Origin of the sequence: Nonomuraea sp. NPDC049504, from assembly GCF_040676845.1 — a bacterium.
GTDB classification, from domain to species: Bacteria; Actinomycetota; Actinomycetes; order Streptosporangiales; family Streptosporangiaceae; genus Nonomuraea; species Nonomuraea salmonea.
The window spans coordinates 513,205-558,570 of record NZ_JBFAPT010000003.1 but is presented as its reverse complement, the minus strand read 5'-3'; the positions used below and the strand labels follow the sequence as shown (position 1 = coordinate 558,570).

Sequence of the window (45,366 nt, the reverse complement as noted above, 5' to 3'; positions counted from 1 at the left end):
GATACTCCAGCGCCGACGCGCTCCTGAACGCCATCACACCGCACGACGACATCCCACGTGCCACAGAATCGACACCTTGATTCTTTACGGCTCCATTACCTGCGCAACCTGCTCACCACCGTCCCCAAGTCGGCGCAGCCGTGGGTGGCCACCCTGGTGCGCACCATCTTCGACCAGCCCACCGCCGAGCAGGTGCGCACCCAGCACGCCTGGGTCATCGACGCCCTGGAAGCCAAGTACCCAGCCGCGTGCGAGCACCTGGACGCCGCCCGCGAGGACCTGCTCGCCTTCGCCGCCTTCCCCCGCGAGACCTGGCGCCAGATCTGGTCCAACAACCCACAGGAGCGGCTGAACAAGGAGATCCGCCGCCGCACCGACGTGGTCGGCATCTTCCCCGACCGCGCCGCGATCATCCGGCTGGTCGGAGCGGTACTGGCCGAGCAGACCGACGAATGGACCGAAGCCCGCCGCTACATGGGCCTGGACATCCTTGCCAAAGCCCGCGTCCGGCTGATCACCGGCGACACACCGGCCCAGAACCCACTCCCGCAGACACTTACCGCTTAACCTGCAAAAACAGGATCACGCGAAGATCGATTTATACACCACGTCCGTGGACGTGACCGCAGGACGTCCACGCTGTGTCCGGCCCGCTTGGCAACCTCGGGAGCCGGGACGCCGGCGTTCAGCCAGAGCGACACCACGGCGTGGCGGAGGTCGTACGGGCGAGCGGCCAGCGACGAGGCGACCTGAGCCGGAGTGAGGGCGAGTTTGCGGGCTTCCTGCCAGACGTACGAGTGCGCTGAACTGGAGTAGGTGCCGCCGGTTCCGGTGCTGAAGATCCTCCCGTCCTCGGCGGTGCCGAACTCCGCGACGTGCTCGCGCAGCATGGCCACCAGGACGGGCGGGATCGGGATCTCGCGCGTCTCCTTGTCCGCGCGATGCCTAAGACTGCGGGACTCGTGAGTCTGCCCCGAGTCGGTCCAGCGCTTCGTAGCCTGCGGGCGCGCGCTCTCCAGAACTGGGCTTGATCCGGTTTGACGGACATCCGAGATCAGGGGTTCGCCCCCGGGAGGATGTCCATGATGGAGAGCATGGCTGCGGCGAGATCACGCCGCCCTGTGGTGTCCCGGTGGCCTCGCGCCGCACCTGCCCATCGGCGGCCAGACCCCCGCTGCGCAGAATCTGCCGCAGCAGGGACAGCACCGGCCGATCGCAGATGCGTTCCTCGATCGCCTGCATCAACTCCTCGTGCGGGATCGCCGAAAAGCAGTTGGCGATGTCCGTCTCGACCACCCAGCGGCGTCCCCGCTGCCGCTCATCGATGAGCACCTGCAACGCATCATGAGCCGATCGCTTGGGCCGGAACCCGAAGGAGCAGTCGGCCATGTCGGCCTCGAAGACCGGCTCGAGCACGATCTTCAATGCCGCCTGCACGATGCGGTCACGAACTGCGGGGATCGACAACGGCCGCATCTCGCCGCTGCCCGGCTTCGGGATGAGCACCCGCCGCGCGGGCAACGGCCGATAACGCCGCTGCCGCACCTGTTCAGCCAACTCGCCGAGCAGCCGGTCGATGCCGTACTCCTCGACCTCGGCCAGGGTGGTGTTGTCGATGCCCGGCGCGCCGTTGTTCCGGCGCACCGCCACCCACGCACGCCGCTACACGTCTCTGCGGAAGACCTTGTCGAACAGCGCGTGGAACCGACGCCCGGGATCGGCCTTGGCCGCCCGGTAGAGCGCATGCTGCAGGGCACGGACCGGATCACGCGGAACCCGTGGATCCCGTGATCCCAAAGCGGCGCGACTAGCCTGGCCGGCACTCACCGGGCCCCTCCCTGTCAGTCGCTGCGCATCGACGAAGCAGCGGCCCTTCCCATCGCCGCCGGTTGTGTTGTCCGGCCGGCTGATAGCGGTACTACGGCCGCCTCCGACGCCCACCCGGCACACGTCCACTTCCCGAGACCATCGGTTATAGGACGCGACGCTCCGGCAACACGATCATCCGCAGGTTGCCGGGCCGGGGAGGGCCTCCCAGTTCCCGCCGCCACTATCGGTGCGTTCCGCGCCCCATACGCCGGGGAGTCCCTTACGGCTGCGCTTCCAGGCTCTTCACCGCGTCCACGGCCTTCGCCCCGATTTCGAGAGGCTCGGCACTCCCTCGTCCCACCCCGACGGGGGCGGGCTGAGTAACGACGCCGCAGGCTTCGCTTCATGCTACGGACCGCACCGTCGCTCCCCCTTACAGGGCTTTTGACGCTGGGCTTCGACCCCGCCCGTTTCCGGACGAAGCCGCCAGCCTGCTACCGGGCCTCCTGGCGGCTACCCGGACCGGACCTCCACCGGCAAGCGACGACGAGCTTACGAACAAAAGATCAGCCGCTATGCCACGGCTTCACCTCCTGCCCTGCCGGGCGCACGCAAAAGCCTCACTGCTGGAGTACGAGCCTTCGGTCGTCGTGCGGAAGAGCCTGCCGTCGTCTGCCACGCCGTACGCCGCAATGTGCTTGCGCAGATTGGCCACCAGCACCGGCGGGATCGGTACCTCGCGGGTCTCCTTGTCTGCCCGGTGCTTGAGCGGGCGGTGACTCGTGGGTCCGGCCGTTGTCGGTCCAGCCCTTCGTCCCTTGGGGACGCGCCCGTTCCAGCACGATCAGCCCCCATCCGGACGTGGCCAGGGTGCAGTTGTGCTCGCGCAGGTCCGGTCGCAGCCGCTGCCCCGATTCATGCAGCAAAAGGCGCAGTCAAGAGCGCGAGACCGTATTTTCGTGCGGGACACAGTCCGGAGGAACCGAAAACGGCCGCCCTTTGAAGGCGACAATCTGAGAATTATTCATTTCATCGGGCACACCCAAAGGATCTTGGCGAAGCTCACTTCTCGTGGGAGTCTCCCATCGGCAAGGAGTGGCCGACTGCGGCCACCCGGGGGACTTTCCGTAAGTGTCCTATTTACAACGATTCGCCAACCAGTCACCCTATGACCGTGGCCACACCTCGCCTCGTTGATCACGGCCGGCGCTGAAAAGTCACCGAGGGTGTCAACCAATGCGACATCGTATCCTGTCGCGCCAATACGTGAGGAGAGGGCATTCCGTATGACGTAGTCACAGGAATTCTGCACGGCCAGCGATCCCAAAATCCGTTATGGCATAACGCCACACAGAAGGAATCACACCGTGAGAATGACGCGACGATTAAAGGCTGCCGTGTGCGTGGCGATGGCCGGTGCAATGCTGGTGGCCGGGGCAGGGACGGCGTCCGCCGATCCTGGGGTCACCCCGGCGGACGTGACGCTGAACCTGGACCCGGGCGAATCGACGAAGATCGACAAGACCGTCTCGACTCCGGTGATCCCACCCAAACCGGATATAACCTTCCTGATCGACACGACAGGGAGCATGGGCGGGGTCATCTCGAACGTGCAGACCAATGCGAACGCGATCCTGTCCAACGTGGCTTCGGCGCAGCCGGACGCGCAGTTCGCGGTCGCCGAGTACAAGGACGTGGCGGACGCGACGTCGTTCCGGGTGGCGCAGAACCTCACCGACGACGACACCGACGTCACCAACGGTCTCAACTCGCTGGTCGCGTCGGGCGGCGGCGACTTCCCCGAGGACGGCATCAATGGCCTGTTCGAGGTCGCGTCCGGGGCTGTCGACTTCAGGCCGAACAGCTCTCGGATCGTGCTGCTGATCGGGGACGCCCCCAGCCATGATCCCAGCAACGGCCATACGCTGGCGGACGCGATCAGCGCCCTGCAGGCAGCCGACATCACCGTGCTCGCGTTCGACCTGGCCGGGATGGACTCGACCGGGCAAGCGACCGCGATCACCAACGCCACGGGTGGACAGCTGTTCTCCGGCATCGACTCCTCGGAGGTCAGCGACACCATCCTGGCGGCCCTGAGCAACCTGCCGGTCACGGTCACCCACCAGTTGCGCGACTGCGACCCGAACCTGTCGGTGTCCCTGACCCCGGACAGCCGGACGGTGACCAGCGGCGAAGATGCCGCCTTCACCGAGACCGTCTCCATCGGCGCCGGAGCCGTACCGGGAAGCACCATCACCTGCAAGGTGGACTTCCTGCTCAACGGCGTCCTGTCACTAGGCTTCACTGAAACGATCACCGAACACGTCCCGAAGGCGACTCCGTCGATCGCCACGACGCCATCGGACACGGTGCCCGCGGGCGGAAAGGTCTCCGATACCGCGACCCTGTCCGGCGGGTACCACCCGACAGGCACCGTCACGTTCCAGCTGTTCGCGCCCGGTGACACCGACTGTGCGGAGCCGATCGAGACTCGTACAGGGACGGTGTCCGGCACCGGCACCGCCGCATCCGGCGACGTGACCATCGGCGCGGCCGGCACCTACCGGTGGACCGCCACCTACAGCGGCGACGCCCACAACAACTCTGTGACCTCACCGTGCGGCGACGAAGAAGTCATCGTCACGCCGCAGCAGCTCACCGGACGGGCCTACGGCCTGGCCGCTGACGCCTCTCTGGCCGGCATCCAATTGGTCAACATCGCGCCCACCCCAGACACCGGCCACATCTCCACCACCTCAACCGAAACCACCTCGGTGCCCTGCACCGCCACCCTCAGCGGACTGATCACCGGGCACGCTCTGTGCGCCCAGGTCGCCACCACGGCATTCCCCGGCAAGTCCGTGGCCACCGCCTCCATCGACGACACCACCATCGGGATCACCGGCATTCCCGTGATCACCGTCAAGACCATCAACTCCAGCTCCACCACCACCTGCGCTGGATCCAGCGGAACCACCACGATCGCCTTCCTCAAGGTCGGCAACACGGTGGTCATCGCAGAACCTACCGAGATCGCACCCAACACCACCGTCAACGTCGGCGTCGTCAAGCTCGTCCTCAACGAGCAGATCCCCTTCACCACCCCCGACGCAGGCCTGACCGTCAACGCCGTCCACCTCACCGTCAACGCCCTCGGCCTGGCCAAGACCAACGTCGTCCTGGCCTCCTCCGAAAGCGATATCGGCAACTGCCCATAACCAACCCACCTGACCAAACCCCGGGACCGGGCGGGGCACCATAGCTCCGCCCGGCCTCATTCAGGCTTCAGGCCCCCCGTGGCTGTTTCTGCTCCACATGGCAGTCTCGCCACTGCCGGCCACCGGCCGAGCCGAAAACCGCGTCCACCCAGACCGTGCGTCAATCGGCAACTTGGTGCAGATGACCATCCAGCCGTCAGGGTCTACGCTGCGGTTCGCGGCCACCGCACGATCTTTGATCGTCTTCACAAACTCCGAATGATCACGCGGTGGCCGTCGCCATGCGATCTCAACGCCCCAAGACACCAGAATGTCACTGGAGTACTAGAGGTGAGAGCCTCCAGCGAACGGTAGCCCACCGTGAGAGAAACTGCGCCGACCAGCGACACGACAACCAATGTCGTCGTGGGTGGTGAACGTGGTGCAGACGCCATCAACCACGGAAAAGTCCACTGTCAAGTGTTCCACTCCCTGGGCCGTATCGTCGCGCTCCATCATGCCATCCGCCGCAAATCCCCATGACGACCAGGCAGTACGGACATTCAATAGCACGGAGTCTCAGTAGAAGAAATCGCACACCAAGGTCCTGAGCCTGAATCCACGGCTGAAAAGCGATGCATGTGCTGTGAAATGAGGCAAGATGCCCTCGGCCCTGGTTATTCAGCTTGCGTTTGACGAGCCGGACGAGTCCGCACAGGTCCGCGATCGCCATCCCTTCGCGCGGCTTGGGGCTGACGTGCGGAACACCTGGTGATTGTGCCAGCCGATGTGGCCCTGCTCGACTTGGTCCAGGCCGGGCTAGGGCTGTCGGGCGGGCGTACCCGCCAGGGAGAGCACCATGTCCCGGGACGACTCGCGAGCGGCCGACGAACCTGGCCGAGACGGCGATGGGGCGCTCAGCGGTCAGTCCGATGACGCCCTTGTCGAACAGTTTGTGGTGGATGGCGCACAGGCACAGCCCGTTCGCCACGTCGTCGGGCCCATCGAGAGCCCACCAGCGCACGTGCGCGGCGCCTGGTGCTGGATGCCGTGATGAGGTCCATTGAGCTTTCGGGCAGGCACCGGCGGTCGGCGACCCGCCATCCGTCGTGGGCTTTGACCAGGCCGGCGTCGGCCAGGCGGAGCGTCTCCGCACACCACAACGCTTCCACAAAGCGCTGTCGCAGTTGACTCTCGTCCAGGGCTGCGATCAACAGGCTGGAGCGTCACATGAGAGTACTGGGCATGGTCTCGAGGTTCTTTCGGATGCTCGGCGGCTGCTCTGTTCTACGAGGGGCTTCAGTGAGCCTGGAGTCCAAGCCTTGCGACGGCCAGAACTGTATAGGCCACTCCTCAGCTCCTTGTGGAGGAGCGTTTTCATCTGGCCAGCTCCAGCCGCTTCCTGGACGGCGACTTGCCTTGATCGCCCCGTCGCCGGCGTTTCCCGCAGACGACGACATAAGGTCCTCGCTCACACCAGGCATCACTGCGCACTGACAACGCGCCGAGAAGGCCGTGCTGAGAGGCTCCTCAGGGTCTCTCAGGTGTCACACAGCCACCGCGACGCAGGCTGGAGCGTATGGATCAACTCCTGTGCAGCCCTGCCATCGCCGCCGGGCTGACCAAGGTCGAAGCCAGGATCCGGCGGCTGAGCGGCTCCTCCGCGCTGCCCGCCATCAACGCGGGCGCCGGGCATGTCGTCGCGGCCGGCGGCAAGCGGCTGCGGCCCGCCATGACGCTGGCCGCCTCCCTAGCCCTCGGCAAGACTCCCGACCGCCGGGTGATCACGGCCGCCGCGTGCATCGAGCTCATCCACGCGGGCTCGCTCGTGCACGACGACCTCATAGACCGCGCGAGCGAGCGACGCGGCGCCAGGACGCTCAACGCCGAACTGGGGGACGGCAAGGCGCTGGTGATCGGGGACTTCATGCTGGCCAGGGCCGGGCTGGCGGCGATCGTGAACCTGTCCAGGCCGGTGGCGGAGGTGCTGGCGGCGGCGGTGGTGCAGCTGGCCGAAGGGCAGTACCTGGAGACGGCCGGCCTGTTCGATACGGGCCGTACCCGGGAAAGCGCGTTGCGGTCGATCACCGGCAAGACCGCCGCGCTCTTCCGGGCGAGCTGCCTGGTCGCGGCGGTGTGCGCGCACGCGCCGGCCGAGGACAGGGCGCGGATGGCGACGTATGGTGAGAAGTTCGGGCTGATCTTCCAGGTGCTGGACGACCTGCTCGACCTGACCGCCACCAGCGCGCAGCTCGGTAAGCCGACCGGGAACGACTTGCGGCAGGGCGTCTACAGCCTGCCGCTGCTCATGTCGGGGATCGACCTAGGCGGGCTGGGCCCGGGCATGACCGACGAGCAGGTCACGGAGGTGCTGCGCGAGGTGCGGGAGAGCCGCATGACGGCCGACACCATCGCTTACTGCCGGGGCCTGGCCGCGGACGCGGTGGCCGCACTGCCCGTGATCCAGGACCCGGAGACGGCGACCTTGCTGTACGGGCTTCCGTCAGCGTACGTCGACCACGTGGAGCGGCTGACCGGCCTGACGATCGCCGGTTAGGCCTCGCGGATGTGGCGCCAGGCGGTTGCGTGACAACCCTTCTACTAGGGGCTCTTCTACTTGTCGAAAGAGTGGAGGGTTTGGCGTTGGCCTGTGGTGGCGGAGCGTGCGATCGCGTCCAAAAGCCGGTGGCGCTTGACGGCGTGGGTGAAGTCTGGGGCGACAGTCGTTCCGTGGACGAGGTCGTCCCGGATCGCGGCGTAGGCGTGCGCCAGGTTGTGGATCACGGTGCCGGTCAGGGCGGGGTAGCCGTCGTAGCCGCTGGGCGGCGTGACCGTCGTAGGCCGGCCGCCGCTGCGTGCGACACGTACCGTGACCGGACCGATGTGGGGGAACTCGGCGCCGGTGACGTCGAGTCTCCCCTCCGTGCCGTCGATGATCAGAGAGAAGCCGGCACCCGATGCCGCGCCGCCACGGTGGTGGACGGACAGGATCGCCCCGCCCGCCACGGTGCCCGAGATCGCGATCTGGTCCTCGGCGCTCATCGGAACGACCTGCCCGGTTCGCCCCAGGGGAACCTGGCGGCGGCGGGTCGCGGTCGTCGCGACCACGTCCTGAAGCTCGCCGACGACCATCGACACCAGATCGATCGCATGTCCGAAGGCGATGGTCAGCATCGTGGCCCCGAGCTTGCGGTCGAGCGTGTAGACCATGTCCGGGGACACCGGAGTGCCCCATTCGGTCGAAGACGCCACGACGGTGGCGGAGAGCACGTCCCCCACGAATCCTTCGGACACGAGGTCGGCCAGCCAGCGGAAGGTCGGCGAGGAGCGTCCCTGGAGACCGGCGAAAGTACGCGTCGTCCCGGCGGCACGCTCCATCTCCTCGGCCTCGTGCAGGTCGGCGGCGAGCGGCCACTCGCAGAGCACCGGCACTCCCGTCTTCAGCACGGGCAGCACGAGTTCGCGATGCCGGGGAACTTTGACGGCGACGACGACGAGGCCGACGTTCGCGTCGCCGGCGAGCTGCTCGACCGACGTGTACGCGGGTACGCCGTACGCCGCTCCCGCGGTCTGGGCGGAGGCTTCAGAGCTCGCCGCCAGCGCGCGAAGCTCGATCCCGTCGACGGCTCTCAGTGCGGGCAGGTGAGCCCCGGCCGCCCAGCCTCCGGTGGCGCTCAGGCCGACGATGCCGACGCCGATCGGCTTACGGGGGTCAGGCACCGAGCTGCCGCCTCAGGGTCTCGGCGTCGTGCAGGGCCGTCATGTGCACGAACCGCCCGTCACGAACCTGGTGGATGGCGTACTCGACGATCTCGAACGAGGCGCCGGTGGGAACCACGCCGAGCCACTCCTTGGCCCGCGTGCCGGTGTTGATCAGACGGGCGGCCAGGCGATCACCATCGACCGCGATCTCCCGGGGCTCCCAGTGGAAGTCCGGTACCGCGTCGGTGTCGTCGTTCAGCACAGTTATGGCCTGGTCGCGAGTGCCGGGCTCGCCGTTCAGGGTGGTCTCGTCGTTGATGAACTCGTCCATGCGGGAGATCTCGTGTGCGTTGAGCGCCCCGATGTAGGGCAGGTAGAACGCGCGCAGGTCGGTGTCGGACATGATCTCCTTCTTCAGCCTCCTGGAGCCAGGGCCGGACTCGGTGTTTCGCGACGGCTCTCGACTCTTCTGTCGCGGTACGTCGGCAGGGGGAGGAACCGCTGCTCCACCACTTCTGTTCCAGACGGTACCGAAGTTTTCTTCGTACCGTCACCACTCGTCCAGCGAAGGGGTGTGGCCGCTATACGGGCCAGCCGAGCATCGCCGCGTCGACGATCTCATCGAGCTCAGCAGGACCGAGGCCGTTGGCGGCCTGCACGGCGATGCCGAAACCCACCGTCATGACGAACCGGGCAAGCCGCCGAGGGTCGGCGTCACGCGGAAGATCACCCTCGTCGACGGCACGCCGGAAGCGCTCCTCAAGGCGGACGCCCGCGTCGTTGCGCCAGTCGACGAGCAGGTCGTGGATAGGCCGGCTCTCGTCGCTCGACGCCAGCGCACCCTGTACGGCCAGGCATCCGGAGGGGCCGTCAGGAGAGGTCGTGGTGCAGACCGCTCCGCGCAGAAACGCCAAGGCCACGGCCCGTGCGGTGGGCTCCTCCAGGGCGCGCGTGACATAGGCGGCCGGTCCCGCGCCGTAGCGCTGGAGGGCCTTGCGGAACAACTGCTCCTTGTTGCCGTAGGCCGCGTACATGCTCGTCTTGGTGATCCCCATGGCGCGGGTCAGTTCGGCGAGGCTCGCGCCTTCGTACCCTCGGGCCCAGAACACCCGCATCGCGCGTTCCAGCGCCTGGTCGATGTCGAATTCCCGAGGCCGGCCCATGACGGCCCTGCTGGAGTCACCCATGCCATAAGCGTACCTGTCGGTACAGATCTACGCCGACCAGTGGTCGTCTTCGACGAAGGCAGTTAAGTACCGATCGGTCTTGATGTGCGATAGAGTTCTGGACCAATCGGTACTTAACTGATGGGAAGGGAAGTCCGCGCCATGAAAACCGTCTCGCTCGGCAACCTCGAAGTCTCGCGCATCGGCCTCGGAGCCATGGGGATGTCGGCGTTCTACACCGGAGCCGGCCAGTTCGACGACGAGTCCATCCGCACGATCCACCGCGCTCTGGACCTCGGGGTCACCCATATCGACACCGCAGAGGCGTACGGACCCTTCATCAACGAGGAGCTGGTCGGCCGGGCCGTACAAGGGCGCCGAGACGAGGTCGTGCTGGCGACCAAGTTCGGACTGATCTCCCACACCGGTGGCACGGCTCCGGACAGCACACCGGCCACCATCCGCCTGGCCGTGGAGGGATCACTCAAGCGCCTGCGTACCGACTACATCGACCTCTACTACCAGCACCGGGTGGACCCCGGAACACCCATCGAAGAGACCGTCGGCGCGCTGGCCGACCTGGTCACCGAAGGCAAGATCCGCCACATCGGCCTGTCGGAGGCCAGCCCCGCCACGATCCGCCGCGCTCACACCGTGCACCCGATCGCCGCGGTCCAATCCGAATACTCCCTGTGGACCCGCGACCCCGAGGCCGACATCCTGCCCGTCCTACGCGAACTGGGCATCGGCTTCGTACCGTACTCCCCGCTCGGCCGCGGCTTCCTGACCGGCGGCATCCGCTCCCTGAACGACCTCGACACCGACGACTGGCGCCGCACCAACCACCGCTTCGCCGACGGCAACCTGGAACGCAACCTGCGCATCGTCGACGAGGTCCGCGCCGTGGCCGCCGAGATCGACGCCACCCCCGCACAGGTCGCCCTGGCATGGCTGCTCGCCCAGAGCGACGACATCGCGCCCATCCCCGGCACCAAGCGAGTCGCCCGGCTGGAGGAGAACACCGCCGCCGACCACATCAACCTCACCGCCGGCCACCTCGCTCGCCTGAACGCCCTGCCCCCGGCCACCGGAGAACGCTACGACGCAGACAACATGGCCGCCATCGACCGCTGATCCAAGCTTGTCGCAGCGACGAGCTTCCCGTTCCGCCGTTTCCGGAAGAACACCATTCCAATTACGCGGTGGCCGTGCCCAAGAGCCAGTCGGTCTCCGCGGGCTGGGACAGGGAACGCGCTGGCACCGTCATCGCTCAGGCCCCCGCCGAGGCGTGAAAGTGCCTCTCCTGCTGCCACGGCGCCAAAGACGAGCGGTTGTATGACTGGGCGCTGGGGCAGATGCGTTTGGAGGTCAAGCCCGGCTATCAGCGTTGGCCGGTGGCCCAGTGCAGTCTGCCCCCGAACGCCAAGGGCGAGCTGGAACTGGCCTATTATGCCGGCGACAGCGCTGGCGTCTCCCGCCTGCGCGCTGAGGTTGAGAACCTTGCTGGGTGGTCCGGCCAGTAGATAGGTGAGTTCAGGCGACGGTTGCGAAGAACTCTCCGAGGCTGCAAAGGTGATCACCTCCTCCGCGAGCTCGCACGCGCAGTCCTTCACCGGCTGGGCTGCGCAGTCGAGCAAGTCCAGGCCCATGGTGAGTGCCGACAGTCTTCTGGCATTCGCCGCGACGTCCCTCGTCGTGATCGCGATACCCGGCCCGAGCGTCCTGTTCGTTTTCGGCCGCGCCCTCGCCCACGGCCGCCGCGCCGCGCTCGCCACCGTCCTGGGCAACCTCCTGGGCTGCTACGCCCTCGTCCTCGCCGTCGCCCTCGGCATCGGCGCCGTGGTCCCAGGGCTCGGCCACCGTGTTCACCGCCGTGAAGCTGGCCGGCGCCGTCTACCTCGTATACCTGGGCGTCCACGCGTTGCGTCACCGCGGCCGGCTGCGCGCCGACCTGACGACCGGGGGGACGAGCGGCGCGGTGATCTGCGTACCGTCCTGGACGGCCTGCTGGTCGGTGCCACGAACCCAAGGGCCTGGGCGCCTCGGCGGCCCGCGCCTGGTTCGCCGGCTGGGACCGGCGCCCGTCGATGATCGGCGGTGCGGGCGGCATCGCGCTGATCGGCCTCGGGCTCACCGTCGCCACCACTCGGTGAGGATGGAGGCGAGCACGACGCCGGTCAGCGCCACGTCGGTGCCGAAGATGCGGCCCCATCAGCCTGGTCCTGCTCAGTTGTCCTGCTGGTGTTCGGGCATCAGCGCCCGCAGGGCTTCCGGGATGTCATCGCCGAAGGTCTCCTCGAGGTGCTGGTTCATCACGTCGTCGGCCTGGCTCATGCGGGCGAACAGGGCCTGTTCGTAGGCTTCGAGGCCGGCTTCGAAGTCGTCGGGGTGAGCGGCGAGGGCGTCGGCGAGTTCGGCGCCGTCGCACATGGCCCAGTTGGCTCCCTCGCCGTTGGGGGCCTGCAGGTGTGCGGCGTCGCCGATCAGGGTCACCCCTGGCGTACGCTGCCAGCGGTGTCCGTCGGGCAGGGCGAAGTGCGGGCGCAGGACGGGCGGGGTGTCGCTGTCGGTGATCAGTGCGGTGATCTCCGGGGCCCAGCCGTCGAATTCGGCGGCGACGCGGGTGGCGGCCGCGGCGGAGTCGGTGAAGTCGATCTGGTCGAACCAGTCCAGCGGTTTGGTGAGGGATATGTAGGCGTGCAGGGTGTCGCCGCGTTCGCGGTGCGCGGTGATGGCACGGTCGGGTGCGGGGACGAACATCGAGCCGCCGCCGACCGCCTTCGCGGCGCCCGGGTGCCGCGTGTCGGCCTCGTACAGGTACGTCTCGACGAACGACTCGCCGGCGTACGCCGGGGTTGCCGCCGACAGCAGTGGGCGGATCTTCGACCAGGCGCCGTCCGCGCCGACGAGCAGGTCGGTGACGAGCGTGCGGCCGTCGGCGAAGGTGACCTCGTGGCGGCCCTCGCCGAGGCTGCGGGCACCGGTGACCTTGGCGCCCCAGCTCACCGTGCCAGTGGGAAGTGCGTCGAGCAGCATCCGCCGCAGGTCCGCGCGCTGGACTTCGGGCCTGCCGCCCTGCCCGTCGTCGGCCTTCTCGAACAGCACGGCTCCGTCCGGGCTCAGTGCCCGCATCGCCTGGCGGCCCTCCAGCACGATGGCGCGGAAGGCGTCACCGAGCCCGGCGGCTTCGATCGCGAGCTGGCCGTTGTAGTCGTGGATGTCGAGCATGCCGCCCTGTGCCCGCGCATCGGGCGAGGCTTCGGATTCGTAGACCTGGACCGGTATGCCGTGTACGTGCAGGACGCGGGCCAGGGTGAGGCCGCCGAGCCCGGCGCCGATGATCGTGACAGTTTTCATGACGATTCCCTCTGAACTGGATGGATGCAGCCGCGCACCTTAGTTGGTGCGGCGTGCCCAAATGGGACGTTATACCATTTTAGTGTGTTGCACCAAATTGGCACAGCGCACTAAATGTGTCACCATGGAGGCATGACAACGCCAACCCGCCGCCCAGGGCGGCGTAATCAGGTGCTTTCCAGGGATCAGATCATTGCCGCCGCCATCGAGCTGCTCGACGGGGGCGGCGAGGGTGCGTTGACCGTGCGGGCGCTCAGTGAGCGCCTGTCGACGGGGGCGGGGGCGATCGCGTACCACGTGGGCAAGCGGGACGATCTGCTGGACGCGGCGACCGAGACGGTCGTGACGGCGGCGCTGGCCGCGGCGCCCGCTCCCGCGGCGTCCACACCGGCCGAGGGGATCCGCGTGGCCGCCCTGGCCCTGTTCGACGCGATCACCGCTCACCCGTGGCTGGCCACGCGGCTGACCCTGCAGATCGTCCGCAACCCCGCCGGGCCGGTCACGGTCGGCATCTTCGAGCGCATCGGCCGGCAGGTGCAGGCACTCGGCGTGCCGCAGGAGCGCTGGTTCGACGCGGCCTCCACGCTCAGGGACTACATCCTCGGCGCGGTCAGCCAGAAGGTTCGCATCGAAGGGGACGCCTCCGGCATCGACGGCGATGCCGGCCGCGAAGAGCACCTCGGCGCGGCTTCAGCGGGCTGGCAGGAGCTAGCGCCCGAGACCCATCCGTTCATGCACGCCATCGTCGGCCAGATGAGGGATCACGACGACCGCGAGCAGTTCCTCACGGGCATCGCCGTCATCCTCGACGGCCTCACCCGTCTGCGCTGACGCCCTCGCCGGGCAGTCCCAGGCAGGGTTCTGAGAAAGGACACCTCCCATGCATGACGTCATCGTCGCGGGGGCCGGCCCGGTCGGGCTGTTCACCGCCAGCGAGCTGGCCCTGGCCGGCTGTTCCGTCCTCGTCCTCGAGCGGGACCAGGACCCGCACCCGCCGTTGAAGGAGCTTCCGCTGGGGCTGCGGGGCCTGAACGCCGGATCCGCCGAGACGTTCTACCGGCGCGGCCTGCTCCAAGCGGTCATGAAGGTGTCCGGCGCCGATCCGCAAAAGGTCGGCGCGGAACCGGAGGCGGTCGAGGCGCCCGATCCGCGGGAACTGAGCCACTTCGCGGGCATGACGCTGGACGCGGCCGATGTCGATACCGCCGTCCTGCCCTACCGGCTGCCCAGCCCGGCGATGGAAGGTTTCATGACGAGCCTGGACGCGGTCGTCACCGTGCTGGCCGAGCAGGCTTCCGTCCTCGGTGTGGAGATCGTCCGGGATGCCCCGGTCACCGTGGTGAGCCAGGACGACGAGTGCGTCGTCGTCACCGCGGGCGGGCAGCAGTACCAGGCGCAGTACCTGGTGGGCTGCGACGGCGGCCGCAGCGCGGTGCGCCGGCTGGCCGGGTTCGACTTCGTCGGCACCGACCCCCTGTTCACCGGCTACGTCGCCAAGGTCACCTTCGCCGACCCCGACCGGCTGCCCATGGGCTTCAACCTGACCGAGACCGGGATGTTCCTGCGCACGCCCCTCGAAGGGCACCTGGGCATGATGGACTTCGACGGCGGCACCTTCGACCGCTCCAAGCCGCTGACCCGCGAACATCTGCAGAGCGTGCTGCGCCGCGTCTCCGGCACCGACGTGACCCTGGACGAGGTGCACCTCGCCTCCAGCTTCACCGACCGCGCCATGCAGGTGACGACCTACCGCAACGGCCGCGTCCTGCTCGCCGGCGACGCCGCCCACATCCACTCACCGCTGGGCGGCCAGGGACTCAACCTCGGTATCGGCGACGCCATGAACCTCGGCTGGAAGCTCGCCGCCACCCTGCACGGCACCGCGCCCGAAGGCCTCCTCGACACCTACACCACCGAGCGCCACCCCATCGGCGCCGCCATCCTGGACTGGTCCCGCGCTCAGGTGGCGACCATGGACCCGGGCCCCAACGCCCCCGCCCTGCGCCGGCTGATCCACGACCTGATGCGCACCACCGACGGCACCACGCACGTCTATCGCCGCACCTCCGGCCTGTTCCACCACTACGACCTGGGCGACGGTCACCCGCTGGTCGGCAGCAGCGCCCCGGACTTCTGCTTCGAGGACGGCACCCGGCTCGGTGAGCTCCTGCGGACGGGCCACGGCGTCGTGCTGGACTTCACCGTCGATCAGGCACTGTGCCCTACGGCGCAGCAGTGGCAGGGCCGGATCCAGTACGCCGCCGGCCCGGTGCGCAACAACCTCGGCTTCACCGCCCTGCTCGTGCGCCCGGACGGCGTCGTGGCCTGGGCCAGCGAACACGCCCCGGCCCCTGCGGAGTTCGAGAACGCGGCCGCACGCTGGTTCGGCGCCACGAACCGGTAGAGCCCACGGCATCCCCTGCGCACAGGCTGCGGCGCCGCCCCGAGAACAAGGCGGTGCCGCAACCGAGCACTCCGCACCACACAGGGGGGCTCCCGAGCCGAAGGCCGGTGAACCACAGTGCACCAGCACAGGAAGGCACCGACACGGGCTGAGCTAGCGCCCGCCCTTGCCGTAGTGGGCCCAGCCCTGGTCGAGAAACCGGAAACCGGTCTCGACGAACGCCTCCGGATCAGGTTCGCGAACCGCCATGAGCTGGATCTGCAGCGCGAAGCGCACGTAGAAGCGGATCTCCTCGCTCGGCTCGGCGAGACCGAACTCCTCGGTGAGCGTGGCGATCAGCGCATCCTCGTGACGCAGCCACATCTTCTCCGCGTAGTCGATCAGCGCCGGCGTGCCGTCCATCAGCGCGAGGATCCGGCTTTGCGGCTCCGTCCTCAGCGCGGCGATCTCCGCCAAGTAGTGCGCCTTGAGCGCGTCAGAGACCGAGACACCCCGGCGGCGGTCCCGGACGGCGGCCACCAACCGGTCGTGCCGCTCCTTCTCGTCCGCGAAGACGAGCGCTTCCTTGTGCGGGAAGTGCGCGAAGACCGTCTTGGGCGTCACGTCGGCCCGGTCCGCGATCTCACGCACCGTCACCGCATCGAAACCCCGCTCCAGGAACAGCGCCGTCGCCGCTTCCAGGATCGTCGCCCGCGTCGCCGCCTTCTTGCGCTCACGCCGCCCTAGGGGTTCTGCATCCACCATCTCCCCATCATAACCTCGGACTCTTTCTACCTTGACGGTAAAAGTAGTCCCGGTATAGTAAGAGCGCGAGTGAAGCTAACGCTGCTGCCCTCACGAGTCCTGTGCCGTTGACAGCGGCTGCTCTGTTCCGCCGGCGGCAGCGCACGTACCCCGCGGCCCGCCCGACGCGGACACGACGACTGCCGCACGCAAGGACATCAACCCGGCCGCCGGACTCACCTGTCACAGGCGGCCTTGAACACCTCCATGCAACCGTCCAGCCAAGGGAAACGACCATGAACACCACCATCCATACCGCCGCCCCTCACACCCCCGCGTGGGTGCGTACCTGGGGTGCTTCACCGCAGGGGCCGTGTCGACACCGCCACCTGCCACGGCACCTTCCACACCCTCGGCCGGCTCGCGCCCGGCGACACCACCGAACACGTCGCGCTGCCTGCCGACGCCACGCCTCTTGCGGCGCAGGCCCTGCTCACGGCCGTGGAAGTCCAGCCCGAGACCCCACCCGGGCCATCGCCGTGCTCGGCGACTCCCGCGTCGACGGCATCGGCTCCACACCCGGCACCGACCGGCGCTGGACCGACCTGCTCGCCGCGCGCCTACACGCCCACAGCAGCCCGACCCGGTGCGTGGTCAGTCAGGGCATCGGCGGCAACCGCCTGCTCGCCCACGGCATCGGAGCCGCTGCCCTCGCCCGCTTCGACCGCGACATTCTCGCCACACCGGGGCTGGCTCATGTCGTGATCGCCGTCGGCAACGACCTCGTCTTCTCCTACGCCCCGCGCACCGAGGAGAACGCCGCCTTCCTCTCCATGTTCCCCGGCGAGCCCGTCGGCGTCGACGACATCATCGCCGCCCACCTCCAGGCCGCAGCCCGCGCCCGCACCCACGGCGCGAAGGTGTACGCCGCGACCATCGCCCCCTACGGCGACTCCGACATGTACAGCCCCGAAGGCGACAAGGCCCGCGAGCAGATCAACACCTGGATCCGCACCAGCGGCGCCTTCGACGCCGTCCTCGACTTCGACGCCGTCTGGCGCGACCCCGCCGACCCCAGCCGCATCCGCGACGACCTGCACATGGGCGACAACCTCCACGGTAACGACGCCGGCTACGCCGCCCTCGCCCAGTCCATCGACCTCACCCTCTTCGACCGACCTTCTGCCAAGACCTCACCGAACACACACCCCCACGACACGGACAGGCGGTAAACGCATGAAAGCAGCGAAGTGGACTGTCGCCGCAGTCATCTGCGCCTCGGTCGCCCTCGGCCTCTACACGAACGCGGCGGCGACCGCGGCCACGATCGGTGCCGTACTCGTACTGGGACTCCTCTACGTGTACTTCATCTACTTCGGCCGCCCGAGCCACGTGGCCAGCCTCAGCGAGGTCGCGGACACCAAATGGCACACCGTCGACCTGGGGAGGACAACCGTGAGCGCCGACGGCTCCGCGTACCGGATGTTCGTCCGGCGCGGCACGTCCAGCAACCTCGTGATCCACTTCTACGGTGGCGGAGCCTGCTGGGACGGTGAGACCGCCGCCCGTCCGATCACGCTCCTCGGCGTCGTGCGCGGCTACACGCGAGAGCTGCAGATGTTCTACTTCAACTCGCTGACCCCACTGTTCCCCGCCGTGCTCGCCGGAATGGCCGACCGCCGCGACACCACCAACGCCTTCCGTGACTGGAACTTCGTCTTCGTCCCCTACAGCACCGGGGACCTGCACGTCGGTGACACCAGCAACACCTACTCCCACAATGGCAAGACCATCACGGTCCACCACAACGGGCGCAACAACGCAACGGCCGTCCTCGACTGGGTCTACGCCAACTTCCCGGAAGCCGACAAGGTTCTGGTCTCCGGCGAAAGCGCCGGCGCATGGGCCTCCGCCTTCTACGCCCCGCAGATCGCCGACCACTACACAGACTCGAAGCTCTACTGCCTCTCGGACGGCGTCGGAGTCGTCACCGAGCGCTGGCGCGACATCGTGGACACGATCTGGAAAGCCGACAGCGCAAAAACCCTGGGCTTCGACATCGGCACCGACCTCTACGAGGACGCGCTCCTTCACCGCTCCGACGAGGCCGCGCGCAATATCAAGTACCTGCACGCCAACACGCTCTACGACGACACCCTCACCCGCTTCGGCGCCGCACTGAACCGCACATCAACCAAGACCGACGCGTTCATCGACGACTGGGCAGCCAACACCAAGGCATCGATCGCACGCCTCAGCCGGTCCGGCCTTCACTACAACTTCTTCCTCACCGACTGCGGCCACAACCCGAAGAAGCACACCACCGAACACACCCTGACGACCAACGAGTTCTACAACAAGTGCACGGCCGACGGGGTCCTCTACTCCACATGGATCAAGCGCAACGTCATCGACGACGAAGACCTCTCGCTCGGACACGAGCTGCTTCTCTGACGCCCCTTCGCCTTCATGAAAACGGCGTCGCGGAGGACGCCGCGGTGGCGCGCAAGAAGCCGGACAAACTCGACGGATCGGGAGCTGGTTGACCAGGCGCGAGCCGAAGGAGTGGAGCTGGTGGGTGAGAACGGGGCTGCTGGGCCGGCTGGCCAAGCTGGTGCTGGAGGGCCAGATCACCGATCATCTCGAGCACGACGAGCACGAACGCTCCGGCAACCAGACGGGTAACACCCGCAACGGCAGCCGGTCCAGGACCGTGCTCACGTGTACTTCGAGGTCAGTCGTCGAGTTCCCAGGCTCTGGCGATTCGTATGGCGCGGACTTCTGGGTGGCTCAATATTTCTAACAATGCCGGCTTGGGGAAGCCGTATGTGAGCAGGCCGTAGATGCGTCCCTCCTGCGCCGACCGCTGCAACTGGTCGACGTTCAGACCCAGTTGCCTAAAACCAATTCGGTCCAGCCATATGATGCGGGACACCCATCGGCGATACAACTCGATGCTGGAGAGCTTTTTGCAATCAACTGCGTAAACCGCGCACGCCCGCCAGTAGACGGGCTTCTTCATTCCCTCTGCACGACTGGAAAGAAAAAGAAAGACTGCGTCACTGCGAATCTCAAAAAATTCACCGAAACTGTCCGTTAATTGCCGCTCGCCCATAGGGATGGTCAGCTCAATTATCGCGTTCGCATAAGCGTTTTCCGATAGGTCGTCCAACGCATTCTTAGCATGAGCTTTTGCGGCCTCGTCGGTTCCGTTCCCGCCGTTGAATGATCTGAGCAGGGCTGTCATGTTCGTGTCGGGAAGCGATGGTGTGTGGACGCGCCTCATCGCATTTACGGATACTTCGCCAAAGATATTGTGTGGCGTTTGATCGTTCCTTCCACTTCCATAGGGGAACGCTACCATTGAGAATTCGGTTGAGATTGGATCAATTCTGGCATATGAACTTTGCTCGATGGAATATTCGGGATATGCCGTTTGAACGGCACCCCTGTAAACTTCGCGAAATCGCCCAGGTTCGTCGGCGATATAATGGACGATCTCGGCGATGAGGATTGCCAGTACTATCGCTGTAATAGCGAATCGAGCAGAGCGTCTACAAATCATAGTGCATCCTCTCGGGGTTGAACATGAGCGGGCGGGCCCCCTCGGAGTCATCCATCTGCTTGCTCGGTCGCAGCCACGCCTGCGGTCACGCAGCCTGCCGGCGGCATCAGCGTCAGGGACGATGGGATGCCGAATCTACCGAAAGAACTGCCAATCAAGGACCTCCGTGATAAGCGTTCTCGTCCAGGGGATCGCGACCCCACCGAGTGGTCGGCGGGGATCCGCTGAGGTTCGTGAATGGGCCCAGCGCAACCGCTACGAGATGGAGGACGGCCGAATCCCTGCGCATGTTCATGGCGTACAACCGTGCTCACCCGGACCGTCCGTACTGATGCGGCTGACGAAGGACTGTATCAGTGCTGTACAGGCATGCCTTACACCGAGATCCCTACCGCTATGAATCAGGGACCCGCTTGCGATCTACTTTGGAACGGCATCGAAGATGTGCCGGGCTTGAATTGCCTTCGGCGGATGTGAATAAAAGGTCAGCAGGCATGCGGCTATCTACTGAGCGCCCACCGCCCGAGCGGCGAACGCACACCATGAGCATCGACGCGTACTCTACTGTTCTGCCCTCGATCAAGAGGTGCTGAGATCGGCAGATCAGAGCGAGGAGCTGCCAGTTGCGCAACGGTGACATCGGGAGATACGTGTACTGGTCGAATCGGCGCATCCTAGGAATCGCTGAGGACAATGGTATGAACTATAATTGCGCAGCCCAAGATGCCGGTACAGGCGAAGAAACCTCCTCTCTCCGACAGCGGGTGCCGCATGTTCGAATCCTGCCGGGGGCACTCACCCAGATCGGCATTCCAGGACTCCGAGCTCGGCGACGGCGGCCCCCCTCAAGCGCCCTGCCCCAACGCGCCGCGCGTTCCATGGGCCGAGAACGCATCGGCCCTGAGGGGAGAGCAGCACAGCCGGGTCAGGACTTTCCAGGTCTGCAAGGTGGCGACGGCGCGTTTCCCGCAGGCGCGGATGCGGGCGCGTGCCGGGTTGACCGGGCGTTGGTGACGCGAAAGTGATGACCGCAGCCGATGGCCCTTGGACGAGGTGCGGATCCGCCGCCGGCGCGTTGATGGCCGGCGCATCACAGCTGCCATGGTGGGTGGCGGTCGGTCGTCGCCGTCCGCCGGCGAAGTCATTGACGATTCCGGAGGTGACGCCTGCCGCGCGGTCTCTCCTCAGTTCGGTGGCGTGCGCGCTCATGCCGGGCTGCACCGCCAGCGAAATGACCTGCGGACCACCGGTACACCGCCCGTGGGCCGCGGCAGGTGGCCGCCCTCGGCCCGCCCGACAAGACGCCTAACGGCGCTGGCGGGGCCGTGGTCGAACGCGCCGTGGCCTGGCCGGTCGATGCCGCATGATGAGTGATCGCTCGATGGTCCGGGGCACCTGACCGGCCCCGTATGCCTGGCCGGACCCCCGTAGGTGCCCGGCCAGAACCTACCTCACCGGCGGCGCGCTCACCCCGGCGGTAGCTGTCCGTTCTTCGCCACGGGCACACCCAACTGCACGGCGCCGGTGAGGGTCGCGCGCTCCGGCGGCAGCGACCCCAGCACCGGGTTCAGGTGCCGCAGGCTCAGCGTTACCGGCGTGATGGCCGGAGCGATCGTGTCGAACTTCTCCAGGTCCACCCAGCGCACGACCTCAAGCACTTCCGGCGGAATGTTGTCTCCGCGCTTCAGCATCGGTACGCACAACTGGCGGGCGTCGGTCACCCGTACCGTCGCCGGGGGGATCTGGTCGGTCAGCACCGGGTTCAGCTGTCTGAGGTTGAGTGCCCGGTTCATCGGGGCGTTCGGGGTGATTCCGTAGCAGAGCAGGTCGATGTGCTGGACCAGTCGCAGGACCTCATCTGGCGGAACGACGCCGTTCTTCGCCACAGGGACGCACATCTGCTGTGCTCTGCTCAGCGCGACCTGCGTACGAGGCAGGTCCTGCAGCACCGGGTTGAGGTGGCTGAGCACCAGCCCTTTGCCGGTTGCCGGGGTGACGACCCGGTAGCAGGCCAGGTCGACGAATCTGATGAAGTCCAGCGCCCCGGACGGCGGGATGACGTTGTTCTTGGCGACCGGCACGCACAGCTGCTCGCGCGCGCCCAGGGTGACCTGCTCGATCGGCAGACCGTCGAGGACCGGGTTGAGGTGCCGCAGCGTCAGCTCGACGGCCGGCGGCTGGTACGAGTCGGTCTTGAAGCACTCGAGGTCGAGGTACGACACGAATTCCTTGGGCGTGGGCAGCGTCAGCGCGGCGGCCGACGGTACGGCGACAAATGCCAGGGTGACAATTGCCAGAGCCACGGATAACGCGCGCCGGATCGTCGGCCGGACACGCCGGAGCCCGCTGACGGGTCGGTTCACCGTTCCTCCATCGGTCGTAGTTGTTCCTGGTCACCCCTCACTTTCTGCGCACCATGCAACTTTGACAAGATAAATGACAGCTTTTCGCTATTTCTCGATCGACACAGGGCTATAAGTGCCGCCCATAACCGGTTCGAGAACCATCCGGGCTTTTTTCGCGCATTCCCACCCGACGATTCGGGCGGTAATCTATTCGCGCCGTTCCGCCGCCCCTCTCCACCGCTGGGCTCGATCGAGGGCGGCGCCCGCTTGACTCTGGGAAGACCGTACGAAAGGTGACATCACCGGCGCAGCAGGATGCGGACCTGGCCCGGCGCCAGGGTCGCGTCGAGGGCCAGTGAAGGGCCGGTCAGGGGGTCGCCGGGCACTGCCGACACGTCCACCGGGCGGTCTCCTCGGTTGATGAGGAACCAGTAGGAGTGTGTTCCGTCGGTGCGGATGGCCAGTTCGATCTGGCCGGGCAGGCCGGCAGGCAGTTCTGAGGTGATGCCGGCGGTTTCCAGGAGGGTGGGGAGCAGGGCGGTGAGTCCGTCGGGGCCGAGGCGGGTCGAGACGTAGGTCGCCGTTCCCGGCCCCGTGCGGTGGCGGGTGATCGCGGGGCGGCCGGCGTGGTCGCCCGTCTTGTACGACGCCAGCACCGAAGCGCCCGCCAGGTCGATGCGGTCGGTCCACAACGTGCCGGTGACGCCGAGATCGAGGTCCACGGTGTCGCCGTCCAGCAGGGGGCCGAACTCCTGGATGCGGATGCCCAGGAGGTCCCGGAGCGCGCCGGGGTAGCCGCCGAGCCAGACGCGGTCGTCCTCGTTCACGATGCCGGAGAAGTACGTGGTGACGAGGTGCCCGCCGCCCGCCACGTACGACTCCAGCCGCCCGGCCAGCGCGGCGGGCACCAGGTGCAGGATGGGCGCCACCACCAGGTCGTAGCCGGAGAAGTCGGCGGCGACCGGCACCACGTCGGCCCGCACGCCCGCCCCCAGGAACGCCGAGTACCAGTCGAGCGCCTCCTGCCGGTAGCGCAGCAGCGAGGTGGGGTGGGAGTCGAGCTCGGACGCCCACCACGACTCCCAGTCGAACAGGATCGCGGCGCGGGCGGGCGAGCGGTGGCTGCCGGCGACGGGGGCGAGGGCGGCCAGCGTGGCGCCGAGGTCGGTCACCGACCTGAACACGTCGCTGTCCTCGCCCGCGTGCGGCACCATCGCCGAGTGGTACTTCTCGGCCCCGCCGGCCGACTGCCGCCACTGGAAGAAGCAGACGGCGTCGGCGCCGTAGGCGACGTGGGTGAGCGAGTCGCGGGCCATCCCGCCGGGCCGCTTGGCCAGGTTGACCGGCTGCCAGTTGACGGCGCTGGTGGAGTGCTCCATGAGGAACCAGGGCCGGCCGCCGGCCAGCGAGCCGGTGAGGTTGGCCGAGAACGACAGCTCGTCCTGGGCCCGCGGCCCGGTCAGCACGTAGTGGTCGTTGGAGACGAAGTCGACCTCGCCCGCCCAGTCGGCGTAGTTCATCCCCTTGGTCTCCCCCATCACCATGAAGTTGGTGGTGATCGGGACGCCGGGGCTCAGGCGGCGCAGCAGGTCGCGTTCGGCGCGCAGGTGGTCCTTGAGCGCGTCCGAGGAGAAGCGCTTGAAGTCGAGCTGCTGCGTCGGGTTCGGGTAGGACGCGGCCAGGCGCGGGGGCAGGATCTCCGCCCAGTCGCCGTAGCGCTGGGACCAGAACGCGGTGGCCCAGGCGCGGTTCAGCTCGTCGAGGGTGCCGTAGCGGGCGCGCAGCCAGTCGCGGAAGGCGGTGGCGGCGTCCTCGGAGTAGTCGTAGACGTTGTGGCAGCCCAGCTCGTTCGACACGTGCCAGGCGGCCAGCGCCGGGTGCTCGGCGTAGCGGACGGCCAGGGCCTCGACGAGGCTCAGCGCGTACCGGCGGAAGATCGGCGAGGTGGGGCGCCAGTGCTGGCGGGCGCCCGGCCACACGGTGTGGCCCTGCTGGTCCACCGGGAGAATCTCCGGGTGCGCGGCCGTCAGCCACGGCGGCGGCGAGGCCGTCGCCGTGGCCAGGTCGGCCGCGATGCCGTTGGCGTGCAGGAGGTCCATCACCTCGTCGAGCCAGGTGAAGTCCCACGTGTCGGCGGCGGGCTGGAGGTGCGCCCAGGAGAAGATGGCCAGGGAGACGATGTTCACCCCGGCCGCCCGCATCGCGCGCATGTCGGCGTCCCACACCTCCCGGGGCCATTGCTCCGGGTTGTAGTCCGCGCCGAACCCCAGCCTGGCCCTGTCCGGCTCCGAGGGCCAGCGCACCCACCGGCGGCCGTGTTCCACCTGCAACGTCTGCTCCTGTCCTGCTGGTCGTGCTACTTGACGGTGAAGCCCTGCTCCTGGCCGTACTTGATGGAGGCGTCCTGCCACGCCTTCAGCCCGTCCTGGAGGGTGGTGGCGGAGGTGTACGCCTTGCCGACCGTGTCGTTGAAGATGCTGTTGGCGTAGACCTGGAACGGCAGGTACGACCAGCCCGGCGCGACCTGCCCGGCCGACTCGGCGAGCACCTGGTTGACCTTCTGGCCGCCGAAGTAGGGGAACTCCTTGTCCTTGAACGCGGGGTCCTGCAGCTGGGCGGTGGTGGCGGGGAAGGCGCCGCCGTCGATCCTGGTCTGCACGCCCTCGTCCACGGTGGCGTACTTGACGAAGGCGTAGGCGAGGGTCTTGTTCGCGCCGGCCTCGGGGACGGCGAGGGAGCTGCCGCCGTTCTCGGCGGTGACCTTGCCGCCGGCCTCCCACTGCGGCATGGGCGCCACCCGCCACTTGCCGGACGCGGCCTTCACGCCCGACTCGAAGTTGGCCGGCATCCAGGCGCCGGTCACCAGCGTGGCGATGGTGCCGTCGGCCAGGCCCTTGTACCAGGCGTCGGTCCAGCCGGGGACGGAGGCGAGCAGCTTGCCGTCGATGAGCTTCTGCCAGGTCGCGGTGAACTTCTGGGTGCCGGGGTCGGCGAAGTCGACGGTGACGTCGGTGCCGTCCACCGTGTACGGCTTGCCGCCCGCCTGCCAGATCATGCTGGTGGTGAAGCCGGCGTCGCCGCTGTCGCTGCCGATGTACGCCTTCGGGTCGGCCTTGTGCAGCTTCTCGGCGGCGGCGACGTACTCGTCCCAGGTGGTGGGGACCTCGATGTCGTGCTTGTCGAAGACGTCCTTGTTGTAGAACAGCGCCATCGGGCCCGAGTCCATGGGCAGCCCGTAGACGGCGGGGCCGCCGGCGTGCACGGAGTTCCACGGGCCCGGGGTGAAGGTGCTTTCCAGCGTCCCCGCGCCGTACGCGCTCAGGTCGCTCACCGCCTTCGACAGCGCGAACTGCGGCAGCGCGTAGTACTCGATCTGCGCCACGTCGGGCACGCCGGAGCCGGCCTTGATCGCGTTCTGCAGCGCGGTGTACTGGTCGTTGCCGGTGCCGGCGTTGACCAGGTCCACCTTGACCTTGGGGTACTTCTGCTGGAAGTCGGCGACGACCTGCTTGAGCGTCGGCTCCCACGCCCAGACGGTGAGGGTGCCGCCGGCGTCGAGCGCCTTCTGCAGGTCGGCGTCGGAGACGGCCTGCGACGCGGCGGCGGTGGCGCTGGCGCCCCCGCCGTCGCCCGAGCCGCCGGACGAGCCGCACGCGGTGGCGGCGAGTGACACGGTCAGTGCCGCGCCCAGCAGGAGGGCGTGACGACGGTTGATCGTCATGGGCGGTGCCTTTCTGATGGTCTGTCCTGGTGTACGCGTGGTGTCGCGGCTTGTCGCTCGGCCCCCGATGCGCCGGTCAGCCCTTGACGCTCCCCGTGGCGAGGCCTGACTGCCAGTACCGCTGCAGCAGCAGGAACGCCGCCATCAGCGGGACGATGGTGAGCAGTGATCCGGTGATCACCAGGTTGAAGACGGCCTCGCCGCCCGCCGTGCCGGCCTGCTGGTTCCAGCTGTGCAGGCCGAGGGTGAGCGGATACCAGTCGGGGTCCTTGAGCATGATCAGCGGCAGGAAGAAGTTGTTCCAGGTCGCGACCACGTTGAAGAGCAGGACCGTGACGATGCCGGGGCCGAGCAGCGGCAGGCTGATCCGGAAGAACGTACGGAACTCGCCCGCGCCGTCCACCCGCGCCGACTCCAGGATCTCCTTCGGGACGGCGTCGGTGGCGTACGTCCAGATGAGGTAGAGGCCGAACGGCGAGATCAGCGACGGGATGATGATCGCCCACGGGGTGTTGGTGATCCCCAGGTCGGAGAAGAGCAGGAAGATCGGTACGGCCAGCGCCGTGCCCGGCACCGCCACCGCGCCGATCACGACCGCGAAGACGGCCTTCCTGCCGGGGAAGTCGAACTTGGCCAGGCCGTAGCCGGCGAGCGTGGCCAGCAGGGTCGCGCCGCCCGCCCCGGCGACCACGTACAGGAGCGTGTTGAGCAGCCAGCGCAGGTAGACGCCGTCGTCGTAGGTGAAGGTCCGCGCGATGTTGTCGAACAGCGCGAAGTCGCCGGAGAACCAGAGCCCGAAGGAGGACAGCAGGCGCTCCTGGGTCTTGGTTGCGTTGATCAGCAACCAGGCCAGCGGGAGCAGCGTGTAGACCAGCATGATCGTGGTCAGCGCGGTGAGCGTGCGGCTGCGACGCCGCCGGTGCGGGCGCCGGTGGCGGATGACGAGCGGGCGGTGTGCGGTGACGGCCATGGCTCAGACCGCCTTCCGCATGCCGCGCAGCTGGACCACGTACGCGATGATCATCGTGATGACGCCCATGATGATGGCGACCGCCGCCGAGTAGTTGAACTGCTGGCCGGCGAAGGACAGCGAATAGGCGTACAGGTTGGGCGTGAAGTAGGTGGTGATCGAGTTCGGCGCCAGCGCCTTGAGGATGCTGGGCTCGTTGAACAGCTGGAAGCTGCCGATGATCGAGAAGATCGTGGCGATCACCAGCGCGCCGCGCAGGGCGGGCAGCTTGATCGACCAGATGATGCGGAACTGGTCGGCGCCGTCGATCTCGGCGGCCTCGTACAGCGAGGGGTTCACCACGCGCAGCGCCGAGTAGAGGATCAGCATGTTGTACCCGACGAACTCCCAGGTCACGATGTTGCCGATGGAGGCCAGGATGAGGCCGGGCGAGAGCGGGTCGGGCAGCGACAGGCCGAACGCCTCGTTGAGGTTGCCGATGAGGCCGAACCTGGTGCCGTACATGAAGCCCCACATCAGCGTCGCCACGACGGCGGGCACCGCGTACGGCAGGAACACCGAGATGCGGAAGAACGCCGCGCCGTAGAGCCGGCCGCTGTCGATCGCGAGGGCGACCAGCAGCGCGAGGAACAACATGATCGGCACCTGCACGACCAGGAACAGCGACACCCGGCCGAACGCCGACCAGAACTGCGGGTCCTGCAGCGCCTTGACGTAGTTGTCCAGGCCGACGAACGCGGTGCCGCCGATGAGCTGGGTGCGGTAGAGGCTGAGGTAGATCGAGTAGCCGATCGGCGCCAGGAAGACGAGCGCGAACACCGTCATGAACGGCGCCACGAACCGCCAGCCGAGCCAGGACCTGCGCCCGCTGCTCCCCCGGGCGTGCCGGGCCGCCGAGGGCGGGCGCCCGCGCGCGTCTTCGGTGACCACCGGTCACTCCTCTCAACCGACATGTTCACGTGAACATCGGCCACGGACAGAGGTCGCGGAGAGTGATGAGCTGGATCGCCATGGGCGATGTTTACGTTAACTTCTGCTGCGGTATCGTGGCACCCGTCCCACCTGCGGTCAAGAGGCGGTTGCGCATTGACACCGGCCGGGACCAGGCCGAAAGATTTCCCCGGCCCGTGACGGACGGCGACGAACGGGGCTACGGAAACAGGCGGCAGGCAGGAGCGGAACGGGCATGGATCTGGAGCGGCAGGCGCCGGACGGCGGCGCGCGGCCCACGGGGGGCGCGCAGCGCGGTGGATCCGGCGTGCCGGGCGGGCGCCGCAGGCAGCGGGTCTCCATGGCCGACGTCGCGAGGCTCGCCGGTGTCTCCTCCCAGACCGTCTCCCGGGTCGCCAACGGCCACCCCGGCGTCATCGGCTCCACCCGCGAGCAGGTGCTGGCCGCCATGCGCGAGCTGGGCTACCGGCCCAACAGCGCCGCCCGCGCCCTGCGCTACGGCCAGTTCAACACCATCGGCGTGATCCTGTTCAACCTGTCCACGATCGGCAACAGCCGTACGGTCGAGGCCATCGCCACCCACGCCGCCGCCGAGGGCTACGCCATCACGCTCATCCCCATCGACGTCCCGACCCAGGACAACGTGCTGGGCGCCTTCACCCGGATGGGCGAGCTGGCCGTGGACGCGGTCATCGTGATCATCGAGGTGCACCTGCTCGACGCCGGCACCGTGACGCTGCCGCCGGGCGTGCACGCGGTGGTCGTCGACTCCGACGCCGGCGACCGCTACAGCGTGGTGGACACCGACCAGGCGGAGGGCGCGCGCTCGGCCGTACGCCACCTGCTCGGCCTCGGCCACCGTACGGTGTGGCACGTCACCGGGCCGCAGACGTCGTTCGCCGCGCAGCGCCGCGCCCAGGCGTGGCGGCTGGCGCTGGAGGAGGCGGGCCGGCCGGTGCCGCCGCCGCTGCACGGCGACTGGTCGGCCGAGTCCGGGTACGCCGCCGGGCTCGAACTCGCCGGTGAGCCGGACTGCACGGCGGTGTTCGTCGCCAACGACCAGATGGCGCTGGGCGTGCTGCGGGCGCTGCACGAGCGGGGGCGGGCGGTCCCGGGCGACGTCAGCGTGGTCGGGTTCGACGACATTCCCGACTCGGCCTGCTTCGTCCCGCCGCTGACGACCGTGCACCAGGACTTCGCCGAGGTGGGGCGGCGGTGCGTGGAGCTGGTGCTGCGGCGGATCCGCGAGGGCGGCACCACTCCCTCGGGCACGGACCTGGTGCCGACCCGCCTGGTCGTCCGATCCAGCACGGCCCCGCCGCGCTAGACTCTGATCGATGCGATCACATCGGCGCACTCGTGGGCCTGGCGCCCACCACGAGCAGCGGCGGGCCGAGATCGCCGACGCCGTGCTCGCGATCGTCGCCGAACGCGGTCTCGGCGCGGTCTCGCTGACCGAGGTGGCCGCGCAGGCCGGCATCTCCCCTGGACGGGTGCAGCATTACTTTCCCGCCAAGCGGCAGCTCATCGAGGCGGCGTTCGAGCGGGGCAACGCGCTGTCGGCCGCCCGCATCAGGGACAAGGCCGGGGCCGACCTCGACGCCGCCGACCCCCGCCTCGTGCTGACGACCGTGCTGACCGAGCTGGTGCCGTACGACGCCGTCAGCGAGGCCCACATGCGGGTGCGGCAGTCGTTCCACGCCTTCGCCTTCGCCGAGGAGGCCATCGCGGCCCGGATGCGGGTCCTGTACGCCGAGTTCCACGGCCAGATGGCCGACCTGATCCGCAGGGACCAGCAGGGCGGGCGCATCGACGCCGGGCTCGATCCGCACGCGGCGGCGCTCTCCCTGGTGGCGCTGGCGGAGGGGCTGGCCGCGTACGTGCTGACCGGCGTCACCCCCGGCCAGGTCGCCCGCGACCGCGTCCTCGCGGCCGTCGCCGCCCTCTACACCGCCTGACCGCGCGCGCGGCCGGGTGCGGGTGCCCCGGCCGCCGGCGGATCGCCGGTCAGCAGTAACGGGCGGGCGCGATGCGGTCCATCACGCCGCCGAACCTGCCCCGGTAGTTGGAGCTGTAGTCGCCCCGCGACGCCAGGCGCTTGGCCCGCCAGGTCCACTCGGTGTCGGCCGTGTCGACGAAGCAGGCTCCGCTCGTGGCGACGAACGAGCCCACGTTGTCGGCGTGCGTGCCGCCGATGAACCTGTTGCCGTTGGCCTCCCACCAGGTGTAGACGGCACCCGTGTAGTTGGCGCCCGTCCACAGGCACACGTGGGCGTGGCAGGCGGGCGCGGCGGCCTGCGCGGTCGCGGCGGGCACCGCCAGGAGGCCGGCGGCGAGCGCGGGGGCGGCGATCATGCTGAGGACTCTCATGATGCTCCTTCTGTCGTACTTGCGGGAACATCACGGGACGCTATACGCAACGTCATCAGTCGAACACGGTTAGTAAGGGGCTTCTCACTGTCCGGCCCCTATTTCGACACATCCGCCGCTCCTCTGTGCTCGTGGGGCGAGGTGCGCGCTCATGCCCGGGGCGGCGGAAAGGAGACGAACCAACGGTGGGTCAGCCGGTTGCGGTGGTGAGGCGGTTGCTGAAGCGGGCCAGCATCCGGGTCTGCACCGTCTCCGGGATCAGGCGGGCGAGCATGGGCGGGGTGCGCCAGTTCGCCGGGTTGCGCCTGGCGAGCCGGGAGACCAGGGAGATGTGCGGGTAGCGGGCCCGCTCGTACGCGCGCAGCCGCGCCGCCGGGTCGCCCTCGCCGGCCAGCGCCCGCCCGAGCACCCAGGCGTCCTCCAAGGTCTGGTTGGCGCCCTGGCCGAGGGTGGGCGGCATGGTGTGGGCGGCGTCGCCGGCCAGCGTGATCCGTCCCGCGCCCCACACGGCGGGCACCTTGTTCCAGTGGTGGCCGAAGAACTCCAGGTCCTCCTCCTCGGCGGCGGCCAGCACGTCGGAGACCGGCGAGCGCCAGTGCCCGAACCGCCGGCGCAGCTCGGCCAGCGGTGCGGCGGGCCGCGGGTCGGCGGGCGACCAGCGCACGTCGAACCACCACTGCAGCAGCCCGTCCCCCGCCGGCATGAGGCCGCACGCGCCCTCCGGCCCGCTGATCATGAGGTGCCTGGTGGTGTCGGTGATCTCGATGTCGATGGGGCTCAGCCCCTGCCACGTCCCGAACGTGGCCGGCCGCACGGTCCCCTCGCCCCACAGGTGCCGGCGTACGACGGAGTGGTGCCCGTCGGCGCCGACGAGCACGTCACCGGTGGCGGTGGAGCCGTCGGCGAACGTGGCGGTGACGCCGTCCGCGTCCTGGCGCACGTCCCGGCAGGCCATGCCGTGGCGGACGACGCCGTCCGGCAGCCCGGCGGCCAGCCGGTCGAGCAGGTGGCGGCGCGGCACGGCCCTGGTCGGGGAGCCGTAGCGGGCGGCGGCGTGGGCCAGGTCCATGGTGGTGCGCAGCCTGCCGGTCGAGGTGAGCGCGTCGATCCTGTCGATGCGGGCTCCGACGTCGGCCAGGGAGAGGCCGAGGTCGTCGAGTATGGCGTTGCCGTTGCTCCACACCAGCAGCGCCTTGCCGCCGGTACGGCGTTCCGGCGCCTGCTCGTACACGCGGACGCGGTGCCCTCCGGCCAGTAACACGTGGGCGATGGCGAGCCCGCCGACTCCCGCACCGATGACGAGGACGTCCATGATTTCTCCACTTCGATAAATCTTCACTTCGAAGATACATCGATGGGGAGTAGGGTGACGAAGTGGGTTCCGCGCAGCAGCCAGAAGACGTCTTCCGCGAGTTCGTGATCGCGATCCTGCTGCACAACGACGCGCTCGCCGACCAGCTCGGCCTGCGGCCCGCCGACGTGGCCGCGATCATGCTGCTGGAGACGCGCGGACCGCTGCCCGTGGGCACGATCGCCGAGGAGCTGGGGCTGCCGTCCGCGTCGACGACCCGGCTCATCGACCGGCTGGAGAAGGGCGGCTACGCGCGGCGCGTGCGCGGCGCGCGCGACCGCCGCATGGTGACCGTTGAGCTGGTGCCCGAGGGCCTCGAGGTGTACGAGGCCGCGTGCGCGTCCACCAGGAAACACCTCGAAGCGCTCGCGCTGCGTCACGGGGTCGAGCGGATGCCGATGATGCTGGAGGTGTTCGCGATGGTCGGCTCCGCGTACCGGACGGCTCTTCGCGACCTGCGCGCCGGCTGACGTCCCGCGCCTTCCTGCGGGAGCGCGATGCCGAGGGGCACGGCCGTCGCCCGCAACGCTCAGCCGTTCGGCTGACCAGCACCAAGCCGTAGGGGTAGGCGGATATTTCCGTCATGAGAGGCATGGTTAGAGTTGTGCCCTCGGGGCGGCGCTCGGGCCCCGCCGCGGCGTACCACGGGGAGGACATGGCGGAGGTGTCTCGGGACGACCAGGCGGCGGCAGAGGGAAGGGCTCCCCTGCGCGTGGCCCTGATCGTGGCCATGGCGTGGTTCATGCAGAACCTCGACACCACGATCATCAACACCTCGCTCCCCCAGATGGCCGAGACGTTCGGCGTGGACGCGGTCAGCGTCAACATCGGCATCACCGCCTACGTCGTCGCCGGCGCCGCCTTCATCCCGCTGGGCGGCTGGCTGTCGGACCGGTACGGCGCCAAGCGGATTTTCGCGATCGCGATCGTGGTGTTCGGCCTGGCCTCGATCGCCTGCGCGGCCTGCACGGCTTTATGGCAGTTCGTCCTCGCCCGCGTCGTGCAGGGGGCCGGTGGCGCGCTGATGGTGCCGGTCGGCCGCATCATCGTGCTCAAGAACGCCGGCAAGCAGGACCTGATGCGCGCCACCGCGCTGATCACCTGGCCGGCGCTGCTCGCACCCGTCATCGCCCCGGTGCTCGGCGGCGCCCTGACCACCTGGTACGGCTGGGAGTGGATCTTCCTGCTGAACGCGCCGCTCGCTCTGGCCGGTACCGTCCTCGTGCTGGCGTACGTGCCGAGCGTGCGCGACAGCGAGCCCAAGCCGCTCGACCGCGTCGGCACCGTCCTCATCGTCACGTCGCTGAGCCTGACCATCTACGGCCTGTCCGAGCTGGCGCAGCCGTCCCTGATCGGGCTGGACCTCGCCCTGCCGGCCGTCGGGCTGCTGGTGGGCGTGGGGGCCGTGCGGTGGTTCCGGCGGGCCGCGTACCCCCTGGTCGGGCTGGGGCCGCTGCGGGTGCCCACGTTCGCGGCGGCGAGCCTGCACGCGGGCAACCTGATCCGGCTGGCGATCAGCGCCACCCCGTTCCTGCTACCGCTCATGCTCCAGGAGGCGTGGGGGCTGACGCCGCTGGAGGCAGGGCAGCTCGTGCTCGTGTACTTCCTCGGCAACCTCGTCATCAAGGTGATCACGACGCCGCTGATGCGGTGGCTCGGCTTCCGTACGGTGCTGGTGTGCAACGGGATCGGGGTGGGGCTGTCGATCGCGGCGTTCGGGCTGCTGGACGCGCGCACCGGGTTCGTCGTGGGGGCCGCGGTCGCGTTCGTGGCGGGGGCCACCCGGTCGATCGAGTTCACCGGGATCAACACGCTGTCGTTCGCCGACATCGGCTCCGCCGACCGGGCCTCGGCCTCGACGCTGTTCAGCATGACGCAGCAGATCTCCGTGGCGCTCGGGGTGGCGGTCGCGGCGATCGCCCTCCAGGTCGCCCACGGTCCCGCCGCCACGCCCCTCACGCAGAGCGACTTCTCCCTGGCCTTCTACGTCAGCGGCGCGATCGCGCTGGCCGGCGCCCTGCTGATGCTGCTCCTGCGCCCCGACGCCGGCCACGAGGTGACCGGCCACCGCCCCAGGCGCGACGCCCGCACCAACGCCTGACCGCGGTCACCGGTGGCCTTTCCCGACGTCGGCGTGCAGTTCGGTCAAGGCGTGGGTGACCAGGGCGAGCACCTCGTGGGGGCCGTCGACGGAGGCGTCGAACACGCCGCACACCGACGCGGCGCCCCTGCCGTACAGGAGGGTGATCATGGCGGAGACGCCGGGGGCCAGTGGCGGGCACAGGAACAGCTCGCGGGCGGCGGGGAACTCGCCGGTGATGCGGATGGTGCCGACGTCGAGCCGGCACGGCGCGCCGCGCGCCACCAGCGGCATGGCGGCGCCGAACGCCGTCCTGGACACGGCGGCGGGCAGCCGGTAGAGGGCGCGGATGCGGCGGCGCTGCCGGCTGATGAGGGCGAGCGTGGTCTGATCGGCGATCGCGCGCAGCCGTGCGTACGGTGCCGGCTCGCCGCACGGCAGCGTGACCGGGAAGACGCCGACGTGGTTGCCCAGCGCCGCGTGGTTGCGCGGTCCCCGGACGCTGACCGGCAGGTTCACCGTGATCCCCGGACGCGAGCGCCACACCTGCGGGCGCCACGACCGCAGGGCGCCGGCGAGCAGCGCCAGCATGACCTGGGTGACGGTGGCGCCGGTGCGCTGGACGACCGCGCGCAGCGCCCCGGCGTCCAGCGGCACGGCCAGCAGGCGCGGGCCCTGACCGCCGGGCGGCTTCGACGGATGCCAGCGTGGCAGCGGTGCGGCCAGTCTGGCGAGGTCGGCGAGCGTCCCGCGGATCGCGGGCGCGTCCCTGGCGGGCGGCTCGGGCGCCGGATGCGGCAGGCGCTCGTCGCCGGTCAGCGCCCTGATGCCGCTGAGCAGGCCCAGGGCGTCCTGGAACGCGTGGTGCACGCGGTGCACCAGGACGTGCTCGCCCGGCGTGTGGCCGTGCAGCACCAGCAGATCCCACAGCGGGCGGTCGCGGGGCAGCGGGCGGTCGGCGATGAGGTCGAGGGCCGCCTGGGCGACGTCCTGCCCCGGTCTCAGGTGGTGGTGGGTGACGTGGCGGGCCGGGTCGAAGCCCGGATCGGGCGCCCATGCGGCGTGCCGTCCCGCGCCGGTCAGGCGGTACCGCAGGACGGGCGCCCGTCCTGCCGTGGCGGCGATCCGTTCGTGCAGGTCCGGCGGCGCGGGCGGGCCGCCGGGCAGGTGGGCGGCGACGGCCATGTGCATGCGAGAGTCGGCCGCCGCCGCCCGCGCCAGGCTCAGCACGTAGTGGTCGCCCAGGGTCAGCGGCACGGCACGAGGAGGAGAGGTCACGGCAGGTCGGATCCTTCGGGGGCGAGTGCTGCTTTCAGGCCGTCCGCGAAGGTGAGGGACGGGGTGAAGCCAAGGTCGCGGGCGGCGGCGTCGTAGGTGCAGGTCCAGTCGGGGTGGCGCATCTCGCGTACCTTGTCGCGGTTGAGGGCGGGCACCGTGTGGCGGGTGCGGCCCAGCAGCTCGGCCAGCGTGGCGATGGCGGTCATGACGGGGAGGGGGATCGGCAGGACCGTAGGGGTGCGGCGGCCGAGGGCGGTGGCGACGGCGGCGCAGATGCCGGGCCAGTGGTGGACGATGCCGTCGCTGAGCGGGTAGACGCCGGTCAACGGGTCGTCGTGGCGTACGGTGGCGCCGCGTTCTGTGGCGGCGAGGAGCGCGGCGCACAGGTCGGTCACGTGGATCATGCTGTAGCGGCCCGCGGCACGGCCCGGCCGGGGCACCAGACCGAGCCGGACCAGCGGGAGCAGGGCGGGCAGCAGCGCGGGCTCGCCGGGGCCGTGCACGATGCCGGGGCGCAGGATGACCGACGGCACGCGGTGGGCGTGCGCGCGGATCGCGTCCTCGGCGGCGCGCTTGCTCGCACCGTACGCCGACACCGGCCCCCTGCCTCCTGGACCGGCGGCGGCCAGCGACGAGCAGTGCACCAGCCGGGGCGGTACGCGCCGCGCCGCCAGCGCCTCGACGAGCCGGGCGGTGCCGTCGCGGTTGACCGCCCACAGCTCGGCCGCGCTCCTGGCCTTGACGGCGGCGGCCAGATGGACGACCACGGCGGCGTCGCGTACCGCCTCCTTCACGCCCCGTCCGGTGACCAGGTCGCCTTCCACCACGTGCACGCCCTGAGCGCGCAGCGCGACGACCCTCGCAGACGGCCGGGCCAGCGCGGTGACCGCGTGCCCCCGGGCGAGCGCCGCCCTGACCAGGTGACCGCCCACGAAACCGGTGGCGCCGGTGACGAGTACGCGCGTCACAGGTCGCGCCGGTAGATGCGGTACGTCTTCGTGCGCACGCAGCCGTCGGCCGCCAGGTAGCGGTTGACTGCGTCGTTGTCCTCCAGCGTCCAGCTCAGCTCGCAGTCGACCGGCCCGCGGGCGCGGATCGCGTCGTACGCGGCGGCGTACAGGACGGCTTCGACGCCCTGGCCGCGCAGGCGTTCCACGACGCCGAACAGCACCGCGCGGGTGCGGCGGACGTGGCGGGCGGCGCGCGCCAGCCGGAGCAGGCCGATCGGCAGGCCCCACGTGGTGAGGCGGCCGCGGGCGGCGGGCAGGGCCTCGTTGAGGTCGGGCAGCACCAGGGCGACGCCCACCGGCTCGCCGCCGGCTTCGGCGAGCTGGATGAGGCGGGGGTCGATGACGGAGCGCAGGCGCCGCGCGGTGGCGGCGAACTCGGCGTCGGTCATCGGGGTGAAGCCCCAGTTGTGGCGCCAGACGTCGTTGTAGACGTGTTTGACCCGGTCGATGTCAGCGGTGAAGCGGCGGCCGTCGAGCGGGCGTACGGTCAGGCCGTGCCGCCGCCGCGCGCGCTCGGCGACGCGGGCGAGCCGCTCGCCGAGGGGATGGGGGCCGCGCCGCCACGCCCACAGGTCCTTGGCCTTGCGCAGCCCGCACCCTTCGAGCAGGTCGCGGTAGTAGGGCGGGTTGTACGGCATCATCACGGCCGGCCGCTCGCCGAAGCCGTCGACGAGCAGCCCGCACTCGTCGTTCATGGTGAAGTTGACCGGCCCGGCGAGGCTCGTCAGCCCTCGCTCGCGCGCCCACCGGGCGGCGGCGCCGAGCAGCGCTGCGGCGACGGCGGGATCGTCGGCGCAGGCGAACTGCCCGAAGAAGCCGTCGCGGCCGCCGTGGGCGGCGTTGTGCCGCGGGTTGTGCACGGCGGCGACGCGGCCGGCCACCCGCCCGCCGGCGGTGACGGTGAACAGCTCGGCGTCGCCGTAGGAGAAGAACGGGTTGCGGCGCCGGTCGAGCAGCGACCGGCACTCGCCGCGCAGCGGCGGCACGAAGTGCGGGTCGTCGCCGTGCAGCAGGTAGGGCAGCTCGACGAACGCCCGCAGCCCGCGCCGGTCGCGTACCGGCCGGGCGGTCGCGCCGGCCACGGGAGTATCCGGAATCACACTGCGCGATTGTCGCATGACGGTAAGTTACTCTCTCGTGACGGCCTGCCGCAGGAGCCCCCGGTTCTGGGAAACCTTCTTGGGCAGCGGCGTGCTGCCTGCCGCGCTGCTGACCGGCGACGGCGTGGTCGAGCGCAGGCTGCGCCGTACGGGCGGCATGTTCGGCCTGTGGTTCCCCGGCATCGGCAGGGCGGTGCTGGTGTCGGATCCCGCGCTGGTCAGGGCGGTGATGCGGGCGCCCGCCGGCGTGGTGGCGGCGGGCCCGGCCAACCGGGTGCAGGAGCCGGTCATCGGGCCGAGCGGGCTGGCCAGGCTGGAGGGGGCCGAGCATCGCGAGATCCGTACGCTCATGGCGCCGTCGGTCCGCGACCGGGTGCCCGAGCGGCTGCGCGCGGCCACGGAGCGGCTCGCGCTGCGGGCGGCGGCCCGGTGTCCTTCCGGCGTGCCGTTCCCGCTGCGGCCCCTGCTGCACGGGGCGCTGATGGAGGCGGTCCTAGAGCTCACCATGGGTCTCAGCCCGGAGCGGCAGCGGGCCTGGCGGGTGCCGCTGCGCGAGCTGTTCAGGCGGGCCGACTCCTACGAGATCACCGTCCGCTACGCGTTGCGGCACGTGGGGGCGCTGGACTGGTGGCCGTCCTACCACCGGGCGAAGGACGCCTGCGACCGGCTGATCCACTCCGAGATCGACCGGCGTCGGGACGGCGACGAGGGCGACGACCTGCTCGGCGCGCTGCTGCGGGCGCGCGACGACGACGACCTGCCGCTGCCCCGTTCGGTGGTGCGTGACCAGCTGATGAGCATGATCGCGGGGGCGCGGACGACCACGGCCAACGGTCTGGCGTGGGTGTTCGAGCGGGTGGTGCGCCATCCCGAGGTGCTGCGGCGGGTGACCGGCGAGAGCGAGCTGGGCGAGGGTGACGCGTACGCGAGCGCGGTGACGTACGAGGCGCTGCGGGTGCGCCCGCCGGTGGCGTTCTTCGGCCGGGTGGTCAGGCGGCCGTTCGAGCTGGGCGGCCGGCTGCTGTCGCCGGGCACCACGATCATCGTGCACCTGCGGACGCTGCACCACGACCCGGCCCTCTATCCCGGCGCGGCCACGTTCCGCCCCGAACGCTGGCTCGACGGCCGGCCCGCCGGTTATGGGTGGATGCCGTTCGGCGGCGGCGCGCACACCTGCCTGGGCGATCGGCTGGCGATGGTGCAGATGCGCACGTTCCTGCAGGTCTTCACCCGCGAGCTGGCGCTGTCGCCGGCCTGGCCAGGCGACGAGCCGGTCAGGTGGAAGGCGGTCTCGAACTCGCCCGGTGCGGGCTGCCGGGTGATCGCCCGCCCGCGTTGACCAGGTTTGTACGGGTTTTGCCCAACGCTCTACCCGATGGCGGGCACAACCCGGATCCTGGGACGACGGGAGATCGACGTGTGTGGCATAGCCGGCTGGGTGGACTTCGAGCGTGACCTGCGACAGGAGCGGCGGATCGCGCAGGAGATGACCGGCACGATGGCCTGCCGGGGGCCCGACGACGAAGGGCTGTGGCTGGCCCCGCACGCCGCCATCGGGCACCGCAGGCTCGCCATCATCGACCTGGCCGGCGGACGGCAGCCGATGACAGCCGGGCAGGAGGGCCGGGAGGCGGCGGTCCTGACGTACAGCGGGGAGATCTACAACTTCGAGGAGCTGCGCACCGAGCTGGAGGGCCACGGGCACGTCTTCCGCACCCGCAGCGACACCGAGGTCCTGCTGCGCTCCTACCTGCAGTGGGGCGAGGACCTGGCCGAGCACCTCAACGGCATGTTCGCCTTCGCCGTCTGGGACCCGCGCGCCGAACGGCTGCTCATGGTGCGCGACCGCATGGGCATCAAGCCGCTCTACTACTACCCGACCGCGCACGGCGTGCTGTTCGGCTCGGAGCCGAAGGCGATCCTGGCCAACCCGCTGGCCCGGCGCGTGCTGGAGATGGACGGGCTGCGCGAGCTGCTGGCGTTCGTGAAAACGCCCGAGCACGGCATCCTGTCCGGCCTGTACGAGGTGCGCCCCGGCCAGGTCGTCCGCGTCTCCAGGGACGGCATCGTCAAGCGCCGCTACTGGCGGCTCTCCTCCCGCGAGCACCCCGACGACGTGAGCTCGACCGTCAAGACCGTGCGCGAGCTGCTCGACGACATCGTCACCCGGCAGCTCATCAGCGACGTGCCGTTGTGCACGCTGCCGTCCGGCGGCCTCGACTCCAGCATGGTCACCGCGCTGGCCGCCAAGCTGCTGCGCGAGCAGGGTCTCGGCACCGTGCGCTCGTTCTCGGTGGACTTCACCGGCTACAGCGAGAACTTCAAGCCCGATCTGACCCGCTCCACCCCGACACGCCGTACGTGCACGAGCTGGCCCGTTACGCCGGCGCGGACCACAGCGACATCGTGCTCGACTCGGCCGCGCTGATGGACCCGGCCGTGCGCGCGGCGGTGCTGCGGGCGCGCGACCTGCCGATGGGCATCGGCGACATGGACACGTCGCTGTACCTGCTGTTCAAGGCCATCAGGGGGCATTCGACGGTGGCCCTGTCAGGCGAGTCGGCCGATGAGGTGTTCGGCGGCTACCGGTGGTTCCACGACCCGGAGTCGGTGGCGGCCGAGACGTTCCCGTGGCTGGCCAGCCCGGCCACCGCCGCGCACGCCGGGGCCGAGCGGCTGTTCCACGACGACCTGCTGCGCCTGCTCGACCTGCCCGGCTACCGCGCCGAGCGCTACCGCCAGGCGCTGGAAGAGGTGCCGTGGCTGCCGGGCGAGAGCGGGCACGAGCGGCGCATGCGCGAGATCAGCTACCTGCATCTGACCCGGTTCGTGCAGATCCTGCTCGACAGGAAGGACCGGATGAGCATGGCCGTGGGGCTGGAGGTGCGGGTGCCGTTCTGCGACCACCGCCTGGTCGAGTACGTCTTCAACGCGCCGTGGGCGATCAAGACGTTCGACGGGCGGGAGAAGAGCCTGCTGCGCGCGGCCTCGGCCGACCTGCTGCCGGACAGCATCCTGCAGCGGGTCAAGAGCCCGTACCCGGCCACCCAGGACCCGTCGTACGACGAGGCGCTGCGCGAACGGGCCCGCGAGCTGCTGGAGCTGCGGGACTCGCCGGCGGGGCGGCTGGTCGACTGGGCCAAGGCCCGGGCGACCGTCGACGAACCGGCCTCGCCGGGAAGCCGGGCGGCACTGGAGCGGTTCGTCCAGCTGCACCACTGGCTGGAGCGCTACCGGGTCGAGCCGGCGCTCTGAGCGGGCAGGAGGCCCAGGATCTCCTCGGCCGTCAGCACCATCGCGAAGCCCTTGCGCAGTACGGCGAGCTCGGGCTCCTGGCGCGACTCGTCGTCGGTGGCGGTCACGTCGGCGCCGAAGACGACCTGATAGCCCCGCTCGTACGCCTGCCTGGCGGTGGTGCCGCAGCAGTAGTTGGTCAGCGTTCCGGTCACGATGACGGTGTCGCGGCCGAGGTTGCGCAGGATGGTGTCGAGCGGCGTCTCGTGGAAGGCGCCGTAGGAGGGCTTGCGGAGCAGCACCTCGTCCTCGCGGTAGCCCATCTCCGCCCACACCTCGGCCGGTCCTGGCCGCCGCCAGTCCGTCTCGGCGTGCGGCAGGTGACGCAGGGCGCGCGGCCGGTCGAGCCCGAGGTGGGTGTCGTCGAAGATGGTCCAGATCACCGGTACGCCGGCGGCCCGGCAGCGCTCGGCCAGGTGCCGCAGCCGCGGGGCCATCCGGGTGGCGGCGGGCACCCAGAAAGGGCTCCACCCGGGCCGGACGAACTCGTCCTGCATGTCGATGACCAGCAGCGCCGACCGCTCGGGGCGCACCTCGAAGCTCGCCCGCCCCCGCTCGTACGCCTCGCGGGCCCGCGCCCCGACCCACTCCTCGGTGTACATCATGTGCCATACCTCGATTCGATATACCTCGTTTCGATGTGGCAGGATAACAGCATGCTGGAGCTGGCGATCCTGGGGTTCCTGGCCGAAGGGCCGCTGCACGGCTACGAGCTGCGCCGCAAGGTCGCCACTCTGTCCGGCCACGCCCGGCCGGTCAGCGACGGCAGCCTCTATCCGGCGATCAACCGCCTGGTCGAGGCGGGGCTGCTCGACCGCCGCGCGGAGCCGGGCGCGGTGGCGGCCCGGCGCCAGACGCTCACGCTCACCGCGCAGGGCCGTGCCGACCTGCTGCGGCGCCTGCGCGAGCCGGCCGAGCACGACATCACCGACGGCTCCCGCTTCTTCACGATCCTGGCGTTCCTGTCCCTGCTGCCCGATCCCGCCGAGCGGGATGCCGTGCTCCGCCGCCGGCTGGCCTTCCTGGAGCAGCCGGCGAGCTTCTTCCACGACGGTGACCGCCCGCTGCGCGCCGCCGACGTGGCCGACCCCTACCGGCGCGGCATGCTCGTCGTCGCCGCCGCGACCAGCCGCGCCGAGCGGGCCTGGCTGCACGAGGTGCTCGACAAGCCATCGTGAACCCGCCTCCCCGGCTGGGACGCACCCCTCTGATACTCTCTGCAACGTCTTGATGACATTGCGCAACATCGGGGGTTTCGGGTGAAGGTCGCGTGCGTCGGTGGTGGTCCCGCCGGTCTCTACTTCGCGCTGCTGCTGAAGCGCACCGACCCGGCACACGAGGTCACCGTCTACGAGCGCTATCCGGAGGGCTCGACGTACGGGTGGGGCGTGACGTACTGGGACGAGCTGTACGCCAAGCTGCGCGCCATCGACCCCGAGTCCGCGCGGGCCATCCGTGACGGCTCGGTGCGCTGGAAGTCGTGGGTGGCGCGGGTCGGCGAGCATCCGCCCGCCCGCGTCGGCCACTGGGACGGCGGCTTCGGCATCGGCCGCAACCTGCTGCTCGGCATCCTCGCCGACCGGGCCCGCTCGCTCGGCGTGCGGATCGAGTACGGGCGGGAGATCACCGGCGAGGAGGAGCTGTCGGACGCCGACCTGATCGTGGCCTGCGACGGCGTCCACAGCGCGCTGCGCGAGCGGCATTCCGGGCATTTCGGCACCGCCGTCGCGCTCGGCCGCAACGCCTACCTGTGGCTGGCCACGACCAAGGTGTTCGGGCCGTTCACGTTCTCCTTCGCCGAAACCCCGCACGGCTGGATCTGGTGTTACGGCTACGGCTACGACGCCGGCCACAGCACCTGCGTCATCGAGTGCTCGCCCGAGACGTGGGAGGGGCTCGGCCTCGACCGGGCCACCGACGCCGAGGGCCTGGCGCTGCTGGAGAAGCTGTTCGCCGACATCCTCGACGGCCATCCGCTGATCGGCCGCGACGACGCCGGTGAGCGGGCCCGCTGGCTGAACTTCCGTACGGTGACCAACGAGCGCTGGCACCACGGCAACCTCGTGCTCATGGGCGACGCCGCGCACACCACCCACTACTCCATCGGCGCGGGCACCGCGCTCGCCCTCGGCGACGCCGCCCACCTGGTGCACTCGCTCACCACCGAGAAGGACCTCGCCGCGGCGCTGGCCGGCTACGAGCGGGGCCGGCAGGCGACGATCCGGCGCGCCCAGAAGGCGGCGCGCTACAGCGCCCGCTGGTACGAGAACCTGCCGCGCTACGCGAAGCTGCCGCCCGAGCAACTGCTCACCCTGCTCGGCCGGCGGCACTCGACCGTGCTCCCGCACGTGCCGCCGGGCCTGTACTACCGCTGCGACCAGGTGCTCGACCGGGCGGCGACGTGGTGGTCGCGGATCAGGGGCCGGGCCTGAAGCCTCAGCCGCCCGCCGCGTGCCGCTCCAGGAACGTGTAGACGTCGGCCTCGTCCACGCCGGGGAACGACCCGGGCGGCAGCGCGGCCAGCACGTGGCTGTTGGCGCGGGCCGACGGCCAGGCGTAGCCCTCCCAGCGCTCGGCCAGCTCGGCCGGCGGGCGGCGGCAGCAGTCGCCGTTGGGGCAGTTGGAGCGGGTGCGGCTGGTCGTCTCGCGCCCGCGGAACCAGCGCGACTCCTTGTACGGCACCCCGAGCGTGATCGCGAAGTCCCGCTCGCGCGACGGATCGACGTGCGCCACGCAGAAGTAGGTGCCGGTGGGCGAGTCGGAGTATTGGTAGTAGACGGAGAACCGGTCGGGCGAGGCGAACACCTGCCGCCCCGACCACTGCAGGCACATCCGCTGCCCCTCGATGGCGCCCTGCTCGTCGGCGGGGAAGACGATGCCGTCGTTCTCGTACGCCTTGTAGATGGTGCCGCCCGCGTCGTTGCGCACGAAGTGGCAGACCAGGCCGAGGTGGTGGGTGGCGAGGTTGGTGAAGCGGTGGGCGGCCATCTCGTACGACACGGCGAAGACGTCGCGCAGGTCCTCCACCGACAGCGCCCGGTCGGACTTGGCCTCCTGGAGGTAGAGCGCGGCGGCCTTCTCGGGCACCAGGACGGCGGCGGCGAAGTAGTTGGCCTCGGTGCGCTGGCGCAGGAAGTCGGCGAAGTCGCGCGGCTTGTCGTGGCCGAGCGCGAGGTGGCCGAGCGTCTGGAGCAGGATCGTGCGCGGGGTGTGCATGCCGAGCTGCTCGTGCTTGACGTAGATGCGGCGGTGGCGCAGGTCGGTGATGGAACGCACCGATCGCGGCAGGTCCTGGGCGGTGTGCACGGTGTAGCCGAAGTGCGTGACCACACTCTGGATCATGCTCTGTGACAGCGCGCCCGTACGGTAGCCGACCGCGTCGAGCGCCTCGGCTGCGGCCTTCTCGATCTCGGGGAAGTAGTTGCCCACCTCGCGCTGGCGGCGGCGCAGCTCGGCGTTGGCGACCCTGGCCTCCTCGGGCGTGGCGGTGCCTCTGGCCTGGCGGGCGCGTAGCTCGCCGTACAGGCCGAGTATGTGTTCGAGCACGTCGTTGGGCACGCGGGCGGAGACCTTGAGCCGGGGCAGGCCGAGGCCGGCGTAGACGGGGTCGCGCTGGGCCTCCTCCAGCGCGATCTCCAGCTGGGCGCGGCGGTTGGGCGGCTGGCGGCGCAGCAGCTCTTCGACGGGCACGCCGAGCGCGGTCGCGAGCGACTTGAGCAGGGAGAGCTTGGGCTCGCGCTTGCCGTTCTCGAGCAGGGAGAGCTGGCTCGGCGCCCGGCCGACGCGCGAGCCGAGGTCGGACAGCGTGAGCCCGCGCTGTTTCCGCAGGTGGCGCAGGCGCTGGCCGAACGCGATCAGATCGAGCTCCTGCGTCAAAGACAGCGGTTCTTCGCTCAGCACGGACGCCATACTGGGATCTTAGACAGAATTTCCAGCCATTTTCTAGCCTCAACGCGATGCCGATTCGGGTTCGGGCGCCGCCTCGGCAGGCCCGCCGGATTGGTCTAGGCCAAAGGTAAAAGTTGCGAATTCTTCACTGCTGAATACGCGCGAGTAATGCATGGAGACGAAAGATTCGCGATTCTTCTCGGTGGTTTGCCCTATTTGGCGAGGCTTGCCAGGGCAGAGACTCGGCGTGAGCCCCAGGGGACGACCGAAGGAGTGAACGGTGAACGATCGCCTCAAGGGAGCTGCTGAGCAGCTGCGGGACGAATGGGAGAACGACCCTCGCTGGGCCGGCATCGAGCGCACCTACAGCGCCGATGACGTGATCAGGCTGCGGGGCAGCGTCCAGGAGGAGCACACGCTGGCCCGGCTCGGCGCCGAGCGGCTGTGGAGCCTCCTGCACACCGAGGACTACGTCAACAGCCTCGGCGCGCTGACCGGCAACCAGGCGGTGCAGCAGGTGCGGGCCGGCCTGAAGGCCATCTACCTGTCCGGCTGGCAGGTGGCCGCCGACGCGAACCTGAGCGGGCAGACCTATCCGGACCAGAGCCTGTACCCGGCCGACTCCGTGCCGTCCGTCGTGCGCCGCATCAACAACGCGCTGCTGCGCGCCGACCAGATCACCTGGTCGGAGGGCGTGGACGACGCGCCCCACTGGCTCGCGCCCATCGTGGCCGACGCCGAGGCCGGCTTCGGCGGCGTGCTCAACGCGTTCGAGCTGATGAAGGCCATGATCGCGGCCGGCGCCGCCGGCGTGCACTGGGAGGACCAGCTCGCCTCCGAGAAGAAGTGCGGCCACCTCGGCGGCAAGGTGCTCATCCCGACCGGCCAGCACATCAAGACGCTCAACGCCGCCCGGCTCGCCGCCGACGTGGCGGGCGTGCCCACCCTGGTCATCGCGCGGACCGACGCTCAGGCCGCGACCCTGCTGACCAGCGACGTGGACCCGCGCGACCAGGCGTTCGTCACCGGCGAGCGCACCGCCGAGGGCTTCTACCGGGTCAGGAACGGGCTGGAGGCGTGCGTGG

General features: G+C 69.5%; 39 protein-coding genes and 3 pseudogenes (1 of these 42 only partly in view). 19 read left to right on the top strand and 23 right to left on the bottom strand.

What is annotated here, in order from left to right; genetic code table 11:
- Positions 1-87: 87 nt before the first annotated feature.
- A pseudogene (locus AB0K28_RS09005) lies at positions 88-567 on the top strand (transposase); the annotation flags it as partial.
- On the opposite strand, the gene AB0K28_RS09000 reads toward AB0K28_RS09005, so the two are convergent.
- Both AB0K28_RS09000 and AB0K28_RS08995 read right to left on the bottom strand, forming a co-directional pair.
- The gene (locus AB0K28_RS09000; RefSeq protein WP_364366951.1) at positions 564-890 is read right to left on the bottom strand and encodes a hypothetical protein; all 327 of its coding nucleotides are present in this window, start codon (positions 888-890) and stop codon (positions 564-566) included. The pseudogene AB0K28_RS09005 and the gene AB0K28_RS09000 sit on opposite strands and share 4 nt — an antisense overlap.
- Positions 891-945: 55 nt before the next feature.
- Positions 946-1,650, bottom strand: a complete 705-nt coding sequence (locus AB0K28_RS08995; RefSeq protein ID WP_364366948.1) for a reverse transcriptase domain-containing protein — start codon at positions 1,648-1,650, stop codon at positions 946-948.
- A gap of 1,568 nt (positions 1,651-3,218) precedes the next feature.
- Here AB0K28_RS08995 and AB0K28_RS08990 point away from each other — a divergent pair.
- Positions 3,219-5,027, top strand: a complete 1,809-nt coding sequence (locus AB0K28_RS08990) for a vWA domain-containing protein (RefSeq protein WP_364366998.1) — start codon at positions 3,219-3,221, stop codon at positions 5,025-5,027.
- Between the two features lie 660 nt (positions 5,028-5,687).
- Here the strand turns inward: AB0K28_RS08990 and AB0K28_RS08985 are convergent.
- Positions 5,688-6,039: pseudogene (locus AB0K28_RS08985) on the bottom strand (HNH endonuclease); the annotation flags it as partial.
- 546 nt (positions 6,040-6,585) lie between these two features.
- Here AB0K28_RS08985 and AB0K28_RS08980 point away from each other — a divergent pair.
- A complete protein-coding gene (locus AB0K28_RS08980; RefSeq protein ID WP_364366945.1) occupies positions 6,586-7,563 on the top strand; it encodes a polyprenyl synthetase family protein in 978 nt (325 codons plus the stop codon).
- Between the two features lie 56 nt (positions 7,564-7,619).
- On the opposite strand, the gene AB0K28_RS08975 is transcribed toward AB0K28_RS08980, so the two are convergent.
- The 3 genes from AB0K28_RS08975 to AB0K28_RS08965 form a co-directional block, all read right to left on the bottom strand.
- Positions 7,620-8,726, bottom strand: coding sequence for a Gfo/Idh/MocA family oxidoreductase (locus tag AB0K28_RS08975; protein ID WP_364366942.1), 1,107 nt, complete (start codon positions 8,724-8,726; stop codon positions 7,620-7,622).
- Positions 8,719-9,111: an ester cyclase gene (locus tag AB0K28_RS08970; RefSeq protein ID WP_364366939.1), complete on the bottom strand. Its 393-nt coding sequence runs from the start codon at positions 9,109-9,111 to the stop codon at positions 8,719-8,721. Before AB0K28_RS08970 ends, AB0K28_RS08975 begins: the two co-directional genes overlap by 8 nt.
- 178 nt (positions 9,112-9,289) lie before the next feature.
- Positions 9,290-9,895: a TetR/AcrR family transcriptional regulator gene (locus tag AB0K28_RS08965; protein WP_364366937.1), complete on the bottom strand. Its 606-nt coding sequence runs from the start codon at positions 9,893-9,895 to the stop codon at positions 9,290-9,292.
- Between the two features lie 141 nt (positions 9,896-10,036).
- Here AB0K28_RS08965 and AB0K28_RS08960 point away from each other — a divergent pair, with 141 nt between their 5' ends.
- Positions 10,037-11,008, top strand: coding sequence for an aldo/keto reductase (locus tag AB0K28_RS08960; RefSeq protein WP_364366934.1), 972 nt, complete (start codon positions 10,037-10,039; stop codon positions 11,006-11,008).
- A 399-nt stretch (positions 11,009-11,407) separates the two neighbouring features.
- Here the strand turns inward: AB0K28_RS08960 and AB0K28_RS08955 are convergent, their stop codons facing one another.
- Both AB0K28_RS08955 and AB0K28_RS08950 read right to left on the bottom strand, forming a co-directional pair.
- The gene (locus AB0K28_RS08955; protein WP_364366931.1) at positions 11,408-11,743 is read right to left on the bottom strand and encodes a hypothetical protein; all 336 of its coding nucleotides are present in this window, start codon (positions 11,741-11,743) and stop codon (positions 11,408-11,410) included.
- 357 nt (positions 11,744-12,100) lie between these two features.
- Complete coding sequence (locus tag AB0K28_RS08950; RefSeq protein ID WP_364366928.1) at positions 12,101-13,231, bottom strand: NAD(P)/FAD-dependent oxidoreductase; 1,131 nt, start codon at positions 13,229-13,231, stop codon at positions 12,101-12,103.
- 132 nt (positions 13,232-13,363) lie between these two features.
- Here AB0K28_RS08950 and AB0K28_RS08945 point away from each other — a divergent pair, with 132 nt between their 5' ends.
- Positions 13,364-14,062 (top strand): helix-turn-helix domain-containing protein, encoded by a 699-nt coding sequence (locus AB0K28_RS08945; RefSeq protein ID WP_364366925.1) that lies wholly within the window; start codon positions 13,364-13,366, stop codon positions 14,060-14,062.
- A 49-nt stretch (positions 14,063-14,111) separates the two neighbouring features.
- Complete coding sequence (locus tag AB0K28_RS08940; protein ID WP_364366923.1) at positions 14,112-15,635, top strand: FAD-dependent monooxygenase; 1,524 nt, start codon at positions 14,112-14,114, stop codon at positions 15,633-15,635.
- A gap of 153 nt (positions 15,636-15,788) precedes the next feature.
- Here AB0K28_RS08940 and AB0K28_RS08935 read toward each other — a convergent pair whose 3' ends face one another.
- Positions 15,789-16,379, bottom strand: a complete 591-nt coding sequence (locus AB0K28_RS08935) for a helix-turn-helix domain-containing protein (protein ID WP_345402489.1) — start codon at positions 16,377-16,379, stop codon at positions 15,789-15,791.
- A 518-nt stretch (positions 16,380-16,897) separates the two neighbouring features.
- On the opposite strand from AB0K28_RS08935, the gene AB0K28_RS08930 reads away from it, so the two are divergent.
- From AB0K28_RS08930 to AB0K28_RS08920, 3 genes are all read left to right on the top strand, one after another.
- The gene (locus tag AB0K28_RS08930) at positions 16,898-17,590 is read left to right on the top strand and encodes a GDSL-type esterase/lipase family protein (RefSeq protein ID WP_364366919.1); all 693 of its coding nucleotides are present in this window, start codon (positions 16,898-16,900) and stop codon (positions 17,588-17,590) included.
- A 4-nt stretch (positions 17,591-17,594) separates the two neighbouring features.
- Positions 17,595-18,812, top strand: a complete 1,218-nt coding sequence (locus AB0K28_RS08925) for a pectin acetylesterase-family hydrolase (protein ID WP_364366916.1) — start codon at positions 17,595-17,597, stop codon at positions 18,810-18,812.
- Positions 18,813-18,936: 124 nt separating this feature from the next.
- Positions 18,937-19,161, top strand: coding sequence for a transposase (locus tag AB0K28_RS08920; RefSeq protein ID WP_364366995.1), 225 nt, complete (start codon positions 18,937-18,939; stop codon positions 19,159-19,161).
- On the opposite strand, the gene AB0K28_RS08915 is transcribed toward AB0K28_RS08920, so the two are convergent.
- The 7 genes and pseudogenes from AB0K28_RS08915 to AB0K28_RS08885 all read right to left on the bottom strand — a co-directional run bounded on the left by AB0K28_RS08915 (position 19,093) and on the right by AB0K28_RS08885 (position 27,889).
- Positions 19,093-19,923, bottom strand: a complete 831-nt coding sequence (locus AB0K28_RS08915; RefSeq protein WP_364366913.1) for a hypothetical protein — start codon at positions 19,921-19,923, stop codon at positions 19,093-19,095. The genes AB0K28_RS08920 and AB0K28_RS08915 overlap by 69 nt on opposite strands.
- Positions 19,924-20,768: 845 nt before the next feature.
- Positions 20,769-20,984 (bottom strand): annotated as a pseudogene (locus tag AB0K28_RS08910) (hypothetical protein); the annotation flags it as partial.
- A gap of 405 nt (positions 20,985-21,389) precedes the next feature.
- Positions 21,390-22,286 (bottom strand): hypothetical protein, encoded by an 897-nt coding sequence (locus AB0K28_RS08905; protein WP_364366910.1) that lies wholly within the window; start codon positions 22,284-22,286, stop codon positions 21,390-21,392.
- 281 nt (positions 22,287-22,567) lie between these two features.
- Positions 22,568-24,592: a beta-galactosidase gene (locus AB0K28_RS08900; protein ID WP_364366992.1), complete on the bottom strand. Its 2,025-nt coding sequence runs from the start codon at positions 24,590-24,592 to the stop codon at positions 22,568-22,570.
- A 32-nt stretch (positions 24,593-24,624) separates the two neighbouring features.
- Positions 24,625-25,989, bottom strand: a complete 1,365-nt coding sequence (locus tag AB0K28_RS08895) for a sugar ABC transporter substrate-binding protein (protein WP_364366908.1) — start codon at positions 25,987-25,989, stop codon at positions 24,625-24,627.
- Positions 25,990-26,065: 76 nt separating this feature from the next.
- A complete protein-coding gene (locus AB0K28_RS08890) occupies positions 26,066-26,959 on the bottom strand; it encodes a carbohydrate ABC transporter permease (RefSeq protein ID WP_345402465.1) in 894 nt (297 codons plus the stop codon).
- A 3-nt stretch (positions 26,960-26,962) separates the two neighbouring features.
- The gene (locus AB0K28_RS08885) at positions 26,963-27,889 is read right to left on the bottom strand and encodes a sugar ABC transporter permease (RefSeq protein WP_345402462.1); all 927 of its coding nucleotides are present in this window, start codon (positions 27,887-27,889) and stop codon (positions 26,963-26,965) included.
- A 256-nt stretch (positions 27,890-28,145) separates the two neighbouring features.
- Here AB0K28_RS08885 and AB0K28_RS08880 point away from each other — a divergent pair, with 256 nt between their 5' ends.
- Together AB0K28_RS08880 and AB0K28_RS08875 are read left to right on the top strand one after the other, a co-directional pair.
- A complete protein-coding gene (locus AB0K28_RS08880; RefSeq protein ID WP_364366904.1) occupies positions 28,146-29,237 on the top strand; it encodes a LacI family DNA-binding transcriptional regulator in 1,092 nt (363 codons plus the stop codon).
- A gap of 10 nt (positions 29,238-29,247) precedes the next feature.
- On the top strand, positions 29,248-29,868 hold the full coding sequence (locus AB0K28_RS08875) for a TetR/AcrR family transcriptional regulator (protein ID WP_345402456.1): 621 nt from the start codon (positions 29,248-29,250) through the stop codon (positions 29,866-29,868).
- Between the two features lie 49 nt (positions 29,869-29,917).
- On the opposite strand, the gene AB0K28_RS08870 is transcribed toward AB0K28_RS08875, so the two are convergent.
- Complete coding sequence (locus tag AB0K28_RS08870) at positions 29,918-30,280, bottom strand: peptidase inhibitor family I36 protein (RefSeq protein ID WP_364366901.1); 363 nt, start codon at positions 30,278-30,280, stop codon at positions 29,918-29,920.
- 190 nt (positions 30,281-30,470) lie between these two features.
- Positions 30,471-31,592 carry an FAD-dependent monooxygenase gene (locus AB0K28_RS08865; RefSeq protein ID WP_364366898.1) on the bottom strand — a complete coding sequence of 374 codons (1,122 nt, stop codon included), beginning with the start codon at positions 31,590-31,592 and terminating at the stop codon, positions 30,471-30,473.
- A gap of 62 nt (positions 31,593-31,654) precedes the next feature.
- Between AB0K28_RS08865 and AB0K28_RS08860 the strand changes: the two genes are divergently transcribed.
- Positions 31,655-32,101: a MarR family transcriptional regulator gene (locus AB0K28_RS08860; RefSeq protein ID WP_345402447.1), complete on the top strand. Its 447-nt coding sequence runs from the start codon at positions 31,655-31,657 to the stop codon at positions 32,099-32,101.
- A 122-nt stretch (positions 32,102-32,223) separates the two neighbouring features.
- Positions 32,224-33,732, top strand: coding sequence for an MFS transporter (locus AB0K28_RS08855; protein ID WP_364366894.1), 1,509 nt, complete (start codon positions 32,224-32,226; stop codon positions 33,730-33,732).
- Between the two features lie 6 nt (positions 33,733-33,738).
- Here the strand turns inward: AB0K28_RS08855 and AB0K28_RS08850 are convergent, their stop codons facing one another.
- From AB0K28_RS08850 to AB0K28_RS08840, 3 genes are read right to left on the bottom strand one after another with little or no spacing between them, the layout of a single operon-like run.
- A complete protein-coding gene (locus AB0K28_RS08850; protein ID WP_364366891.1) occupies positions 33,739-34,989 on the bottom strand; it encodes a wax ester/triacylglycerol synthase domain-containing protein in 1,251 nt (416 codons plus the stop codon).
- Positions 34,986-35,957 carry an NAD-dependent epimerase/dehydratase family protein gene (locus AB0K28_RS08845; protein WP_364366888.1) on the bottom strand — a complete coding sequence of 324 codons (972 nt, stop codon included), beginning with the start codon at positions 35,955-35,957 and terminating at the stop codon, positions 34,986-34,988. Before AB0K28_RS08845 ends, AB0K28_RS08850 begins: the two co-directional genes overlap by 4 nt.
- Complete coding sequence (locus tag AB0K28_RS08840; protein ID WP_364366885.1) at positions 35,954-37,099, bottom strand: hypothetical protein; 1,146 nt, start codon at positions 37,097-37,099, stop codon at positions 35,954-35,956. Before AB0K28_RS08840 ends, AB0K28_RS08845 begins: the two co-directional genes overlap by 4 nt.
- Before the next feature lie 79 nt (positions 37,100-37,178).
- Between AB0K28_RS08840 and AB0K28_RS08835 the strand changes: the two genes are divergently transcribed.
- From AB0K28_RS08835 to AB0K28_RS08825, 3 genes are read left to right on the top strand one after another with little or no spacing between them, the layout of a single operon-like run.
- On the top strand, positions 37,179-38,438 hold the full coding sequence (locus tag AB0K28_RS08835; RefSeq protein ID WP_364366882.1) for a cytochrome P450: 1,260 nt from the start codon (positions 37,179-37,181) through the stop codon (positions 38,436-38,438).
- 36 nt (positions 38,439-38,474) lie between these two features.
- Complete coding sequence (gene asnB, locus AB0K28_RS08830) at positions 38,475-39,527, top strand: asparagine synthase (glutamine-hydrolyzing) (protein WP_364366879.1); 1,053 nt, start codon at positions 38,475-38,477, stop codon at positions 39,525-39,527.
- Complete coding sequence (locus tag AB0K28_RS08825) at positions 39,461-40,354, top strand: asparagine synthase C-terminal domain-containing protein (protein WP_364366876.1); 894 nt, start codon at positions 39,461-39,463, stop codon at positions 40,352-40,354. The genes asnB and AB0K28_RS08825 overlap by 67 nt, the downstream gene beginning before the upstream one ends.
- Here the strand turns inward: AB0K28_RS08825 and AB0K28_RS08820 are convergent.
- Entirely contained in the window at positions 40,330-40,998 is a 669-nt protein-coding gene (locus tag AB0K28_RS08820) for an isochorismatase family cysteine hydrolase (RefSeq protein ID WP_345402415.1), read from the bottom strand. The genes AB0K28_RS08825 and AB0K28_RS08820 overlap by 25 nt on opposite strands.
- 51 nt (positions 40,999-41,049) lie before the next feature.
- Here AB0K28_RS08820 and AB0K28_RS08815 point away from each other — a divergent pair, with 51 nt between their 5' ends.
- The gene (locus AB0K28_RS08815) at positions 41,050-41,571 is read left to right on the top strand and encodes a PadR family transcriptional regulator (protein ID WP_345402410.1); all 522 of its coding nucleotides are present in this window, start codon (positions 41,050-41,052) and stop codon (positions 41,569-41,571) included.
- A gap of 81 nt (positions 41,572-41,652) precedes the next feature.
- Entirely contained in the window at positions 41,653-42,825 is a 1,173-nt protein-coding gene (locus AB0K28_RS08810) for an FAD-dependent monooxygenase (RefSeq protein ID WP_364366871.1), read from the top strand.
- A gap of 4 nt (positions 42,826-42,829) precedes the next feature.
- Here AB0K28_RS08810 and AB0K28_RS08805 read toward each other — a convergent pair whose 3' ends face one another.
- Positions 42,830-44,269, bottom strand: a complete 1,440-nt coding sequence (locus AB0K28_RS08805) for a helix-turn-helix domain-containing protein (RefSeq protein WP_345409739.1) — start codon at positions 44,267-44,269, stop codon at positions 42,830-42,832.
- A 292-nt stretch (positions 44,270-44,561) separates the two neighbouring features.
- Between AB0K28_RS08805 and aceA the strand changes: the two genes are divergently transcribed.
- Positions 44,562-45,366 carry the 5' portion of an isocitrate lyase gene (gene aceA, locus AB0K28_RS08800; protein WP_345402404.1) on the top strand. 482 nt of this gene lie beyond the right edge of the window, so the window shows 805 of its 1,287 coding nt (coding positions 1-805); the start codon lies at positions 44,562-44,564; the stop codon falls past the right edge of the window.

Coding starts and splice junctions, on each gene's coding strand:
- AB0K28_RS09000 (WP_364366951.1), bottom strand. CDS start 890: ATGCTGCGCGAGCACGTCGCGGAGTTCGGCACCGCCGAGGACGGGAGG.
- AB0K28_RS08990 (WP_364366998.1), top strand. CDS start 3,219: ATGGCCGGTGCAATGCTGGTGGCCGGGGCAGGGACGGCGTCCGCCGAT.
- AB0K28_RS08980 (WP_364366945.1), top strand. CDS start 6,586: ATGGATCAACTCCTGTGCAGCCCTGCCATCGCCGCCGGGCTGACCAAG.
- AB0K28_RS08970 (WP_364366939.1), bottom strand. CDS start 9,111: ATGTCCGACACCGACCTGCGCGCGTTCTACCTGCCCTACATCGGGGCG.
- AB0K28_RS08965 (WP_364366937.1), bottom strand. CDS start 9,895: ATGGGTGACTCCAGCAGGGCCGTCATGGGCCGGCCTCGGGAATTCGAC.
- AB0K28_RS08960 (WP_364366934.1), top strand. CDS start 10,037: ATGAAAACCGTCTCGCTCGGCAACCTCGAAGTCTCGCGCATCGGCCTC.
- AB0K28_RS08950 (WP_364366928.1), bottom strand. CDS start 13,231: ATGAAAACTGTCACGATCATCGGCGCCGGGCTCGGCGGCCTCACCCTG.
- AB0K28_RS08945 (WP_364366925.1), top strand. CDS start 13,364: ATGACAACGCCAACCCGCCGCCCAGGGCGGCGTAATCAGGTGCTTTCC.
- AB0K28_RS08940 (WP_364366923.1), top strand. CDS start 14,112: ATGCATGACGTCATCGTCGCGGGGGCCGGCCCGGTCGGGCTGTTCACC.
- AB0K28_RS08935 (WP_345402489.1), bottom strand. CDS start 16,379: ATGGTGGATGCAGAACCCCTAGGGCGGCGTGAGCGCAAGAAGGCGGCG.
- AB0K28_RS08925 (WP_364366916.1), top strand. CDS start 17,595: ATGAAAGCAGCGAAGTGGACTGTCGCCGCAGTCATCTGCGCCTCGGTC.
- AB0K28_RS08915 (WP_364366913.1), bottom strand. CDS start 19,923: ATGATTTGTAGACGCTCTGCTCGATTCGCTATTACAGCGATAGTACTG.
- AB0K28_RS08895 (WP_364366908.1), bottom strand. CDS start 25,989: ATGACGATCAACCGTCGTCACGCCCTCCTGCTGGGCGCGGCACTGACC.
- AB0K28_RS08890 (WP_345402465.1), bottom strand. CDS start 26,959: ATGGCCGTCACCGCACACCGCCCGCTCGTCATCCGCCACCGGCGCCCG.
- AB0K28_RS08880 (WP_364366904.1), top strand. CDS start 28,146: ATGGATCTGGAGCGGCAGGCGCCGGACGGCGGCGCGCGGCCCACGGGG.
- AB0K28_RS08875 (WP_345402456.1), top strand. CDS start 29,248: ATGCGATCACATCGGCGCACTCGTGGGCCTGGCGCCCACCACGAGCAG.
- AB0K28_RS08870 (WP_364366901.1), bottom strand. CDS start 30,280: ATGAGAGTCCTCAGCATGATCGCCGCCCCCGCGCTCGCCGCCGGCCTC.
- AB0K28_RS08865 (WP_364366898.1), bottom strand. CDS start 31,592: ATGGACGTCCTCGTCATCGGTGCGGGAGTCGGCGGGCTCGCCATCGCC.
- AB0K28_RS08855 (WP_364366894.1), top strand. CDS start 32,224: ATGGTTAGAGTTGTGCCCTCGGGGCGGCGCTCGGGCCCCGCCGCGGCG.
- asnB (WP_364366879.1), top strand. CDS start 38,475: ATGGCGGGCACAACCCGGATCCTGGGACGACGGGAGATCGACGTGTGT.
- AB0K28_RS08820 (WP_345402415.1), bottom strand. CDS start 40,998: ATGATGTACACCGAGGAGTGGGTCGGGGCGCGGGCCCGCGAGGCGTAC.
- AB0K28_RS08815 (WP_345402410.1), top strand. CDS start 41,050: ATGCTGGAGCTGGCGATCCTGGGGTTCCTGGCCGAAGGGCCGCTGCAC.